At 39.1% G+C, this 57,671-nt stretch carries 48 protein-coding genes, 1 tRNA gene and 2 pseudogenes (2 of these 51 cut by a window edge); 22 read left to right on the top strand and 29 right to left on the bottom strand.

The annotated features are described in order from the left end of the window. Both glgB and malQ read right to left on the bottom strand, forming a co-directional pair. On the bottom strand, positions 1 to 388 hold the 5' end (the start) of the coding sequence (gene glgB, locus FH971_RS09110) for a 1,4-alpha-glucan branching protein GlgB (RefSeq protein WP_140234088.1). Its footprint begins 1,847 nt before the window's first position; the window shows 388 of its 2,235 coding nt (coding positions 1-388); it begins with the start codon at positions 386 to 388; its stop codon lies beyond the left edge, outside the window. Positions 389 to 446: 58 nt separating this feature from the next. After that, entirely contained in the window at positions 447 to 2,633 is a 2,187-nt protein-coding gene (gene malQ, locus FH971_RS09105; protein ID WP_140234087.1) for a 4-alpha-glucanotransferase, read from the bottom strand. A 495-nt stretch (positions 2,634 to 3,128) separates the two neighbouring features. On the opposite strand from malQ, the gene FH971_RS09100 reads away from it, so the two are divergent. Next, positions 3,129 to 3,707: a CoA pyrophosphatase gene (locus FH971_RS09100; RefSeq protein WP_140234086.1), complete on the top strand. Its 579-nt coding sequence runs from the start codon at positions 3,129 to 3,131 to the stop codon at positions 3,705 to 3,707. 70 nt (positions 3,708 to 3,777) lie between these two features. On the opposite strand, the gene FH971_RS09095 is transcribed toward FH971_RS09100, so the two are convergent. Then, a complete protein-coding gene (locus tag FH971_RS09095; protein WP_137220821.1) occupies positions 3,778 to 4,113 on the bottom strand; it encodes a hypothetical protein in 336 nt (111 codons plus the stop codon). 180 nt (positions 4,114 to 4,293) lie between these two features. Between FH971_RS09095 and asnS the strand changes: the two genes are divergently transcribed. Further along, entirely contained in the window at positions 4,294 to 5,694 is a 1,401-nt protein-coding gene (asnS, locus tag FH971_RS09090; RefSeq protein ID WP_137220823.1) for an asparagine--tRNA ligase, read from the top strand. A 447-nt stretch (positions 5,695 to 6,141) separates the two neighbouring features. After that, positions 6,142 to 7,758, top strand: a complete 1,617-nt coding sequence (locus FH971_RS09085) for a methyl-accepting chemotaxis protein (RefSeq protein WP_140234085.1) — start codon at positions 6,142 to 6,144, stop codon at positions 7,756 to 7,758. 233 nt (positions 7,759 to 7,991) lie between these two features. Here FH971_RS09085 and FH971_RS09080 read toward each other — a convergent pair whose 3' ends face one another. Next, positions 7,992 to 8,417, bottom strand: a complete 426-nt coding sequence (locus tag FH971_RS09080; protein WP_137220827.1) for an Hsp20/alpha crystallin family protein — start codon at positions 8,415 to 8,417, stop codon at positions 7,992 to 7,994. Positions 8,418 to 9,254: 837 nt separating this feature from the next. Between FH971_RS09080 and FH971_RS09075 the strand changes: the two genes are divergently transcribed. Next, positions 9,255 to 11,138: a DUF294 nucleotidyltransferase-like domain-containing protein gene (locus FH971_RS09075; RefSeq protein ID WP_137220831.1), complete on the top strand. Its 1,884-nt coding sequence runs from the start codon at positions 9,255 to 9,257 to the stop codon at positions 11,136 to 11,138. Between the two features lie 3 nt (positions 11,139 to 11,141). Continuing rightward, positions 11,142 to 11,858 (top strand): 3'-5' exonuclease, encoded by a 717-nt coding sequence (locus FH971_RS09070; protein WP_140234084.1) that lies wholly within the window; start codon positions 11,142 to 11,144, stop codon positions 11,856 to 11,858. 75 nt (positions 11,859 to 11,933) lie between these two features. On the opposite strand, the gene FH971_RS09065 is transcribed toward FH971_RS09070, so the two are convergent. Further along, positions 11,934 to 13,514 (bottom strand): BCCT family transporter, encoded by a 1,581-nt coding sequence (locus FH971_RS09065; RefSeq protein ID WP_140234083.1) that lies wholly within the window; start codon positions 13,512 to 13,514, stop codon positions 11,934 to 11,936. Between the two features lie 471 nt (positions 13,515 to 13,985). On the opposite strand from FH971_RS09065, the gene FH971_RS09060 reads away from it, so the two are divergent. From FH971_RS09060 to FH971_RS09045, 4 genes are read left to right on the top strand one after another with little or no spacing between them, the layout of a single operon-like run. Then, the gene (locus FH971_RS09060) at positions 13,986 to 14,639 is read left to right on the top strand and encodes a TetR/AcrR family transcriptional regulator (RefSeq protein WP_167496000.1); all 654 of its coding nucleotides are present in this window, start codon (positions 13,986 to 13,988) and stop codon (positions 14,637 to 14,639) included. After that, positions 14,636 to 15,580, top strand: coding sequence for an HlyD family secretion protein (locus tag FH971_RS09055; protein WP_140234081.1), 945 nt, complete (start codon positions 14,636 to 14,638; stop codon positions 15,578 to 15,580). The genes FH971_RS09060 and FH971_RS09055 overlap by 4 nt, the downstream gene beginning before the upstream one ends. Next, positions 15,577 to 16,494 carry an ABC transporter ATP-binding protein gene (locus FH971_RS09050; protein ID WP_140234080.1) on the top strand — a complete coding sequence of 306 codons (918 nt, stop codon included), beginning with the start codon at positions 15,577 to 15,579 and terminating at the stop codon, positions 16,492 to 16,494. The genes FH971_RS09055 and FH971_RS09050 overlap by 4 nt, the downstream gene beginning before the upstream one ends. Beyond that, positions 16,484 to 17,611: an ABC transporter permease gene (locus FH971_RS09045; RefSeq protein WP_140234079.1), complete on the top strand. Its 1,128-nt coding sequence runs from the start codon at positions 16,484 to 16,486 to the stop codon at positions 17,609 to 17,611. The genes FH971_RS09050 and FH971_RS09045 overlap by 11 nt, the downstream gene beginning before the upstream one ends. Before the next feature lie 444 nt (positions 17,612 to 18,055). Here FH971_RS09045 and FH971_RS09040 read toward each other — a convergent pair whose 3' ends face one another. Both FH971_RS09040 and FH971_RS09035 read right to left on the bottom strand, forming a co-directional pair. After that, positions 18,056 to 18,376 carry a chaperone modulator CbpM gene (locus tag FH971_RS09040; protein WP_240778465.1) on the bottom strand — a complete coding sequence of 107 codons (321 nt, stop codon included), beginning with the start codon at positions 18,374 to 18,376 and terminating at the stop codon, positions 18,056 to 18,058. Next, entirely contained in the window at positions 18,376 to 19,323 is a 948-nt protein-coding gene (locus FH971_RS09035; RefSeq protein ID WP_137220845.1) for a DnaJ C-terminal domain-containing protein, read from the bottom strand. The genes FH971_RS09040 and FH971_RS09035 overlap by 1 nt, the downstream gene beginning before the upstream one ends. A 643-nt stretch (positions 19,324 to 19,966) precedes the next feature. Here FH971_RS09035 and FH971_RS09030 point away from each other — a divergent pair. Genes FH971_RS09030 through FH971_RS09020 form a run of 3 tightly spaced genes read left to right on the top strand, consistent with a single transcriptional unit; the run spans position 19,967 to position 23,182 of the window. Beyond that, the gene (locus FH971_RS09030; protein WP_137220847.1) at positions 19,967 to 21,268 is read left to right on the top strand and encodes an efflux RND transporter periplasmic adaptor subunit; all 1,302 of its coding nucleotides are present in this window, start codon (positions 19,967 to 19,969) and stop codon (positions 21,266 to 21,268) included. 4 nt (positions 21,269 to 21,272) lie between these two features. Then, positions 21,273 to 21,977 carry an ABC transporter ATP-binding protein gene (locus tag FH971_RS09025; RefSeq protein WP_206194462.1) on the top strand — a complete coding sequence of 235 codons (705 nt, stop codon included), beginning with the start codon at positions 21,273 to 21,275 and terminating at the stop codon, positions 21,975 to 21,977. Next, complete coding sequence (locus tag FH971_RS09020; protein WP_140234078.1) at positions 21,977 to 23,182, top strand: ABC transporter permease; 1,206 nt, start codon at positions 21,977 to 21,979, stop codon at positions 23,180 to 23,182. The genes FH971_RS09025 and FH971_RS09020 overlap by 1 nt, the downstream gene beginning before the upstream one ends. A gap of 19 nt (positions 23,183 to 23,201) precedes the next feature. Here the strand turns inward: FH971_RS09020 and FH971_RS09015 are convergent, their stop codons facing one another. The 9 genes from FH971_RS09015 to FH971_RS08975 form a co-directional block, all read right to left on the bottom strand. Next, complete coding sequence (locus tag FH971_RS09015; protein ID WP_140234077.1) at positions 23,202 to 25,052, bottom strand: putative bifunctional diguanylate cyclase/phosphodiesterase; 1,851 nt, start codon at positions 25,050 to 25,052, stop codon at positions 23,202 to 23,204. Between the two features lies 1 nt (position 25,053). Continuing rightward, the gene (locus FH971_RS09010; RefSeq protein WP_140234076.1) at positions 25,054 to 26,199 is read right to left on the bottom strand and encodes an FIST signal transduction protein; all 1,146 of its coding nucleotides are present in this window, start codon (positions 26,197 to 26,199) and stop codon (positions 25,054 to 25,056) included. Between the two features lie 591 nt (positions 26,200 to 26,790). Beyond that, positions 26,791 to 28,416 (bottom strand): methyl-accepting chemotaxis protein, encoded by a 1,626-nt coding sequence (locus tag FH971_RS09005; RefSeq protein ID WP_140234075.1) that lies wholly within the window; start codon positions 28,414 to 28,416, stop codon positions 26,791 to 26,793. Between the two features lie 495 nt (positions 28,417 to 28,911). Then, on the bottom strand, positions 28,912 to 29,151 hold the full coding sequence (locus tag FH971_RS09000) for a hypothetical protein (protein WP_140234074.1): 240 nt from the start codon (positions 29,149 to 29,151) through the stop codon (positions 28,912 to 28,914). Between the two features lie 32 nt (positions 29,152 to 29,183). Further along, positions 29,184 to 29,921 carry a DNA-binding protein gene (locus FH971_RS08995; RefSeq protein WP_140234073.1) on the bottom strand — a complete coding sequence of 246 codons (738 nt, stop codon included), beginning with the start codon at positions 29,919 to 29,921 and terminating at the stop codon, positions 29,184 to 29,186. Positions 29,922 to 30,055: 134 nt separating this feature from the next. Then, a complete protein-coding gene (locus FH971_RS08990; RefSeq protein WP_137220863.1) occupies positions 30,056 to 30,595 on the bottom strand; it encodes a core component of ECF transporter in 540 nt (179 codons plus the stop codon). Continuing rightward, positions 30,588 to 31,274, bottom strand: a complete 687-nt coding sequence (locus FH971_RS08985; RefSeq protein WP_140234072.1) for an energy-coupling factor transporter transmembrane component T — start codon at positions 31,272 to 31,274, stop codon at positions 30,588 to 30,590. Before FH971_RS08985 ends, FH971_RS08990 begins: the two co-directional genes overlap by 8 nt. Positions 31,275 to 31,287: 13 nt before the next feature. Beyond that, a complete protein-coding gene (locus FH971_RS08980) occupies positions 31,288 to 32,643 on the bottom strand; it encodes an ATP-binding cassette domain-containing protein (protein ID WP_140234071.1) in 1,356 nt (451 codons plus the stop codon). Position 32,644: 1 nt separating this feature from the next. After that, a complete protein-coding gene (locus FH971_RS08975; RefSeq protein WP_140234070.1) occupies positions 32,645 to 34,597 on the bottom strand; it encodes a TonB-dependent receptor plug domain-containing protein in 1,953 nt (650 codons plus the stop codon). Between the two features lie 1,092 nt (positions 34,598 to 35,689). On the opposite strand from FH971_RS08975, the gene FH971_RS08970 reads away from it, so the two are divergent. From FH971_RS08970 to FH971_RS08960, 3 genes are read left to right on the top strand one after another with little or no spacing between them, the layout of a single operon-like run. Next, positions 35,690 to 36,484 (top strand): polyphosphate polymerase domain-containing protein, encoded by a 795-nt coding sequence (locus FH971_RS08970; RefSeq protein WP_140234069.1) that lies wholly within the window; start codon positions 35,690 to 35,692, stop codon positions 36,482 to 36,484. 1 nt (position 36,485) lies between these two features. After that, positions 36,486 to 37,112: a DUF4956 domain-containing protein gene (locus FH971_RS08965; protein WP_140234068.1), complete on the top strand. Its 627-nt coding sequence runs from the start codon at positions 36,486 to 36,488 to the stop codon at positions 37,110 to 37,112. Continuing rightward, the gene (locus FH971_RS08960) at positions 37,109 to 38,188 is read left to right on the top strand and encodes an OprO/OprP family phosphate-selective porin (RefSeq protein ID WP_140234067.1); all 1,080 of its coding nucleotides are present in this window, start codon (positions 37,109 to 37,111) and stop codon (positions 38,186 to 38,188) included. Before FH971_RS08965 ends, FH971_RS08960 begins: the two co-directional genes overlap by 4 nt. A gap of 177 nt (positions 38,189 to 38,365) precedes the next feature. Here FH971_RS08960 and FH971_RS08955 read toward each other — a convergent pair whose 3' ends face one another. The 8 genes and pseudogenes from FH971_RS08955 to FH971_RS08920 form a co-directional block, all read right to left on the bottom strand. Then, positions 38,366 to 40,039, bottom strand: a complete 1,674-nt coding sequence (locus tag FH971_RS08955) for a methyl-accepting chemotaxis protein (RefSeq protein ID WP_140234066.1) — start codon at positions 40,037 to 40,039, stop codon at positions 38,366 to 38,368. Positions 40,040 to 40,414: 375 nt separating this feature from the next. Continuing rightward, entirely contained in the window at positions 40,415 to 42,097 is a 1,683-nt protein-coding gene (locus FH971_RS08950) for an ABC1 kinase family protein (RefSeq protein WP_137220879.1), read from the bottom strand. An 11-nt stretch (positions 42,098 to 42,108) separates the two neighbouring features. Continuing rightward, positions 42,109 to 42,792 carry a DUF6781 family protein gene (locus FH971_RS08945; RefSeq protein WP_140234065.1) on the bottom strand — a complete coding sequence of 228 codons (684 nt, stop codon included), beginning with the start codon at positions 42,790 to 42,792 and terminating at the stop codon, positions 42,109 to 42,111. 127 nt (positions 42,793 to 42,919) lie between these two features. Then, complete coding sequence (locus FH971_RS08940; protein WP_240778463.1) at positions 42,920 to 43,267, bottom strand: carboxymuconolactone decarboxylase family protein; 348 nt, start codon at positions 43,265 to 43,267, stop codon at positions 42,920 to 42,922. A 486-nt stretch (positions 43,268 to 43,753) separates the two neighbouring features. Then, positions 43,754 to 43,884: pseudogene (locus FH971_RS20535) on the bottom strand (transposase); the annotation flags it as partial. Positions 43,885 to 44,162: 278 nt separating this feature from the next. Beyond that, the gene (locus FH971_RS08930) at positions 44,163 to 44,618 is read right to left on the bottom strand and encodes a DUF6789 family protein (protein WP_140234064.1); all 456 of its coding nucleotides are present in this window, start codon (positions 44,616 to 44,618) and stop codon (positions 44,163 to 44,165) included. A 756-nt stretch (positions 44,619 to 45,374) separates the two neighbouring features. Further along, positions 45,375 to 45,530, bottom strand: a pseudogene (locus FH971_RS08925) (transposase); the annotation flags it as partial. A 276-nt stretch (positions 45,531 to 45,806) separates the two neighbouring features. Continuing rightward, positions 45,807 to 47,060, bottom strand: coding sequence for a YeeE/YedE family protein (locus FH971_RS08920; RefSeq protein ID WP_140234063.1), 1,254 nt, complete (start codon positions 47,058 to 47,060; stop codon positions 45,807 to 45,809). Positions 47,061 to 47,852: 792 nt separating this feature from the next. Between FH971_RS08920 and FH971_RS08915 the strand changes: the two genes are divergently transcribed. Then, complete coding sequence (locus FH971_RS08915; RefSeq protein WP_140234062.1) at positions 47,853 to 48,785, top strand: dihydroorotate oxidase; 933 nt, start codon at positions 47,853 to 47,855, stop codon at positions 48,783 to 48,785. An 873-nt stretch (positions 48,786 to 49,658) separates the two neighbouring features. Here FH971_RS08915 and FH971_RS08910 read toward each other — a convergent pair. The 3 genes from FH971_RS08910 to FH971_RS08900 form a co-directional block, all read right to left on the bottom strand. After that, on the bottom strand, positions 49,659 to 50,375 hold the full coding sequence (locus FH971_RS08910; RefSeq protein WP_140234061.1) for a hypothetical protein: 717 nt from the start codon (positions 50,373 to 50,375) through the stop codon (positions 49,659 to 49,661). Positions 50,376 to 50,446: 71 nt separating this feature from the next. Then, positions 50,447 to 50,881 (bottom strand): HIT family protein, encoded by a 435-nt coding sequence (locus FH971_RS08905; protein WP_140234060.1) that lies wholly within the window; start codon positions 50,879 to 50,881, stop codon positions 50,447 to 50,449. 781 nt (positions 50,882 to 51,662) lie between these two features. Beyond that, positions 51,663 to 51,752, bottom strand: a tRNA-Ser gene (locus tag FH971_RS08900). 315 nt (positions 51,753 to 52,067) lie between these two features. Between FH971_RS08900 and punR the strand changes: the two genes are divergently transcribed. The 6 genes from punR to FH971_RS08870 all read left to right on the top strand — a co-directional run bounded on the left by punR (position 52,068) and on the right by FH971_RS08870 (position 55,300). Then, entirely contained in the window at positions 52,068 to 52,970 is a 903-nt protein-coding gene (gene punR / locus FH971_RS08895; RefSeq protein WP_140234059.1) for a DNA-binding transcriptional activator PunR, read from the top strand. Between the two features lie 202 nt (positions 52,971 to 53,172). Next, the gene (locus tag FH971_RS08890; protein WP_140234058.1) at positions 53,173 to 53,832 is read left to right on the top strand and encodes a Bax inhibitor-1/YccA family protein; all 660 of its coding nucleotides are present in this window, start codon (positions 53,173 to 53,175) and stop codon (positions 53,830 to 53,832) included. A 65-nt stretch (positions 53,833 to 53,897) separates the two neighbouring features. After that, positions 53,898 to 54,287: a sulfurtransferase complex subunit TusD gene (gene tusD, locus FH971_RS08885; protein WP_140234057.1), complete on the top strand. Its 390-nt coding sequence runs from the start codon at positions 53,898 to 53,900 to the stop codon at positions 54,285 to 54,287. A 19-nt stretch (positions 54,288 to 54,306) separates the two neighbouring features. After that, a complete protein-coding gene (tusC, locus tag FH971_RS08880; RefSeq protein ID WP_140234056.1) occupies positions 54,307 to 54,663 on the top strand; it encodes a sulfurtransferase complex subunit TusC in 357 nt (118 codons plus the stop codon). Further along, on the top strand, positions 54,660 to 54,968 hold the full coding sequence (gene tusB, locus FH971_RS08875; RefSeq protein ID WP_140234055.1) for a sulfurtransferase complex subunit TusB: 309 nt from the start codon (positions 54,660 to 54,662) through the stop codon (positions 54,966 to 54,968). Before tusC ends, tusB begins: the two co-directional genes overlap by 4 nt. After that, the gene (locus FH971_RS08870) at positions 54,962 to 55,300 is read left to right on the top strand and encodes a TusE/DsrC/DsvC family sulfur relay protein (protein WP_140234054.1); all 339 of its coding nucleotides are present in this window, start codon (positions 54,962 to 54,964) and stop codon (positions 55,298 to 55,300) included. The genes tusB and FH971_RS08870 overlap by 7 nt, the downstream gene beginning before the upstream one ends. Positions 55,301 to 56,020: 720 nt before the next feature. On the opposite strand, the gene serS is transcribed toward FH971_RS08870, so the two are convergent. Then, positions 56,021 to 57,307, bottom strand: a complete 1,287-nt coding sequence (serS, locus tag FH971_RS08865; RefSeq protein ID WP_140234053.1) for a serine--tRNA ligase — start codon at positions 57,305 to 57,307, stop codon at positions 56,021 to 56,023. A gap of 18 nt (positions 57,308 to 57,325) precedes the next feature. After that, on the bottom strand, positions 57,326 to 57,671 hold the 3' portion of the coding sequence (crcB, locus tag FH971_RS08860; RefSeq protein WP_137220902.1) for a fluoride efflux transporter CrcB. It continues 29 nt past the right edge of the window; 346 of the gene's 375 nt are visible here — the last part of the coding sequence; its start codon lies off the right edge, out of view — the gene reads right to left on this strand; the stop codon is at positions 57,326 to 57,328.

The raw sequence follows: 57,671 nt of genomic DNA, 5'->3' as shown, positions 1-57,671 counted from the left end.
GAAAATGATAGGTTTGCAGTTGGCTACCCTCACCAAATAGGTATACATCATCCGGATTCAATAAACTGTCAAATTGATAGGGGTCGTGGATTAATTGTTCACATAACGGATATTGCACCCGTAATAAATAATTAAATGGTTTAACTCTGCGTCCCATTTTTCCAGCGAAAAGCCCCTGAGAATTAACTTGCTCAAGGCTGGCCACTTTACGAGAATCTTTAACGCTCACAACATCAACACTAAGCGCCCCAGGCAATAAACAACGAACCACTAAACCTTTAGCATCATTAGTACTGTGCATTCCAAGCAAGGAAAACACATCTGTGTATTCACCATTTAATAAGGCAATTTCACTACCTCGTTCAAAATACAGAGTCTCTACAGTCATATTCATTGATCCATTAATGAGCACGTTTATCGGAAGTAGATGGGGTACGCCGCCACAACTACTTGGTGGATTGTCTGGCTAATTTTATGGCATTAAGGCGCTGTTCAACCTTAGGGCTTTGGGACATTTGTTTGATTGATAGCGGTAATCTGCGCTGCCAATTTGGGAATTCTTTCCAAGTGCCGGGAATGTTTACCGCGTGCTTATCGGCGACCAAGTCACTTAATTGCACACTGAACATTTGCGAATTTCCTTTAGCGGAGACACTGATCCAAGCCAACAACACCTTATCGAAATCTAATTGTTCTAATGATGCTGTTTGTTGTGGCAGTTCGAACGCGTGTTCGCGGATCAGTAAATCAATCAATTGCTGTTTATATTGCTGTCTCTGAGTAATAACGTGTTGCAACTTTTCATCAGTTTCAATCAAGTCAAGTTGACGCCTTAAGCGTAAATCAGCACCAGTCCACCATGCTGAAAGCGTGCATACATCATGATTAGCTAACATCATTAAGCTTTGGCGCTTATAATCTTGTGGCGACTTAAAGCCATCATAATGTCGACAGAAATAGAATAATTCGTTTGAGTAAATACCTGCATCACGTAAACGAGACACGATTTCGGGCGGCACTATGCCTAAATCTTCTCCGATAACAATACAGCGTGCACGCTGACTTTCTAAACAAATAATCGCTAATAAAGTGTCCAACGGATAATATACATAACAACCATTACCGAGCACTTTCTCTAGTGGCCACCACCACAAACGCAGTAACCCCATCACATGATCAATCCTCAACGCACCACAACTTTGCATATTACTGCGAATTAATTGCACAAAATGACTAAAATCATTTTGCTTCAATTTAACGGGATCGACTGGGGTTAGACCCCAGTTTTGACCATGTTCAGCAAAGGGATCTGGGGGTGCACCAATGCTAGCATTGGCACAAAATAAATCGGCATTTGACATAATTTCGGCGCCATGACTCACCGCTCCCACGGCTAAATCACGTATGAGTCCAATACTCATGCCACATTGTTTAGCATTAAGCTGACAGGCTTGTAATTGTTCACTGGCAACAAACTGTAAATACAAATAAAAACCCGCATCATAAGTGAAATATTTAGATGCTAACTTTATTTCCAGTTCAACAAACTGCATTAATGCTGCTTTATCTTGCTCTAAAAACTCAGAATATGCTTTAAACCTTGGGGTTTCAAACCTTACATGTTGCGCACAAAAAATTTGATACAACTTCTCAAAAGCAGCATATTTAAGACTTTGCACTTCTTCATAATTAATCAAATTAGCCTGGTTGAGTACAAACCTTTTTTGCTGCCATTTTTGTGATAATAACTCGCCATTAAGCGCCTTATATTCATAAACAGCTTCAATTTGTATATACAATGGATTTAACCGACGACGGTCAGTTGGGCTATAAGGACTTGGGTTTTCTGGTTGACCGATATCCAAAGCATGCAGAGGATTAAGAAGAATAAAATCTGCACCAGCTTGGGCGGCATAATCAATCAACTCAGCCAAATTACCAAAATCCCCAATTCCCCATTGGCTATCATTGCGTATCGCATACAGTTGAGCATTTAACCCCCACGTTTGCTTGCTGCTTGTTGCTGTCTGCGCAAAACAACCTTGATAAGCCATAGATGGCGCTACCATTAATTGACCTTGTAAAATCTCAGTTCGTGCGGGGTCATTTAAAAACGCAATATTAACTTGGTAATAACCATGTTTAAATTTCGATTTATCAAGCGCTAATCTATATTGGCAATAGCGCTGATTGTTGACAATATATTCACCAGTGATAACACAATCACTCAAATCTGCATTAACTGAGAAAGTGTCAATGTGATCACCGCTAATGGTAACCACAAAGGAAAATAAATAATTATCAGGAAGATATATATCAACATGAGGTTTATCGATATTACACCACTGAAACTTATGCAACGGCATCAACCAAGGTAATACATCAAGTTGTTCAATTCTGGTGGCAATCTGTTGATCCGATAAACAGTGTTGCATCAAGGCTTCTGACGTTAATGCTGGTTGATTGGCTTGCTGTAGATCGGTTTGTAGATGTTGTTGATAAAATGAAGGTTCCAATAACATCGTAGTTAAAATACCCTGCCTGTCCTTAGCAGGAATGTGGACATGATTACCGACACAATCGATAAACTCTGCTCCTACGCCTTGCAAATACAGTAACTTTTCAAGTTCCATATTTGTCACCCTCGCGTTAATTAACTGCATTAATTCCAGCAGTTAACATGCCAGTTAATCATAACAAATTGAATACAGATTAATGGCAATAAAATGACAGCGACTATTTATTTAAAATCAGTCAGTTAGCACTTTTGTTACAGTTGGAATGTTTGTTCAATACGAATATATTAAGGCCATTTAACGCACCATGAACTGACATAGATCACAAAATGGTGCACTTAAGCAAACTATGTCACTAAAAATTTGATTTAACTGGTAGGGTTAATTTTAATGAATAAATGACATATAAAGCGTCGTTTAATAATCTTTATTACCCGATTCATTTCTTTTAGCCTGACGCTGTCACTGCTAAGATTAATCTTACTGAAGCGAAATGTTACAGAGATTGATACCTATCATCGACTTGTTTCAGGTGTGATACATTGAGTTGTCATAAGTTTTAATCCCACATGATAGCCACTGTATTACCATTTACTGGATACAAAAATAATAATGAATAAACACGAATTCACCTTACGCTACAATCTACATCGTCTGGGCTCTTCCATCCCTTCAGCCCCGCAATCATACATAGGTCGACAAGCTGCGGTGTTAATACCCGTGATTGAAGTAAAGCAACAATTGCACCTTATTTTAACGAAACGCCCAATGCATTTACGTCACCATCCAGGGCAAATTAGCTTCCCAGGCGGCAAAGTTGAGCCAGAAGATATTAATGCCATTTATACTGCACTGCGCGAAGCCCACGAAGAAATTGGTTTATCACCAGAAAATGTTGATGTGCTAGGTGTATTTCCGCCCCATAAAACCTTTACAGGATTTGAGATAACCCCAGTAGTGGCAATGGTAAAACACCCTTTTGAGTTAGTGCTAGACCCCGGTGAAGTGGAAGATTGTTTCTTGGTACCATTGAATTTTTTTATTGAGAGAAGTAATCATCATAAGCTAAGTTATTATCGCTATGGTGCACATTATCAGGTGCACTTCATGCCATTTGAAGACAAGTTTATTTGGGGTGTAACAGCCGCCATCATTGATTTACTCTGCCGTCATGTCGATGTAAATGAATGATCAAGCATTGAAGATATACTTCATAAATCATTTAACCCATAGTTGATGTCAATAATATTCACAATGCCAATTAGACCACGTAGCGGATATATAAACCTGCTGACAACGAGACTAACAATAGCAATGGTATATTGACCCAAAACCCCATTCGCGTAGTCGTTTTTGCATAGAAATTAACCAGCAAATTTAAAAAACTAATACCTGCACACCACCAAATTAAATACTCTAATTTAATGGTTAATACGGGATCCCAGTTTAATCGCACCGACACCCCTTTACTTAAAAAATATCCAACTGCGCGATCAGGCCTAGCTTCACCAAAAATAATCAACGCATAAATGGCTAAGCTCCAGCCTAATAACGACAAAATGGTCAACACCACTTGTATAATTCCTAATCGAGACATGGACTTTCCTTAATAAACGGGACAATAAAAGACTAATTAGCCATATATTTAACCGACTTAACTAAAAGTATCATAATAATCACCCTAGAATAGCGTTTTCAGCTTGAGAAAAGCCACCAGCAAGGTAAGATAAAGCCCAAATTTATATTTATATTCGATACGTTGGAGAATAAAGCAACAATGAGCATTGCATCTGTCGCTTCTGTATTTAAAGGTGAACACGCCGTTGGTTCGCAAGTCACTGTCCGTGGCTGGGTAAGAACTCGCCGAGATTCAAAAGCGGGTATTTCTTTCTTAGCCGTGTATGACGGTTCATGTTTCGACCCTATTCAAGGTGTCGTGCCAAATAGCCTAGCCAATTACAATGACGATGTATTGAAATTGACTGCAGGCTGCTCTGTCGTCATGACGGGTGAAGTGGTTGCCTCTCCTGGTGCCGGTCAAGCATTTGAATTGCAAGTATCCGAAATCCTAGTCACGGGTTTTGTTGACGATCCAGATACTTACCCAATGTCGGCTAAACGTCATTCTATTGAGCATTTACGTGAACTGGCCCATCTTCGTCCTCGTACCAATATTATTGGTGCCGTTGCCCGTGTACGTAACTGTTTATCACAAGCCATTCACCGCTTCTATCATGAAGAAGGGTTTATCTGGGTATCAACCCCATTAATTACTGCGTCTGATTGTGAAGGTGCAGGTGAAATGTTCCGCGTATCAACATTAGACATGGAAAATTTACCTCGCACTGCCGATGGTAAAGTTGATTACGATAAAGACTTCTTCGGTAAAGAATCATTCTTGACTGTATCGGGTCAGTTAAACGCAGAAACCTATGCTTGTGCATTGTCTAAAGTATATACCTTTGGGCCAACATTCCGTGCAGAAAACTCAAACACCACTCGCCACCTTGCAGAATTCTGGATGGTTGAGCCTGAAGTGGCATTTGCCACATTGGATGATGCCGCTGAGTTAGCTGAAAAAATGCTCAAGTACGCCTTTAAAGCCGTACTTGAAGAACGCATGGATGATTTAAGCTTCTTTAACGAACGTGTTGATAAAACCGTTATCGAACGTTTGCAATCATTCGTTAGCAGTGATTTTGCCCAAGTAGATTACACTGATGCGGTTGAAATCCTTAAAAACTGTGGTAAGAAGTTTGAATTCGCAGTTGAATGGGGTATTGATTTACAATCTGAGCACGAACGCTATTTAGCAGAAGAGCATTTTAAAGCGCCTGTTGTCGTTAAAAACTATCCTAAAGACATTAAAGCTTTCTATATGCGCTTAAACGATGATGGTAAGACTGTTGCCGCGATGGACGTATTAGCACCAGGTATTGGTGAAATTATCGGTGGCGCACAGCGTGAAGAGCGTTTAGACGTACTTGATATGCGTTTAGCTGAAATGGATTTAAGCCAAGAAGATTACTGGTGGTATCGTGACCTACGCCGTTATGGCACAGTGCCACATTCTGGTTTCGGTTTAGGTTTTGAGCGTTTAGTGTCATACGTGACTGGCGTTAACAACATTCGTGATGTTATCCCCTTCCCTCGCGCACCTCGCTCAGCAAGTTTCTAATCATTTAAATAACAAACTTTTAAACGCGCCAATTGGCGCGTTTTTTATTGAAACTTTTTCGATTACTGACATATAGAATATTTTCTTTTTTATCATCCATTACTCACCCAACAGATCAAAACAATTTAGTCATTTTTATGCCCCACCTTAGAATATGTAAGTGTTGGTTTATTTACTGACTACAACTAAAAGTTGATTTTTCAATAAAAACAGTCACAATTAACCAACATAAAAACTACCGATAAACAACCAAAGACAAACCTAAAAACATCCAAACAACAACATTTTAGGGTATAAAAATAACAACAATCTTCGCCCTAACAAATAAAACTACTCTTTAATTAGACATAGGTTCAAAAAATCAACGCTGTTAAATGACAATAATTATATAACACGATATTCTCTTTACATTGCATGACATCATTTTATTTACGTTAAGGGTTATTTATGAATATAAAGTTCTCCATCAAGAGAATGCTCCAAATTACCATTGTACTAACGTTAACGTCACTAATGGTGTTGGCTTTGATAATGAGTGTTCAACAAGAGCGTATACATGTAAATATTGAAAAAGAAGAGCTACAAGTTCATGCAATATTTGCATTAAAAGATACTCGTTATTATGTCGTGCAAATACAACAATTTCTAACCGATGTGGGGGCAACCAAAAGTGATGAAGCTAAGTCTGAAGCACTTGAAAGCAAGAGCGGAGCCCTACAACAGATTGATGAGTTAATTAAATACGCTCCAGAATTTGCAGTGCAGGCACAAAATATTAAACGCCAAGTCAATTTATTGTACGATTCTGGTATAAGAATGGCCGACGCCTATTTAACCCAAGGTACTGAAGCGGGTAACGCATTAATGAAAGACGCTGGTGGCTTTGATGACTCTGCGGGAGAATTAGCAGAAAACTTAGATTTATTGGCTCAAGAACTGGATCAACAATTTGTTTCAACGGTAAATGAAACTCTTATTGCAACAACTTCGGCTTCGAGGGTGCAATTATGGGGAAGCATTGGCCTCGGGTTATTTATTGTGATAATGATGATAATTCTTTATCAACGTATTTTAACTCCACTTAACAAACTTGATGAATCAATGCGCAATGTGGCATCTGGAGCAAAGGATCTAACCGTAAAGTTAGACGATAGTAGTGATGATGAAATTGCTAAAGTGGCATCGAGCTTCAATGTGTTCGTGGCGAACATTCGTGAGTTGATCATTGATTTTAATGGCAACACACAACAATTAGGCACAACAAGTGTACAGTTAGCATCTGCTAGTAATGAAACCTTAAATGGTATGCAACGACTACAAAGTGAAACAGAACAAGTCGCCACGGCAATGAATCAAATGCAAGCAACCGTCATTGAAGTTGCAAACAATGCCGAGTTAGCCGCCCAAGCAGCACATGATTCAGATGCACAAGCACTACAAGGCGACAAGGTTGTTCGCCAAACTATCGATTCAATTGATCATCTAGCAAAAGGGGTGGAACAAGCCGCGAGTGCACTCTATAAATTAGAAAGCGATACCAATAATATTGGCACTATTTTGGACGTTATTCGTGGTATTTCAGACCAAACCAATCTACTGGCGTTAAATGCTGCAATTGAAGCCGCACGTGCCGGAGAACAAGGCCGTGGCTTTGCCGTTGTTGCCGATGAAGTTCGCACCTTAGCTCAGCGCACTCAAGATTCAACCAATCAGATTCAAGAAATGATTGGTCGATTGCAAACAGGTGTAAAAGGCGCTGTAACCGTTATGGAAGCAAGTAGCCAACAAGCTAAAAATAGCACTGAGCAAGCAGCTCAGGCGGGTGAAGCACTGACTAAAATTACCCAATCTGTTGCTACCATTGCCAATATGGCGACTCAAATTGCAACTGCGGCGGAAGAGCAAACGGCAGTGAGTGATGAAATTAATCGTAACATTGTTAATATTAGTGATGAAACTCGCTTAACCGTTGCCAATGCCGAACAGTCACATACTGCGAGTGTTCAAGTTGACCAATTATCTCAACAATTAAAAGCACAGATAGGCCAATTTAAAACCCAATAAACAACTATTTGATGATTAAACGTTAACAAAAAGCCCGCTAAATTAGCGGGCTTTTTAATCGTTATCAATAATGATTTATGCGACCACTACATGTATAAAGTTGATATATCTATTATTTGAGTTATTGCTTTATAAAACGTTTTATTAACCATTTTATTAAATATAGATGGTTAATACATTTCTAAGCTTTACCTCATTAATTTATTTTATAGCAACAATTTATACTGGCTTTGTTATTGAATGGGGATTAGTTTAGTTTCAGCTTTTTTCCCACCAAGTTTAGGCACTTTCAATTGAAGCACTCCATTTTTAAATGAGGCTTTTATATCGGCTTCACTTGGTTTGCCATCTAAAGTGAAACGGCGGACATATTGACCTGTACGACGTTCTTTTCTGATCACTTGCCCGTGGTCTTTTACTTCATTATCTTCGGCTGTCGATGCCTCAATGGTTAGTACATCGCCATCAAGTGAAACATGAATATCCTTTTTATCTACACCCGGTAAGTCGGCGGTAATATCATAATGATCCTCATTATCATTAATATTTACCCGAGGACTAAAAAAATCTACATCCTTTTCCCCCTCAACAGTGGGAGCATAAAAGTTGCCAAAAAAGTCTGTCACATCAAAAAGTGAATTTTTAGGAATTAAGTTCATAACAAAATCTCCTTACATCTTTAAATCTGCTAGTAAAATTGATTGATTCTGGCTTTACGTACAACCAAAATCTCAACCTACCCAACAATTTTAGCGCTCACATAACGAGCATCATTTGATCAAGATCAATTATCCTGATTGTTTTAATATGTCTTTTATAGACGTTTTTGATTAGGGCCTATTATGTAAACGAAGACGATGTTCTGGCGTTATATGCCAAGAAATACTCGAAGAACCTGTAAAAGTCGATAATGAAGAACCAATGGAAGATTTTAAGTTAGAAGACTTGCCCCCCATTTCACCAGATGATCTGCTTGTAGGCCACCTTCCAGCGATTATGGCTTGAGATCTCCCTATACCTGTTGTGGATTTTAAGGCGATTTACAAGGTCAGGTTTCACGAGCTCATTTGGCCGAGGTATTATCTGATTTTAATAGCGATACTGTCGACGACAACGAGAACGAAGAAGCTGACAAAGACAACTCTAATTGTGAGGCAATGAAAAAGATAAGGATAAAAACTAATAGACATTTTTCAATAAAAACAACCAATGCAGAGGGGTTATCTCAAGCTTAATATGAACCACATTATTTTTTTTAAAAGTGACTGTATTTCTAAATCAATCTTTAAAGCACCGTTAACAATCTTAATAAAAGCCATTTATAATCAATGACTTTTATTATTATCAATTGTAAACATCGCACAATCAATCAATACCAAATCAAAGGTAAAATATTCGCCTGTAATTATAGCTGCACATATTGCAGCTATAACTCGTATAATGTCTGTATAGCTATACACAAAAGCTCCAGTCAATACACATTAGCAGGCCTATTAATGTCAGCCGAATTACTCGAAATTCAAAGTTTTATTGCTCAGTATGCCCCTTTTGATCAACTTCCCGAAAAAGCGATACTTGAAGTGGCTCAAAGCGTTGAGATTTCATATTACCAAACAGATAGTATGATTATTAATTTTAATGACAAAATTAAAGAACTGTACATGATCCGCAGTGGCGTCGTAGAGCTATTTCGACGTAAAGGTGAACTGTATAATCGTCTTGATCAAGGTCAGTTATTTGGACAAATGGGCCTGTTGACCAATAACAAAGTGCGTTTCCCAGCCAAAGCGGTCAAAGATACGCTTGTTTATTGTATTCCAGAGTCTGTATTCAATGATTTATGTGAGCAATATGATGATTTCGCTGATTTTGTAGAAGTGGAAGATACCACCCGTTTAAAGCAGGCGGTAAAAGGTAACACCGATGATGCCAATGCACTAACCACCTCAAAAGTTAAAACATTACTGACCAGAGAACCACTTATTCTTCCCTGTAGTAGCACTATTCAAGCTGTTGCTAAGACAATGGCTGAAGAGAACATTTCTGCCGTATTAATTAATGATCCCAATATAGATGATCCTATGGAAAACAGTTTTGTTGGTATTATTACTGAACATGACCTCTGCTCTAAGGTCGTAGCTGCTGGGATAAATGTTGATAGTCCTATTTCACAGGTCATGTCGACAAATTTAATCTATCTTGATCATAACGCTTATATTTTTGAAGCTATGTTACTCATGTTACGTCATAACATTGATCATCTGCCTATTATCAAAAATAAAAAACCCATTGGTCTGATTGAAGTTGCTGATATTATTCGTTACGAATCTCAAAATAGTCTGTTGTTTGTCAGCAGTATTTTCCAGCAAAAAAGTAGTGAGGATTTAGTACTGCTTTCTAGCCAGTTAAAAAACTGTTTTGTTCGAATGGTAAATGAAGACGCAAATTCTCATATGGTCGGACGGGCAATGTCTGAAATCGGCCGTAACTTTAAGCAGCGTTTATTAGAACTTGCAGAAGAAAAGTTCGGCCCGCCACCTGTGCCCTACTGTTTTTTAGCGCTCGGTTCGATGGCTCGTGATGAACAGCTCATGGTTACCGATCAAGACAATGCCATTATTCTAGATAATAGTTATCAAGTAGCATTGCATGGTGAGTATTTTGAAAAATTAGCCGATTTTGTTTGTGATGGTTTGGCCGCTTGCGGTTACAGTTACTGCACCGGTGATATTATGGCCAGTAACCCTGAGTACCGTAAAACCCGCTCCGAGTGGGAAGCGTGTTTTGGTGACTGGATAGACAATCCGAATCCTCAAGCGTTATTAAACTGCTCTATTTTCTTTGATCTAACGGGTGTATATGGCCGTATAAAATGGGCTAAGCAGTTAAATGCATTCATCCGCAAGAAAACTAAGAAAAACAACCGATTTTTAGCCTGTCTGGCCCATAATGCCCTTAATCGTAAACCTCCTTTGGGATTTTTTAAAGATTTTGTGATGGAAAAAGATGGCCGTCATAATAACTCGATTAATTTAAAACGCCGTGGAACAGCACCATTGGCAGATCTTATTCGAGTACACGCTTTGGCAATTGGTTCGTTATCACAAAACTCCTTTGAACGTTTAGAAGATATCATCGAAGCGGGTATTTTGCCCACATCAAAGGGCGAAGATTTACAGCATGCGATGGAGCTTATCTCTTTGGTGCGGTTGCGCCATCAGTCCTCTGATATAGAATCTGGAATCGAGCCTGATAATAATATCGAGCCGGAAAGCATGTCTAATTTTGAAAGAAGAAATCTTAAAGATGCTTTCTTAGTATTAAGCAATGCACAAAACTTTTTAAAATATCGGTATACGTCCAACAACATTAAAGGTTAACTCATGAATAACTTCAGTAACCAGGAGATTTTAAACTGGGAAGCCTTTCTAAAATTACAAGCAAAAAATAGTAAAGACCGACGCTTATGTGATTTTTATAATGTCGGAACCTATCAAAATGATACGCCATTAAGCGATATTGAATTTGTGGCATTGGATTTTGAAACCACAGGCTTAGATTCACAACAAAACAGTATTATTAGTATTGGATTAGTACCCTTTAATATACAGCGTATTTTTTGCAGTAAAGCAAAAGAATGGTATCTCAATCCGCAGGATATATTACAAGAAGACTCGATTATTATCCACGGTATCACCCACTCTGATTTAAAAGGTGCACCCAATCTATTGCTGATATTGGAACAGTTGTTAGATGAACTCGCGGGAAAAGTCGTTGTAGTGCATTTTCGGCATATAGAACGTGACTTTCTTGATCACACTCTACGCTTGTTGATTGATGAAGGAATTATCTTTCCGGTTGTTGATACGATGCAGATAGAGGCTAATGTACAACGAGAGAAATCAAAGGGACTGTTTAACTTCTTTAAAAGAAGGCGCCCTGCGTCGATCCGTCTTGCTAATAGTCGTGAACGCTACAACTTACCCGCTTACTCATCACACGATGCCTTAACCGATGCAATTGCTACCGCAGAATTGTTTCAAGCACAAATTAAGTATCATTTCAGTCCAGATACTGCGATTAGAAAATTGTGGCTATAAATACTACCTCCATAAGATTAATTCTTAAAAAAAAGCCGATGAATAAATCATCGGCTTTTTAATACAAGTATAAATCTATCTTTTATTATGTTTTTCGGTGCGCATACCCATCAACAAACTGACACACATAACCAATAGAACAATGGTAAACGGTAATCCAGTCGAAATGGCACCTGCTTGCAGTGCCTCAATCGCTTGAGTGCCACCAACCCATAATAAAACAGCTGCAATTGCACCTTCTATTACGGCCCAAAAAATACGTTGAGGGATCGGAGCATCAATTTTGCCACCAGCAGTAATACTGTCGATAACTAGCGAACCAGAATCTGAAGAGGTTATAAAGAAAACCAATACCAGTAGCACAGCTAACATTGATAACAGATTGCCTAAAGGCAACGAATCAAACATTTGGAACATGGCTAGCGGAACTTCAGTTAACCCCTTACTGCCCAATGTACCTACATTATTGACAACTTGATCAATGGCGATACCGCCAAATACAGACATCCATAAAATAGTAACTACGGTTGGCACTATCAATACAGTGGCAAGAAATTCACGTACTGTACGACCGCGTGAGATGCGAGCAATAAACATACCCACAAATGGTGACCATGAAATCCACCACGCCCAATAAAACACAGTCCAGCCGTGCATCCAAGCTTCGTCTTCACGGCCTATTGGATTACTCAATGGAATAATATTCTTAATATAACCCATTACAGTTGTCGGAATGGTACCCATAGAAACAGCGAAAGTAACCAGTGCAACAAAAATGAGTAAAGCAACAGCAAGTAACATGTTGATATTACTTATGACTTTAACACCACCTTCAAGGCCTCGTACTACCGAGATAACAGCTAACATCGTCACTACTACAATAATAGTGATTTGTAGGGTTAGGTCGGCTTCAATGCCAAACACATGATGGATTCCTGCTGCTGCTTGTTGGGCACCTAAACCCAATGAAGTGGCCAAACCAAATAATGTGGCTAATACGGCCAAAATATCAATGATATGTCCAGGCCAACCCCAGGTGCGGTCACCCAATATTGGATAAAAAGCAGAACGAATAGAAAGAGGTAAGCCTTTGTTATAAGCAAAGAAAGCCATAGACAACGCGACCACGCCATAAATTGACCAAGGGTGTAATCCCCAGTGGAACATGGTTGCACCAAGCGCAAGCTCCGCAGCCTCAGGTGTATTAGCAACAACATTTAATGGTGTTTCATACCATCCAGTGTAATACGCTAAGGGTTCAGCAACGCCCCAAAACATCAAGCCAATTCCCATACCTGCAGCAAAAAGCATTGCTATCCAAGAAAGTCTTGAATAATCGGCTTTTGCGTCATCACCACCTAAGCGAATTTTACCGAAAGGTGACACAATTAATGCCAAACAAAACACCACAAAAATATTGGCTGACCACATAAATAGGCTGTCAAATGTTCCTATAATCTGCCATTTTAAACCATCTAAAAATGCTTTCGATGTTGCCGGATCGATAATTAATAATGCAATTAAAAAAGCAGCGATTAAACCTGCACTAATCCCAAAAACGGCGTTATGTATATCAAAGCCCCATTTTTGGATGTTATCTTGTCCAACAGTATAATCGGTATTATCTATACTGTATTTGTCCTTATTCATATTCATATCACCTCGGTTAGAGCGACCTTGCCCTTTTAATCTGACAGTCGTTTAAATTTCAATAACGCATTTTAGCAAAATAAGCTAAATATTTCAGTGTTTTTTAAAAATTAGACTTATTTAAAAATAACAAAAATAAATAATAAACAGACATTTATATGCCATATAGTACTAAGAGAGCCAACTGAACCCTATAAAAATCTGTCAACGCTTTATATTTACCTTTAAATAACAAGAATAATATTCAATGCACAAGATAAGTTTTACTTCATTAATGATTTGGAGTTTATTCCCCTAGTCAATAAACCTGTTTAATATTTAGCCTAAGTATGTAGCAAAACGATAGTTCTTATCCATATTAATAAGTGCTTTTATTAATGTAATTCCTCACCGGATATTAAATTGTGGAATTAATGTCCTATTCTCTTTGCCAGTATTTGTTATTATTCATCAACTGATGAATAAATGGAGTTCGAAATGGCTGATAAACCTGGAAGACCCAAAGGTGAAACACAAACCCGTGCAGCACTCATTGAAGCGGCACAAGGTTGTTTCCTTCACAACAGCTATGATCGAGTCTCAATCCGAGAATTAGCACGACGAGCTGATGTCGATGCCGCTATGATCCGTTATTACTTTGACTCCAAAGCGGGTTTGTTTGAAACCATGGTTCGAGAAACAGTTGCTCCCGTAGCAAGTATGTTTAAACAAGATTTGAAAAAACAAAACAATTCTCCAGGGGCATTAATGAGTGCCTATTATCAAATGATGGAAAAAACCCCTGCTCTGCCGCGGTTAATATTTCAAGTATTGAATCAACAGACCAGTGATGAAGCTTTCAGCATTGTATCGCATGTTATTCAAGAAATGCTTGGGTTTGCAGGTGACTGGATTCAGGACTTATCCCATCAACAAAGACTCAATCCACAACTGGATCCACAATGGGTCCGGTTAAGTTTTATCAGTTTAATGGTGTTCCCATTAATTGCGCCTAAAGTGATACTCGACGAGTTAAATTTACCACTTAGCCAATCAATGCTCGATAATCTGCTTAAACATAATATAAATGTAATGAATCAAGGGCTATTCCAAGACCCATCTCAACAATCTTCAGAGTCAGGAGCTCAATGATGAAACGTCATCTATTATGGTTGTCGATAATTTTTCTATTCGCTGGTTGTTCTGGTGAAGAAGGTGAAATTGCAATGGGGCTGATTGAACGAGATCGAATAATACTTTCAGCACCTGTTTCAGAGCAAATTCGCACTATTGCTGTTGAAGAAGGACAGACGGTAAAGTCAGGTGATTTATTAATTCAACTTGATCCCCGGCACGCGCAATTGCTAATTGATCAACGACAAGCCTTACTTGTTCAAGCACAAGCAAAACTAAATCAACTGCAAACTGGGGCTCGTTTAGAACAACTTGCAGCAGCCAATGCCGCAATGCTTGCTGTGCAGGCTCAAGCCCAAGATGCAGAAAGAAGCTATGTCCGAATGAAGGACCTTTGGTTAAAAAAATTGGTGGCAAAATCTGAATATGATTCAGCTAAAGCACTAAAAGATCAAACAACTGCCCAATTAAGCCAAGCAAAACAACAATGGTTAGAACTTAAAAATGGTACTCGCAGCGAAGAGATTGCTCAAGCACAAGCGCAAACAAACGCTGCGCAAGCATCATTGGCCGATGCACGGCAATCACTAGCCGATTTAAGCATACTCGCTCCAAAGTCAGGTGTTGTAGATGTTTTACCTTGGAAGCTTGGCGATCGCGTTGCTGCTAATGTTCAACTAATAACGCTTTTGGCCAGCGATCGTCTTTATGCCCGAGTATATTTACCAGCAACGGCGCTAGGTAAAATAAACCAAGGTGACTCAGTACAAGTATGGATTGATGGTCATAAACAACCTGTTACAGGAACGGTACATAACATCAGAAGTACCCCTGCCTTTACACCTTACTTTGCACTTAATGAACGAGATCGTGCCCGGTTAATGTATTTAACAGAGATAGACTTACCTGCTGATGAAAACTTAGCAACAGGGATTGGCGTAGAGGTTCGTTTACCATGAATGAATCCTCTTATGTAATCGAAACTCAAGGACTCACGCGTCGTTTTGGTGATTTAGTGGCAGTAGATGATCTGAATTTACTGGTACCAAAAGGTTGTATTTATGGTTTTCTCGGCCCAAATGGCTGTGGTAAGTCAACATTAATTAGGATGTTAACTGGCTTATTGAGACCCAGTTCTGGCGAAGCCACTGTTTTAGGATTAACGCTACAAGGGAATGAAGAGTTACTCAAAAGCAGAATTGGTTATATGACTCAGAAATTTTCCTTGTATGACAATTTGACAGTATTAGAAAATATGCGCTTTGTTGCGGCTATTTATGGGGTGAAAGATAAATCGCGAATATCAACATTACTGGCACAATATGATCTAGAACAACAACAAAAACAGTTAGCTGGAACCATGAGCGGCGGGCAAAAACAACGCTTGGCTCTTGCATGTGCCATTATGCATTGTCCTGAATTACTCTTTCTTGATGAACCCACTTCAGCTGTAGACCCACAAAACCGTCGTGATTTTTGGGAACACCTGTTTGACCTCAGTGAAAATGGCACCACAATTTTGGTTTCAACCCACTATATGGATGAAGCAGAACGCTGCCATCAATTAGCCATTTTGGAAAATGGTATCAAACGAGCCGACGGTACACCGCGTGAGTTAATGCAATCCATGGGTGCCACGGTTATTGAAGTGACTGGCAATGATTTAAGGTCGTTAAAACAGAAACTAACTGACATAAAAGCGGTTATTTCCGCATCTCAATCTGGCACTCGGTTAAGAGTGCTAATAGATGACTCCATAGCAGAACCCATTAAATTGCTTAGCCCTGTTTGTCAGCAATATAAGCTTGAAATAGTTAGGCCGAGTCTTGAAGATGTGTTTGTCACCAGTACTGGAGGTCGACATGTGGGGTAGGTTAATTGCCATTGTCGTCAAAGAATTGAAACAACTGTCAAGAGACCGAATGACTTTTGGCATGATAGTCATGATCCCTTTGCTGCAATTAGTATTATTTGGTTATGCCATCAATACCGATGTTCGCCATGTGCCTGCAGGTATTATCGACATGAGTCAAACTACCTATAGCCGAGCCATTACACAAACAGTGGTAGCTACACAAGCAGTTGATTTCGTACATCAATACTACTCTATAAAGGAAGCCGAGAAAGCCATTACCAACGGAGAAGTCAAAGCAGTACTCTATGTACCCGTTGATTTGCCTCAACGACTGTTGATTCATCCCTCCTATGATTCAAAACGGGAATCATCACAAATAACTCGTCCGGTGGGACAATGGTTATTAGACGGCTCGGATACTATGGTAGCCTCAACGATCAGAGCGCTGAGAACCTTACCACTGAACGAAGTGGCTAACCGTGCAACCGTAATGAGCGTACCGACATTTGAAGTAGTCGAATATTTTAACCCAGAGCAACGTTCAGCAGTCAATATTGTCCCAGGGTTACTGGCTATTATCTTAACGATGACCATGATTATGTTTACCTCCGCTGCCATTGTTCGAGAGCGGGAGTTGGGTAACATGGAATTTTTAATTGTCACTCCAGTACACCCTCTGGAGCTGATGTTGGGTAAAATAATCCCCTACATTTTAGTCGGATTAATCCAAGTTGCGATTATTCTCAGTGCTGGACACTGGATATTTTCAGTTCCTGTCCGCGGTGGCCTAGATTCTTTATTACTCGCTTCATTTTTGTTCATTTGTGCCAGTTTGGCTTTAGGATTGGTCATTAGCACCATCGTTAATACTCAGCTTCAAGCGATGCAATTGACCATTTTTGTATTAATGCCATCCATTTTGTTATCTGGCTTTATGTTTCCTTATGAAGCTATGCCAATTGGAGCCCAATGGGCTGCAGAAATGCTACCTGCAACCCATTTCATTCGTATGGTTAGAGGAATAGTACTTCGAGAAGCAGAAGTGACATCATTAGGCAAGGATGCATTGTGGTTACTCGGCTTTACCTGTGTTGGCGTGTTGTTAGCGGCTAAACGTTTTAATAAACATTTGTAAACGTCATACACAATTGTAGCGGTTAGCTAAATAATGGCGAGTCAGGCTCAATGTTGATTTGGTTTTCAATATTGAGTTTGATTCAAGTAAACCTGCGGGAGTAAAGAAATCACGGAGTAAGATTCAACCCTAAAGATTTAGCCTAACACTTTGAAATATAATGATTATTTAACGAAAAATATCCATTTAACCAAAATAGTAGAACAACAATTCTGACTTATGTCTATCACGTTACCGATGACTGATTTTTGCTTCATTATGGTTTTTATTTAATACCAAAAAAACAGCTACAAATTCATCTTGAAAGATAAACGGGCGATAATAATGAACAAATGAACAAATGAACACGCTATTCAATATTGAGAGCACACTTGCAAAGCGGACAATCATTGCTTAAACAAAACACCTAGATTTATTAGATGGTTAATTCTAGACAACATGTCGCTACGCTTTAAATCGTTTTAGTTGCTGTTTTAGCATTAATACTTGTCGTTCTAATTGTTCTCTTTCATCGAGTAATTGTAGAATTAACGCGGTATCTCCCCAATCGAGCGCAAGATCACGCTGAATTCGGGTCGCTTTTTGTACTACAAGCAAATTTTCCACACTAAATTGCCATTGTGCTAATTCAACGCCCTCAAATGGAATCGCGATACTGTGCTCTACAAGTTCAAGCAGCAATGCAGAACTAATATCACTGCACTCACACAGTTCATCGCTACTTAACCAACGGTCTTGTTCGCTTATATTAATTTGCAGCATCATTATTTACTCCAACTGTCACGTGGGTCGAATGTTGTTTTTTCGGCTAATTCAGTCCACAATTTTTTGCTTGTATCATCTGTTGATTTAGGAACAACAATCTTGAGTACCGCATATAAATCACCATGCGCTTTTTTGCTCAGTAACCCTTTACCTTTTATGCGCAAGCGTTGTCCTGATTGACTATTTACCGGAATACTAACTTGAATATTACCCGTTAAAGTCGGGATTTTTAGTTTAGTACCCAGCACCGCTTCCCATGGTGCAATGGGCACAACAATACTCAAATCTTTACCATCAACATCAAATAAAGGATGCGGCGCATAGCGAATTTGTAAATACAGATCGCCATTATCAGCTTTAGTTTGTCCGGCTCCACCCTGCCCTTTAAGGCGAATACGTTCACCATTAGCAACACCAGCAGGAATTTTAACTTTTAAGGATTTAGGTTGCTCAACAATATGACCTCGGGCATCACGCTGTTGCAAAGTAAACGACACGGGTTTGAGTGTGTCTACTAAGGTTTCTTCTAGAAACATCGGGAATTCCATTTCCACATCTTGACCTTTTGCACGTCTAGTTTGGCTACTACGTTGCTGGCCACCTTGCTCAAAACCTGTATGTCGTCCACCGAAAATTGAATTAAAAAAGTCAGAAAACTCTTGATCCGTTTGTGGATCGTTTTGTTGACCCCAACCTTGACCAGCACTGCCCCTGCTTTGGCTTCTATTTAGGTGATGATGACGCAATTCGTCATATTGTGCACGCTCTTCACTATTGTGCAAAACTTCATAGGCTTCACCAATTTCTTTAAATTTTTCTTCTGCTTCAGGATGTTTACTTACATCTGGATGATACTTAACAGCGAGTTTTTTATAGGCTTTTTTTATCGTTTTATCATCAGCATCAGGTTCAACACCTAATATAGTGTAATAGTCTTTAAAATTCATTTTGTCTCCTAAAGAAACAAGTTTGTAATGGGTAATCAGACTGTCTAGGACTAATCAACATTATCTAACCAACATAAATAAGTTTAGTCCTTGAGATAAATAATACGCTTGATCTTGATCAAATCTACTACATTATATTAAGTTTAGTAAATAAGCATTATGTAAACCAAAAAACGATATATTCTTACTATAAAATGCCACAAGAGCAAAAATATTCTGTTGATTAAAAAGATAAAAAATACTTTCAACACATTTATATGTCTACGTATATGTCTACGGTTTCGGCTTTAATATTACGCTTGCTCATTAAAGTCTGCCATAGGACTATCGATTTATTATTTGATGCTTATTTGACACGATAAGTCCCTTTGTATCCTATCTCGCGATATAAAATGCATTTAAAAATACTGTTAACAACATCACTCTAGCTAGCATATGCTTTGAAAATGAGCGAATACTCGTCATGTTTATTAATCATGACTAATTTGCCTTGATATATCTCATTAAATTGACTGAGATCACATTGCTTGTCCAGCTAACCATTACACTATTTAAATAGCAGTCCTCGAGTATGTCGAGGACAATTGTCTAACGTAAAGGACCCCTGCCTTGATATATATTCTAATAATAAAAGGTGCATGACATGGCACCAGAGAGGCAAAAGCCGATAACTACACAGGGTAATGATATTCGTCAAACTCTGGGACTTGATCAATCTAATGGAAAGAAAAAATCCGTTAAAAAATGGTTTTGGGGCACTGGGGTCATTGTTGTTATCGCTATTCTAGTATGGCAAATGTGGAGTAGTAGTCAGTCACAAACGCTGCAATATAAAACAGCCAATGTCAGCCGTGGATCTTTAAGTATTACTGTTACGGCTACAGGTACACTACAACCCGTCAATCAAGTTGAAGTTGGCTCAGAAATTTCTGGTACGATTAAAACTGTATTGGTGGATTTTAACGATTACGTTAAAAAAGGCCAAATACTTGCCAACATGAACACAGACCAGTTGCAGACCAAAGTTAATCAAGCAAAAGCATATCTTGATTCGGCTAAAGCACAGGTTAAACAAGTAGAAGCAACTATTTTAGAAACTCACAAAGCCCTAATTCGTTACCGAGAACTGGTAAATAAAGGCTTATATTCAATACAAGAGTTGGACATATCACAAGCGTCGTATGATCGAGCGATCGCGAACCTTACCAGTGCTAAAGCATTAGTAGCTCAATCTCAAGCAGCTTTAGATGCAGAATTAACAACTCTGGCGAAAGCCACCATACACTCACCCATTGATGGCATTGTATTAATTCGTGATGTTGAGCCTGGCCAAACAATGGCCGCTTCTTTTCAAACACCAGTCATGTTTACATTGGCCGAAAACCTCGCTCAAATGGAATTACATGTCGACGTAGATGAAGCTGACGTAGGCCAAATTATGGTTGGCCAAGAAGCATCGTTTACCGTTGATGCTTATGCCGATAAAAATTTCCCTGCCACAATCACAGATATCCATTTTGCTTCGCAAACTATTGACGGAGTAGTGACTTATGAAACGGTTCTCAGTGTTGACAATTCAGCATTATTACTGCGCCCAGGAATGACGGCAACGGCAGATATACTGGTTAAAAAAATTCAAAATACTTTATTGGTACCTAATGCTGCACTACGTTTTAAACCATCTAAAGAGGATACCAATACCACTAACCAAGGAGGCTTTATGAAAAATATAATGCCTCGACCTCCGAGTATTTCCAAGACTCAAGTTGATACCAATGACATTGAAAAAGATCAGCAGCAAGTGTGGACACTGCGAGATAACCAACCGGTAGCGATTAATGTTTCAACGGGGTCAACCAATGGAATCAATACCGAAATCACCAGTGGCGATATTATCAACGAGATGCCATTGATCATCGATACTGTCAGTAATCAAAGTGAATAATTCAATCGCTAGTCAACATCCTCTTATTGAACTCAGGGGAGTAAGTAAGATTTATGGCACTGGCCAAGCCGAGATGCAGGCTTTGGCTGGGGTGAATTTAACCATTGAGCGTGGTGATTTTGTTGCAGTGATGGGACCCAGTGGTTCAGGAAAATCAACCTGTATGAATGTATTGGGCTGCCTAGATACCCCCACGGCAGGCCAATATCTGTTTGATGGTATAGATGTCGGTTCACTAAGCCGCGATCAATTGGCGCTTCTAAGGCGTAATTACCTTGGATTTATCTTTCAGGGATTCAACTTACTCAACAGAACCTCTGCATTAGAAAATGTCGAATTACCGTTAATTTATCGCGGTTTGCCAGCCGGCGAACGTCGTGAGCGTGCGTTAAACGCACTAAATATAGTGGGGTTGAGTGGTTGGGAACATCATACACCAGGTGAATTATCAGGTGGCCAACAGCAACGGGTTGCCATCGCTAGAGCTATAGTCACTCAACCATCAGTATTATTAGCCGACGAACCCACCGGCAATTTAGACTCTTCACGTAGCCGAGAAATTATGGAGCTACTTAGTAGGTTTAATCTCGAACAAGGTATTACCATTGTTATGGTAACTCATGAGCCAGACATGGCGGCATTTGCCAAACGTCAGATCCATTTTATCGATGGCCACGTTGTCAAAGATGATAGCAGAGGGGCACGCTAATGTTATGGAATGCTGTGTTACTGGCAATGAGAGAAATACGCCGTAACCTTATGCGCTCATTCCTCACTGTATTAGGTATTGTGATAGGTGTTGCTGCGGTAATCATTATGGTTACCATTGGCGGCGGCGCCACTTTACAGGTAACAGAACAAGTAGCTAGCCTTGGCAGTAATTTGTTATTGGTCTCACCAGGTCAGAGAATGGGCATGGGCCAACGCTCATCGGCATCAGCATTTCACTTAGCAGACGCTGAAGCAATTGCTCGAGAGATCAGCAATATCAGTGCCGTCGCCCCTTCGTCATCTCAGGGTGCAACTGTGGTTTACGGTAATGAAAACTGGAGTACCAGCATTATGGGCTCCACCAATCAATTTTTCGTTGCTGGTAACTGGATTTTCGCGTCAGGACGAGCATTTACCCAAAGTGAATTACGTGCAGGTAAAGCCATATGCGTTATCGGAGAAAGCGTTCGTAAACAACTGTTTGGTGAACAAAACCCATTAGGCCAAAAAATACGATTAGAAAAATTCTCATGTGAAATCATAGGGTTATTGGATGCCAAAGGACAGTCAACCATGGGTTCAGATCAAGACGACTTAGTGGTGATCCCCCTACGCACTTTTCAGCGCCGTTTAGCCGGTAACCAAGATATTAAACTTATTCAAATTTCGGTTAACGATGGCGAATCGACCCAAAAAGTAAAACAGGCCATTGGTGAATTATTGCGTGAACGCCGCCATATAGCGAGTAACGAAGAAGACGACTTTACCGTTATGGACATGAAAGAAATATCCAATATGCTCAGTGGTATCACAAAAGTATTAACCACTTTACTCGGTGCTGTTGCGGCAGTGAGTTTACTTGTTGGTGGTATTGGTATTATGAATATCATGCTGGTATCGGTCACCGAACGCACACGGGAAATAGGTATTCGTCTTGCCATTGGTGCTATGGAGCGAGAAGTGTTATTACAGTTTTTAGTAGAAGCAGTAATGTTGTCTTCATTGGGTGGAATTATTGGCATAATACTGGCGTTAATTGGATCCGTTGCGTTAGCGAACTTAATGCATATTCCCTTTGTCTTCAATCTAAGTATTGTGGTGGTGTCTTTCCTATTCTCAGCGGCTGTAGGTGTTATTTTTGGATACTTCCCTGCCCGTAAAGCCGCACAATTGGATCCTATAGAAGCCTTGCGCCATGAGTAAAGATGTAGAGACTAAATTTTTATTTTAACGTGTACTGCTCTGTGACTAACAAAAAGAAGTCATTTATTGATATTGGCTTATAGTAGAAATATCCCTGAAAAGCCTTACATCCCAAGGCTTTTAGAGTATTCACTTCGGCTTCTGTTTCTACTCCCTCTGCAATAAGGTCTAAATTAAACGTTCGCGCAATTAACATGGTGGCTTCAACAATGGCACGGCTATCATCGCGTTTATCGATAAGGGTAACAAAACTTCTATCAATTTTAATTTTATCTACGGGTAAGTGTTTAAGATAACTTAACGAGGAATATCCTGTTCCAAAATCATCAATGGATACTTCAAAGCCTATCTTTTTTAACGCCGTTATTTTAGCGACAGCCAAGTCGACATCTTCCAACATGGCACTTTCTGTTAATTCCAACTCTATATTACAAACGGTTATTTGATGTTTATTAATAATGGCAGTGATACGTTCAATCAAATCAGCTTGATAAAATTGTTTCGCACTTAAGTTTATTGCCAACGTTATTGGTTTTGTCAATGAAAGTGCCTGAAGAGATTTTATACATAAGCAAGCCTGTTCAAATATCCATTCCCCAAGTGGAATAATGAAACCCGTCTTTTCTGCAATACCAATAAATTCCATCGGAGCAATATTGCCAAGCTCAGAATGATTCCATCGAATTAATAATTCGGCCCCAATAATGTGACCATTATCGTCAACTTGAGGTTGTGCCACCATAAAGAAGTCATTTTGAGTTAGTGCCTTACGCATATCGGTATCGAGTAAATATCGACGCCGAGTTTGTTTCTCCATATCTTGCTGATAAAAGACAGCACAGGTTCCCGTCGCAGTCTTGGCTTTTGACATGGCTAAGTCACCCTGCATAAACACAGTATAGGCATCACTACTGTTTGCAGAAAAATAGGTAACACCAATGCTAGCATTCACATCAATACTGCGCTTATCAATAAGATAGTTTGTGGTAAAACATTGATTAATTTGCCTGAGAAACTCATCAATATATATTTTAAGATTTAACTGACTAGGGCACAAAATAACAAATTCATCACCGGAAAAACGTCCTAAAATTTCATGCTGTTTACAAATAAGTTGTAATCGTTGAGCAACTTGGCAAAGCAAATTATCACCAACGTGGTGCCCAAGAGAATCATTAATATCCCTAAATCCATCTAAATCGATATAAATTAAGGCTCCAGAAAATGCATTGCTACTACATTGTTCTATCTGTTGATTAAGCTCATTAATTAAACGGGTTCGATTAGGTAAACCTGTTAACTCATCATGAAATGCAATATAGGTTAGTTGATGCTCTGCTTGTTTTCGGCGCTCAACTTCATTAACCATCTGTGTGTGCTGTAAAGAAGACCTACATGCGTAAAAAAGATCTTTTACCGCTGGGGTAATAGCATTGATGACCTGAGGAGGCAATGATTTATCAATGCGCTCAAGTACAAAAATGGCTTGATTGGAGAAGGCAAAAATATGATAAAAAGTATTCTGATGTATTATCTGCTTACTAACAACATAATCTGTAGGCTGTGTTCGAAATATTTGCTTAAAAAACAGGTTGATGGCAGAAACTTGTTCGGGATTACATGCCGTAATACTTGGCATACTTATCCTTCCCCAATCGTTGCAAACAACTTCCTCAGTGGTAAACAAATCGCCGGCTAATTTCCTTGGAATGTATAAATAAGCCGCCTTAACCGATAAACGACGAATACAAGTTTCCATATACTTTCGGCACAATGGCCTAAAATCAGTATTAGCATTAAGACTTCGGGTAATTTCATACTGTATTGAAACAAGTTCTAATGTCGCTAGATTGGATGTAGAGTCACTCATGTTACATCCCTCCAAGCACAATCGTCTTATTCAAGAATTGAATTGCACCCTGGTTAGAATTTTTTATTTCCCCAATCGACAGCACGCCAACAATAATATTTCCACCAGCAAATTGGTTATTAATCGCGTCAAGTTCCAACTGGTAATCACTTTGTAAGTGAAATGCTCGAGAAATACAGTCAATTAAAAATACATGGCGTATTTTATCGGTTTTATTCGGGGATAATTTAGCTGCGAATTGGGCACCAGCATCACTGGCAGCAGAAATTAATACCTCTTTCGTAGCATGGAGTATATAAACCAAACTATTTTCAGCGACATTACCAACACAAACTAGGCTATTTTCATTAACTGAAATAATGTCCCTGACTAAATATTCTTCGTCTAATTGCTTCAATCCAAAAGGATAACAGTGAAGATATTTATTTATATTTTCTTTGGTAATATCGATACCGCTAAGTAAAGATATCGCTTCACTAAATATCTCAACAGCAGGTTGATAATTCAAACTATGGATAACATTTTCATAAGCTTCAGTAACAAGGTAGGGACCTGCAATCTTTGGTAAATCATGCTTACCGACTACTTGAATTTTGTAGGAGTTCGATAAACAAAATATAATAGCGGCATTTCTGAAACACCCCTGCACATCGGCAATGCTCATATTAAAACGGTTATCAATATCGCCAACACCGGCACCAATTAAGGTTCTGTCACTCCCCAGTTTTTCATAAACGGTAGCAATGAATGGTTCAACAGCATGGCTTAACCCATCAACAAATATGAAAGCAGAACCGAAACTGCCGTTATCGGCCACAAACTGCTGCAGTTGATGACATAACACATCATGACTAGCTGCAATATTAGGAATAATTAAACTTGTTATAGGGTCTTTGAAACCAATGACGAGTACTCCCCGATAGCTATAATGGTTTCCGTATACTACCCCTGGAATGATACAGGCATTCAAGGGCACAGATGTTACTGCAGCAAGGTTAGGTATCGATTCGATTCGCACTGTTGACTGGCTGGCAATTAAAACGACGATATACTTTGCATCAGCACTTATTGAACGCTCTATGAGTTCCACGACATTTTCTTCTGTCGCATCGTCACAAAACTCTATGTTGGTAAACATCATTGTCATTATTTATCTGAGATCCCTATCATCAAATACACAACTAATCATAGTCGATAACAAAGTAAATTTACTAATTAAAATAACTTATTGAGGGATACATCACATTAAACTGTTATTGATTCTGCAAAGCAATAAAGACTGTTATCTCATATGGTTGAATTATTCCAACGCCCAAACTAATTTAACCGCTCAGTGTCTTTGTTAATCATGCTTACACTACCTAGTATGACATCCATTTAAGTATCGTCATTACATCGATAATGCATTGCGCTCACCCGATGTTTTCTTCTATATATTAAATGCTAACACTGACAGATTATTCAAAAGCCAATATCATTAAGGTTTCGACCGATGCATGATCGCATTAATATTATAATTAACTGCACTCACAAAAATTAACCATAACGTTAAAATAGTACTGATAAAATTATTCAACTTTCATCCAGTTTCAGCTTGGTTTGAAAATTAATATAAATGTCATTTATAAAGTTTTTTTATGGATTATTTGTTGAGAGGGTATAAATTCAAGCGGATTATTGTTAATACAGACAGATACCGAAAATGGTGTCTGTCTGCTTAGTGCTAACTGCGTTAAGCCTAGGTTCTGAATTGTTTGACGTTTAATTCTAACGTTTGAGCTAACTCTTCAAGTTGATGACTAGCTGCAGTAATTTTACTCGCCTCTTGCTGAGCCAACGATGAAGATTGGGTGATTTGACTAAAGTTTTGGTTTATTTCAGCGGCAACCACCGATTGCTGTTCAGCGGCAGTAGCAATTTGTGTGTTCATATCACTTATCTTTATGACAGAAACATTGATTGCGGTTAACGATTCGCCAGCACATTTGGCCTGTTCCACGCTGGTATTGGCTTGATTTTTACCTTCATCCATAACCGTAACTGCTTTAACAGAACTGGTGCGCATATTTTCAATAACGACTTGAATTTGGCGAGTTGATTCTTGTGTACGTTGGGCAAGATTACGCACTTCGTCAGCAACAACAGCAAAGCCACGCCCCTGCTCCCCAGCCCGAGCAGCTTCAATAGCGGCATTCAATGCCAATAAATTTGTTTGTTCAGAAATAGCCTGTATTACATCTAACACAGAGCCAATCTGTTGGCTGTCTTGAGATAATAAGTTAATGATATCTGCAGCTTCGCTAACTTTTATAGCTAACAAATTAATATCGGCTTGGGTTTTACTCACTTCAAGCTGACCAGCATTAAATTCATTGGTTGCCGTTTGCGCTAACATTGCAGCTTCACTAGTGTGACTAGCAACTTCTGCCACTGTAGCCGACATTTGCGTAATAGCTGCAGCACCTTGATCAGTTGCTAGTTTTTGATTATTAATTAAATGCTCATTTTGTTTCGCCGTTTGGTATAAATCTTTAGACGATGATAATAATTTACTCGCAGCTGTCATTGAGTTTTTGGTAATTTCAGCCAAATTAACGGCTAAGTCTTGTACTGCGCATAGAATACTATTGGGTGTTGTAACGTCTATTTTAACAGTAAGGTCGCCTGCGGCAATTTGTTGGATTACCTTCGCGGCATACTCTGGTTCACCACCGATAATATTTTTTAGCTGTTTTACAGAAGTGAAAGCAACGATGCTGCCTATAATTAATGCTATTACGGTAACAACAAGCATGACCGACTGGAAGCTAGTTGTTTGCTCTCTTGCAGCAGAAACTTGATGTTGAATTTGTGATTCTTGATAATCAATGAGTTTATTGACTCTTTTTAACCAGTCGCTATATAAAGGAGAAACTGTCGTCAACAAATATTCTGCTGCCGCTTCATTACGATTTGTATTAATCATACCAAGCAAGGTTGCAGTTGAGGTTAAAGTAGTGATTTCAATTTCTTTGATGTCTTGTAACAGCGTTAACTCTTCATCATTGTGTTGCACGTTTTCATACATGCTATCGAGCTTTTTTGCCGCTATTTGGTAATAATTATTCAAGCGGACTATATCGTCCTGATGCTTCTTCGATAAACCTTTATTATTAACTAAAACAGAATCTCGAATTGAAATAGCTCTATCATGTACACTACCTCTAAAATTAATCGCTTGGCGCTGCTCAACAGCAGATTGCTCTGATAATTTAGTTAAATTGTTATCTGCGATACTAATTTTCACCAAACCAAACAAGGTTATACCAACCATAATTACCAGTAGAGTTGCAAACCCAAAGTACAAACGACTTATTATTCTCATTGTAAAAACCTTTGTATGTGATGATATTTTATCAATATATGTTACCAAACTTGGCTAAACGACATTGGTAGCCTAATGTGTTGTATTTATTAAATAAGAACTTCGAAAAAAACCAGATCAGATGTATTGTCAACCAAGCTTAGTTCATAATGATTTAATTGGAATTTTATTTTAAAGCTCTGCGATAATAGAGAAATTACCATTCCAACCCATCATTTTTTGCTGATATGTTTAACGGAGCATCAAAAACTTGGTCGGTAAGCTTAATGAACTCAGATACAGATGTATACTGTTAAGATACTAAATTGATAGATAATATTAGTCTATTTAATAAACAAACAAGAAATAATCGAGATTCCAGACAAACACAATTGAATCAAAATGGCTATTTCGGTTTTACAAAAATAGCCATTTGGGTTCTATTAGTGGTTTAAATAAATGAAAAAAATAGTGGTGACTGAAATAAAGCAAATGGTATTGAATGCAGCATTTATCTTATTTAATGATACCTTTATTTAATGCAACACATTCAAAGCTAGTCATTGTCCATCGGCGATATTGACAGTTATAACAAGAACGCAGTTCATCATCAATTTGTTCATCTTCATCATCAGCAGTAAAAAAATGACATTGCAGTGCCACTGCTCTAGCCTTGCCATATTGTCCCAATCCCGTCCGAAAAATCCATTGGGTTCCATTTTGCTCAAATTCCTTTCGAACTGATATTGGGTCCATTTTTATACCTCCCCGAGTGTCAGGATAGTTGTTCAATAATGCTGTAAAACTTGTTTACTGGCATTGCACCACACATTAGCGTCTCGATTAACTAACAATACGAACTTATGATTAAGATAAACCGCCTTCACTTTGCCTTTAAGTTGGACCGTCTCATCAAGCTTGAGTTGATACTCATCGGTGCTCATAACTGCATCAAGGCCTGTTTTAGCAAGAATATCGGCCACGCTTAATTCATGTGGAACCTCGTCAGACTGCCCGAGTTTAATTTTTCCTTTAACGCGTCCATCATTGCCCAACAAACGTAAACCTAATCCGGCTAAAGCTCCAATAATACCCTGGCCCGTTCCGCCATGTTCCGTCAAACTTATGTTCTGTTGCTCGGCCAATGCATAAGCCGTGGCTTTAGTGATAACTTCTGATTTAGCTTTACGGCCAAAGTCTATCAGCGCAGATGCATCAAATACGGAGCCAGTGTCAAGAATGGCAATCCCAGGGTCTGCTGCAGGTGCAGATTCAGCGACTAAATGAGCGACTGCAAGCTTAAGAATTTCATCTTGTGGTAATGGTGAACACAAATGAAAACACATAGCACTGTTGTGGGATGTATAGGGAATATCAGGGTGCACAAACAACTGATGACGAGTAATAAAAGATACTTTCCCGCCTGAAACCTCAGCAAGTATTTGTGCTATTTCTTCGGCTATTTCACCAGTGCCTTTAGTGCCTATATCATCGGTATCGTCGATACAAATCAGCCAGTTTTTCATTTTATATCCTGAATTTTGTTAATAACTCTATAGTATTTTTTCTTCTTAATTCGGGCTAAAAGATGAAATTTAGGAGCCGAAATCAGAATGTTTCACTGATTTGATATCAAACAGTTCTTTGTCCAAAATTAACGTTATCTATCTGTTTTTAGTAAATCATGAGCTTTCAGCCTAGCGAGTACCGGAGGCACCAATAATGCTCCCAATATGGCAAAGAAACCGCCTTGCAATATACTGATACCCCATTGAATGAACATTACATCCAGTGCCATTCCAGCAAGCATGTTAGCCAGTGCCACTTTCCCAGCCCAGGCAATACAGCCTGAAATTCCTAGAATCACACAGCGCCAATGAATGTTCATACTTAATGGCAAAAGTAGCGCAACTAAATCCATGCTGATGGCGGGTAATATAAACTTCAACAGGATCAAAGGTCCTCCTTTACCAACACCTAGAGCCATAGCGACAAACCCAGCAATAGCACCACAGGCCGTAATACTTCCGAAACGACCTAACACCCCGTAACAAATTAAATAGAAAAAACTGGTTAAAAACATCGTATGTCCTGACAAGCCAATATTCAGCCTTAATAACCCAGTTAATGCAACCAGCAATGTGGCACAAAAGCCCACAAATAGAGAGTCTTGGAGACTCAAAGAACGTTTATTATTCATCGTTTTCTCTAGGTGAATGCCAATGTGTTGGTCGTGGATGTTGACCAAAATGACGACTGTGTGCCGCTACCGCCATTTGGTGTGATAACTTTAATAACAGGATCAATGCAGGAAAGAGCACACAATAAACTAGCTCAGACCAATTTTTGGGGTTACGCAGTGCCTTGGGTGTGATACGCGCACCTCGTAGACACTGGATCTGATATATCTCGCGGATTTCATCTAACATATAAGGCAGTAAGCTTAAGGAGGCTGCGACCACAAAGGCCCATTTTTTGGGTAAAAATGAACTCAGCACTTCGCCAATGCGCTCTGGTGCAACAGTAATACAAAGCCACCAACTGGGAATGGTTGCCAATACAATGCGTACCACGACCACAGAACCATCAATTAATGATCCAATACCATAGAGCATTAAATACAAACCCAAAGTGATGATGAGTTGGATTAAAGCAAGTTTAACCACGCCCCATATATTACCGCGACATAACAAGCCATGAATGACTAATAGTCCATTGATCCCGACCAGAAATAACAATAAAGATGTAGGTAGTACAAAAGCACAAGCAGATAGCACGCACACCAATAGTAATGACAATGCACAACTCACGGTTTCCCGACGTTCTGGACCCCATGTATTAAACCATTGGATACCACCCAATCGGCCTCTAGCCTTCATTTTTATTTCCCATTTAAATACTCTCCTCTTGTAACAGACCTTCACGCAGGCCAAATTGCCGAGAAATAGCATGATGCTTAATGCTTCTATGACTACTGAGTAAAATAGTACAGCCCTGAGATTGCAAACGTTCAAGCAAGTACCACACTTTGCTGTAGTAAAACTTATCCATTCCCGCCAGAGGATCGTCTAATAACAATAACTTAGGTTGTAAACATGCTAACGATGCAAGGGCAATGATATGCTGTTGACCGTATGACAATGTATGTGGTGACAAATTAGATAATGTAGTTAATTCAAGCTCCTCCAGCATTTCCGTCGCACGAATTTGGGGAAGATCAAAACGCTTTAAGCTAAATTGCATTTCAGCTAACACATTAGTTTCAAATAATTGTCGACTCGGTCTTTGCATTAAAAAACCCAGTTCAGCCCCATAAACCCCAAGTTTTGGAGTCCGTTCTAAGACAGTTAAAGGCAACCGTTTCTTTAAACTGAGTACGCCAGCTAATGCCCTCAATAAACTTGTTTTCCCCGAGCCATTATCCCCAATTAAGCTAACAATTTCTCCTGCATATAATGTTAAATCTTGTGGACAGGTAAACAACTTAGGATTGCCATCAAATCTAAATTCAAACGCTTTAGCACTAATAACCACATCATCTATAAACTCCTCCTCTTCCTTTCTACAACTTTTTTGTTGCGAACCGAGTTGCGGTCTAAGATCACTGTTGATGCTATAAATACCTTCGGATAAATCCCCGTCGTCAAACTGCCAATAATATTGAATAATGTCAGCAAAGGCATGAGGGTTGTGCTCTACCAACACAAGAGCCATACCATCTTGGATAAGATTGTGCAGTACAGCCAAAAGCTCACTTACCCCCTTGTCGTCTAATTGTGCCCAAGGCTCATCTAGCAAGAGTAAATTAGGTTCGCATACCAACTGAGAAGCCATTATAAGACGATATTTTTGACCAAGCGAAAGAGTGTTCACTTTAGTATCAAGGCGCATATGTAAACCCACACGTCTTAACGCTAATTGAACTTTCGGTAACATGTCCTTCGCAGGTACACCAATATTTTCCAGAGTAAATGCCACTTCGGCACCCACAGTATTGCGTAATAGTTGGGTTTGCGGGTCTTGAGTCACAAGACCCGCAAGAAGTTGAGGATTAGACCAAATGTCACCGTCATGTGGATGATTGAGCACACCTGCAAGCAAATTTAATAAACTAGACTTACCCGATCCTGTTGGACCGCTCACGCAATGGCATTGACCACGACTAATCACCAAGTTGATATTTTGCAATACCTTTGGTAAATGGCTGCCATAGCTAACGCTAACATTCTTTAGCTCAAGTAATTTAATCTTATATCTGCCAGTTCACGCCAACAAAGACCTGACGTCCCGCTTGAGGTAAAGACTCACTCTGATAATAATTTTCATCTAACAAGTTGGTTGAACGTATGTATAGCTCTAACTTCTCATTAATGAGAGGGTAAGCAAAATTCACATCAACTAATGTATAATTATCAAGTGATTGCTGTTGATATTGAGTTTTACCATCAATTTTCACCTTGGCGGCATATACTTGATCTAATATACGCTCTACATTTATATTCATCTTAAGTTCAAATGGAAGCTCATAGTTTACTTGCCAACGCAGTTGGTGACGTGGACGGTACTGTAATGAATCTAACGTATCATCATCGTCCATTTCCTCCGAATCAAGATAGCTATATGAAAAACGTAAATCTAACTTATCAATGCTATTGTTATTAATTTGAAAATCAATCCCTTTAAATTTATAACGATCCATGTTTTGATAAAAATCATCGTTATCTTTGGCGATATAATTTTTAGCATCGGTGTAATAGCCATATAATGAAAAATCAGTATCTGCAGGTAAATTCTGCTCTAAGCCAAGCTCTACGTGCTTAGACTCTTCTGCTTCTAAATCACTATTACCAGCGGATAATGAATACAAGTTTTCCATCGATGGGAAACGGACTTTACGTGCAACACTTAAACTTAAACGTGAATCTTTGGCAACTTGCCAATAACTCGACGCCATAGCTGAATAGTTATCGTCAGTACTGTCTGAATTATCTAGGGAATGAAAAGCTGCACCTAATGTAAAACCGTATTGCAGTTCAGAATGATATTGATACTCTGCAGCTGCGGTATATAACCAAGCAGAATCATCTATGTTGTCTGGATCATCAATCGCAATCGTTGATTCCCAGCTTTGTTTTTCCGCAATAACAGACGTTGTCAATAAACCGACATTTTTCAAATCAGTAATCAGCTGTAAATTAATACCTTGTACTACGGAACTACTATCTTGGGTTTCTTTTAAATCTAGGTAGGTTTCATCTTTGTAAGACGCTTCTAACATATCGGTTTGATTGTGATAACCAAAGCCACGAATAATAAAAGTATCGTTAAATTCATGAGCTAGACCTAACTGTAAAGTATGTTCATCAAAATCATCAACACGTTCAAACTTCACACTTCCAGTACCTGTACCATCGCGAGACGGTTTGCCCCAATCGCCATTACGAAATGCCATATTGGTAATAAGTTGGGTTTTGTCAGATAACCAATAACTTCCTTGAGCATAAACATTGGTAACTTCTTTATCTGAATTTTCACGCAAGTTATCGTCTTGATATTCTGTAGCTTCAAAATCATCTGACATTGGGTAAGCATCAGTTTGTTGTCGACTTACACTCATTAACCCCTGCCAATCATCACCTGAACCAGCGGCACTAATATCACCATTAAAGGTGTCGTTTTCACCCGATTCTAGGCGACCTGACAAAGATGGAGCTGTGCTACCCTGCTTTGTAATAATATTGATAACACCACCAGCACCACTTGGTCCATAAAGTACCGAAGTTGGTCCAACAGATACTTCTATTGATGCAATTTGGCTGGTAGGAATAACGCTAGGATTAAATTGCCCGTCACCGGCACTGCTCATTGGCACACCATTAACAAGTAATGTGACATGACGACTCTTAAAACCTCGGATATCAACTCTTGGTGTACCATCTCCGCCCACACGAATGTAAACCCCGGGCACATTCTTTAGAACTTGTTCTAACGTTTGGGCTCCTGAAGCTCGGATCTCTTCATCATTGATGCTCCAATGAGTCGTAGCCATATCTCTGGGTTGACCACCGTCACCATGAACAACAATGACTTCATTGATATTAAGTAAAGGATCACGGCTAATTTCATCAGCCTGTACTGTAAAACAAAGTCCAATAGCCAAGGTTACAGTTGAAAGTTTAAAAGTAGTTTTCCTAGAGATCATATTAGTACTGCCATGTATATAATTTAATGATTAATCTATTTTAATACGTTATATAACAACTTCAATTGTAGCGATTATCGATATCGACTTAGATCTAATATTTTCTAAATACGTGATCACTACCTTGCACCCGACTAACCTATCATTAAATAAAAATCTGTGAGATATGTTTCATTTTTCATTAGTATTACGGTGTATTAACCATGTTATTAATAATGTAAATAAAAATGAAAATAGTTTTATTTACATTGTTAACATTAAAGCTGAGTAGCTAATTGATTAAAATATCTTATTTAAATATAAGTCTAGGATGTATTCCATTATTAAAAAGACCTTTAAGGATTATAAATAGAACAGTCAATAAATGACCCCGTATTGATTTTTAAATTAATAAAAAGTCAAACTAATGCTTTCATAAACTGTATTATAATTGTTGTATAAAAATGGTAAAGCAACGAAAAATAATCAAACAGGCTCATCAATATATAACGGTTATAATAGCTGTTACTGGAATCAAAAATGCTGATTGCAATCAATATAGCAGAAAGTTGTGATACTAAAGTAACCCACAAAATCGGGCTGTCTATGCTTACGATACTGACGTTGTTAACTGTTTAATTTTATTGGTGTTTTTGTTGCCAATGTCGAGTAATAACAGTAACTCAATTTCTCTTTAGCGCCATTTTACCTCGATTGATTATACTGCTCACGTTTAAATTTAGCTCGCGAGTCAAAAAATCAATATAAGTTAAGTATTTACTCTCACACAGTCAATCGAGTTCCATTCTTACAATGACTAAGCACAACAAAGAATGCGATAGCACTATCATTTATTGCTTTCTACAAGCTATCTCCACACTTCCCTCATCCTTTCTGCACAATCTATTTGTATGATTTAAATTAGATAAAGGTTTCTTATCAAGCTATCGGGTAAAAGCTTAACTACATAAGGAAGGTAAATGTTTAATAGACAAGATAACAACACTCTACAAAATTTTCCCGTATGTGATGATCAATACCGTATTAAATGCGCTAGCGACCGGACAAACCTCAGCATAAAAAATCCAACACGGTTACAGGTAAACAACACTAATGAAAACTGATAACCATACCATCGAGCAATTGCTGACGACATATGAAGGACACAGTCTTGCCGATCTACATCATGCTAATTTGCAAGATAGAGTAGATTCTAAATTTATCTTACCGCTAGATGTTTTACCTGATCTACTCAAAGCGGCTCGCTCTCATTACAGCGTCTTACAAATCAATGGCAAACGTACGGCAAACTACTTCAACCAATACTTTGATACACAGGAGATGAATTTCTACAAAGATCACCACAATGGCAAGTTAAACCGCTTTAAAGTTCGTAAGCGTACTTATTTAGACACGGATACCCAATTCCTAGAAGTAAAATTTAAAAACAATCATAAAAGAACCATCAAAAGCCGTGTCCGTTGCGACGAAAGTATCCAGTGCGATGATGATAACCAATCATTTATTCGTAAACATCTTGGTGTCAATTTTGACGATTTAAGCGTGTCTCAACAAGGTGGCTATGAACGTATTGCACTAGCCAATGAGGCCATCCCTGAACGCCTTACTATAGACTATAACCTCTGGTATCAGTCTTCTAATGGAGTGGAGCGCATTGAACTCGATGGTTTTTTTATCGTCGAGCTAAAGCAAAAAAAATATTCAAAAAATTCTCCATTTTATCAGATGATGCCTACCCATAATTTTTCCCCTATCTCTTTCAGTAAATACTGCATCGGCTGTGTACTGCTTTATCAACAAGGAATTAAATATAACCGTTTTAAACCCACTCTGATGAAACTGTCCTCTTTAAACCAACAACATCCTACTGCGCCATGGAGTTATTGATATGACCGAAATTACGTATGATTTTCTTGTTCTATTTTTAGTGAATTTTATTTCCATCGTTATACTTTGCTACGGTTGCTATTACCGTATTAATAAGAACGCTAACGTGGCTGGATCCTTCGTTTTATTTGGCATTGGTATATTTTTAATCACGTTCTTACTACACGGCATCGACATGTCGATGGAATTTGCTTTTGGTTTGTTTGCCGTGTTCGGCATGCTGCGCTATCGCACGGATACCATCTCAATAAAAGAGATGACTTACCTGTTTTTGGTTACTGCCATTGCACTGTTATCTGCTGTTAGTAAACTGCCTATATTAGAGTTGTTTTCAATCAATGGATCTTTGTGTTTTATTGCTTTTCTGGTCGATACCCGCTTTTTTCAAGGGCACAATCAAATACAGCGGATCTCATACGAACGTATCGATAATATTAAGCCTCAAAATAGGGCGCTATTGCTGGCCGATCTGCGTGAACGCACTGGTTTGCAAGTTACCAGCGTGGATATTGAGCATATCGACTTTCTCAGAGATACCGCTGAGCTCATCGTGCACTACACTCCGTCCGATATACTACAGAAAGATCATGCCTCCAGTCCTAACAGTCAAATAGAGACGCATTCATGAAAAAACTCATATCTTATTTAACGCCAACATTATTGTTGTTGGCATCCAGTAGCTCAGCAGCCGATTACCCTGAATTCAAATGGGGAGGTTATATCATGCTCGATCATGATCAATTCTCAGATCTTTTCCTAGAAGATGATGAATCTGATAATTACGGATCAGATGTGCGTCGGGCGCGATTAAGCACAAAAATCAAATTTAGTGACAACTGGAAAAGTAAATTTCAAGTTGATCTGTCTGATGGTGATGCTGTAGAGATTAAGGATGCCTATCTTCAATACCAAGGCTGGGACTGGGCGACTATTACAGTGGGTAAACAAAAAGAGCCCTTTGGTTTAGAGAAACTCACCGGCTCTCGTAATACCTTTATGATAGAGCGCAGTATGGTCACTGAAGCTCTGGCACCAGGACGCAGTGTTGGAGCTAATCTAAGCGGTAAAGAAGGTAACGTTAATTGGGATATTGGCTATTTTCAAGACGAGGATTCTGCAGATAACTATGGGGTTACGGGTAGACTGACATGGGCTCTAGTCGATCCCGATGATAACTTCATCCATCTTGGTGCCGCGTTAAGCGAACGCCACTTAGGGGGCGATGAATTTCGGATTAATGAACCGTTAGAGGTTTATTCCAGTGATTCATTACTAGAAGGGACCCGACTAAACGCAGATGATGAATCGCTTGCGGGTATTGAATTGATGTGGCAGTACCAAGGCTTTGTCTCCATGGCGGAGTGGATACAAGCTGATATTGACGATCCTACAAAAGGAACCCATCACTATGAAGGTGGCTACTATCAAATGAGCTATCCCCTATCGGGTAAAAATCGCCACTACAAAAATGGCAAACTTAGCAGCATTAAAGCTAATAACGACTGGGAACTTACTTGGCGACTGAGCCAGTTTAACTTAATAGAAGAAAACAGTAAGGCTCAAACCTTCTCCGTTGGTGTTAACTATCTGGTCAACGAAAATTTAATGTTCAAGGTCAACTATATTAGAGCCAAACTCGAAGATGATGGAGAAACATATAACGCTGACGATGCCTTTTCACTGCGTGCTCAATATAGTTTTTAAATTGTGAACCTAAATAGGCATTTAGGATTATCTTTATTATCATGCTTTATCGATACTTAGTCACACTGTTTCATATTCAGGCATTTTTACACATTTAAATCAAAAAGCCCTACCATTATTCATGGTGGGGCTTTTGTTTAACTTTTACCTCAATTAACTTTATCGAGCCAATCAATATTAGGTTTTAAAGTGTCCTACAAGTTCATTCAATTGACTGCCTGAGATGGCTAATGAAGAACTAATGGTTGCGGCTTTTTCTAGATCATCATTCAGTTCAAAGACAATATCTTGAATATGAGTCAGATTTTTGGTGATATCTTCGGCCACTACACTTTGCTCCTCCGCTGCCGTTGCGGTTTGCATCCCCATATCATGAATTTCACCTACAACGTTTTGTATATCAGATAGTCGAGTTTGTATTACTGAAGAGTCATGGATCGTTTGCTCACCACGATGTTGACTTGCAGACATCGTTATCACGGCTTCTTTAACACCAATTTGTAAGTTAGTCAGCATCTGATTAATTTCTTGAGTACTGGCTTGTGTTCTGCTTGCAAGTGTACGGACTTCATCGGCAACTACTGCAAATCCCCGCCCTTGCTCGCCCGCTCTGGCGGCTTCAATCGCAGCATTAAGTGCCAAAAGATTAGTTTGCTCTGCAATACTACCAATGACGTCAGTCACACTAGTTATACGATCAGTTTGTTCGCTTAACGATTTAATCGCATCTGAAGTGGTATTCACCTCAGAAACAAGCTGATGAATACTATCAATAGCTTGAGATACTTCTTGTTGAGCGCTATTAATCTGACTATTAGCAGAGCTGATGGCATCTGAGGTTGTATTCGTATTATTTGCCACTTCTCGTGCTGTCGCTGCCATCTCGGTAATGGCCGAGACGACTTTTTCTGTTTCTTGGCTGTGTATATGCATCGTTTTTACTGAGTTTTTGGTTTGTAAATCGAGACTCTTTGCCGCTTGTTGTACTGAAACCGAACTATTTTTTACCTCTGTTATAATCGGTTGTAAGGTATCCATAAACTGGTTGAAGGCATCACCAAGTTCGGCAATTTCATCTTTACCTTGAGTTTGCAGGCGTCCGGTTAAATCACCATTACCATGTGCGATTTCATTGAGTTTATCGAGCATCGAACTTAATGGAATAAGAGAACGATTGACGACAAAAATAACGGTACTTGCAGTAATAACGAGTCCCAGAATGGCAATCATAATCGCAAAGCTTAAATCTTCAGTCAGTAAGGCTTGCCTCTTTTCAATATATATAGTGACTTGGTCATTAACGTCGTCGACATAGATACCCGTACCCAATACCCAATCCCATTTATCTATGTATTCGGCATAGCCTAGTTTTGGTGCTTGCGCATTAATGGACGGTTTATTCCATGAGAAATCGAGGAATCCCTCGCCCTTGGTTGCAGCATCAATTAACCCTGCTATTACAGGCACACCATTTTCATCTTTTAGAGCATATAAATTTTTGCCTTCTAGTTCTGGCTTTACGGCGTGGAGAGTATTAACCCCTTTTGAATCATAAGCGAAAAAATAACCATCATCGGCAAAGCGCATATTTTTAAGAATTAGCTTGGCTTGCTCTTTATTATTACCGTTCACATCGGTGTCATAAAGAGCCTTTATGGCAGTTCGTCCCATGCGCAAATTGGCTTTGAGGAAGGTTTGATTTCTTGCCACCAACTCTTTTTTATAATCAATGGCTTGATTCTCAAGATCTGTAATTCCGTTTAAGTAAAAAGTGATTGTGACAAGTAAGGTAATAAGGATCAGTGGCAGCATTGTTAACAGAAGTAGCTTTCCACGACTTTTAAAGTCCATTTTTATTTCTCCAATATAAAGATCTACTTATCTATATAGGCTATATTCCTCAAAATTCCATGTTTGTTGTATTATTTTTAGTTCCTTATCGATTTCTAATCATTTTAATATTTATGATTCATATGCTGTTGTATATTTAAAAACATCTAATGACGCTTTGCTGAGACTAAAATAATTACAGAAATTCAATCGCTAATATGAGTGGAGTTAAATACCAACATTAGTCAGGCATTTTACCAATGAAAGGGATTTTTGATGGCTGTAGAGTGATGTGTAAATACAGGATAAAAATCCTTGATGAGGTTAATGTAAAATAGTTACAAAACGACAATTATGCAAGGCTATGTTTATCTATGGGTATGAGTAATAATCTGCTTACCTCCAGCGTCCACTAGACCAGATAGAGAACAACAACCATATTCCACCAACCACAGCGCCCATAAATCCGAGTATGCCAAATAATGGCAAGCCAAATAACGTCGGACCTCCGTCAACGGTCATCACAATAGAAGAACCAATAATCATCGCCGCGACCACATTACCGACGGCCACTCTGCTAGCGGCACGATCAAGTTGATTGCCAAAGGTTTTTAAACGCGTGACATCAACATGTAACTGGAATCTGCCACTACGCGCGGAACGTAATAGTTGTTGTAAATCTTGCGGTAATCCGGTTATCAACTCAGTGGTGTCGACAATAGCTTGCCAACCTCTCTTCGCCATTGCATCTGGTGCGTTTCGTTCTAACATTAGCTGGCGTAATAACGGCTTTGCTTCCGTTACCATATTAAAGTCAGGGTCTAACTGCAAAGCAACACCTTCGAGAGCTATCAATGCTTTAATCAATATAATGATATCCGGGGGTAAGCTAAGTCCATGTTCTCTAAGCAGTGACATCAACTCAGTAAGCATCATGCTCAAATGGAAGTTTTTTAACGACACACCATGATATTTATCAACAAACTCTTCTACTTCAAAAGTAAGACTTTCACAATTGAGCGGAGGATCGCCAGCCCACCCCAGCAATACATCAACAACACGAGGAGCATCAATCTCAACCATGCTATGTAAAAGTTGTACAACTTGATGTCGGCGATCCATAGACAATCGTCCAACCATACCAAAATCAATAAATGCGATGCGATTTTCAGGCAGATAAAAAATATTACCTTGATGAGGATCCGCATGATAAAAACCATCAATCAGAATCATTTTCAACGCAGCTTGACCGCCATACTTAGCTAACAGTTTTCTATCTAATCCCGCCTTCTCCACTGCTGCGATATTTCGTCCAGGGATGCCATCAATAAACTCTTGAACATTGACACGTTCACTGCACCACGACCAATATACTTTAGGAATAACAATATTTGGATCACCAATAAAATTTTTGCCCATTCTTTCAGCATTACGACACTCAGCTAATAAATCCAATTCACGCCGTAAAGAGTGGGTAAATTGACGTACCACCTCACGGGGTCTAAAACGTCGTAAAGCCGTTGACTCTGACTCCATCAGCTCAGCAATGCGGGCAAGTAAACGTAAATCTGCTTCCATTATCGGTCGGATCCCTGGCCTGCGAACCTTAATAATCACTTCTGTCCCATCTTGTAAGCGAGCTCGATGAACCTGCGCAATGGATGCGGCGGCAAAAGGTGTAGGATCAAATTCTGCAAAAGCTTCTTGTGGACTGCACCCTAGATCTTGCTGAAGTTGTTTATTGATTAACTCAAATGGCACCGGAGGAGCTTGATTCTGTAATTTTTCAAATTCAGTAGTCCATTCTGGAGGAAATAGATCCGATCGAGTGGCAAGAATTTGTCCTAGTTTAATAAAGGTAGGCCCCATTTCAGTCAATGCATGACAAAACCTGACGGGAGATTCTAAATTGGTGATGTCTGAAGTATGCTTCCAATGCATTGCTTTACCGGCGCCATTAAACATATTCGCCAAACCAAGTCTACGTAGCACATCGCCGAAACCATAACGGATTAAGACCGAAGCAAGTTCATTCAGTCGGCCAATATCTCGAGCGGTACTTAATGTCTCCCAAAGCATGGCTCACCTATCTATTGATGTTTATTGTCTGAAGACTTGGATGCTAACTTCTCGTCCAATTTTTGTGCAATCGCGTCAAGAAAACCTGCTGCCGCATAAGCGATGTTGCTGGTTACTTTCGAAGCAGAATCGACTCCCGCGGTCACTGTTTCACTTAATCTATCACTTATTTGATAATTTAATAATTTTACGATTTCTGTCGCTTTTTGGCCGACTGCTGTACCCGTTAAACGACCATGACGAACCAAATCATTTAAAGTTTCAGATACCGTCTCATTTGTCTCTTTTGCGGCCTCTTTCAACGTATCTAAATACATGGTTTCGAGTTCACTAAGGTCATTAATAGAACGCTGAAAATCTTGTTTACTAAATGTTTTAACATGTGAACTGGCTTCTTCCACGGCTAATTTTGATGCCTCCGCGGCAGAACATAAGGCATCATCAAGACCCGACACGGCTTTTGCTAACTTGTCCTGACCATCATGGCCATGAATAACAGCACCTAAACCGGCGCCTTTCACCACGCTGCTGGTAACCTGAGTAATCTCATCGAGATCTAATTTACCGTCACTCAATGCTTTAAGGGTAATACGACGTACGTTTTCTCTTATATTACCATCGGCCTCAACCGCTTCTTTAATGTCACCTTCAAGATGTTGACGATTATTATTTGTATCACTGTTAACTGTACCCATCACTATTCTCCTATACAATATCAAACCACTCAGCAGCCCAAAAATAAGTATTAACATCTGAATTTTTACTTAATGTTGTTTCTATTTTGTGCTTGGTTTTGAATAATAAGCTTCTGTTCTAATTAGATTATATTCCTTGCTCTTGATATTGACTGACAGCTTGCATGGCCTCTATTCCGTAGACCATTGATGGACCACCACCCATAAGCATAGCCACTGACACAGTTTCAGCTATTTCTTCTTTACTGGCTCCTGCCTGTAATGCGTCATGGACGTGAAACGTAATACATCCATCGCATCTAACCGTTATTGCTATGCCAAGGGCAATCAGTTCCTTAGTTTTACTGTCTAGCGCTCCTGGAGCAATAGATGCCTTATGCAGTTCAGCAAAGCCTTGCATTGTCTGGGGAATGGCGACTCCAAGTTTTTCCATCCAAGTACCGAGCTCTTTATAGTGTTCAGGAAAGTTTTTCATAGATGTCTCTCTTTACAATTAGATTTGAAAAGATCCGAAAACCCACCACCTAATAAAAATAGGTTTATCTAATAAATCTAAGCCAAATATTTCAGCCAATCCTTGATGCAACTCAATGATGTAGTGAATAGTGGACAATAAATGCTCACTAATGAATATTTCCTCTGCTAGATGCTTATTTTTGTGTATGTTCTAAATTTAGTTGTGTATTGGAATGAATATCCATTGACGTCGCAATAGGGGGAACGCTTTTAACATCTGATTGACTTGTAGGTTGTAGGTTGTAGGTTGTATTTTTTAAACTGAAATCTATTTAGCAAGTCCTAAATTAATAAAACAAACTAAAGTGATATTGCGGATATTTTTGTTAAATTACCTTCCCCCAAAATTACTCACTATAAAAATCTGTTTAACCCATTATTTATTAATTGATTTTTCAATTACTCACCAACAGAGTTGTTCATTTCTTGATTATAAATTCTACTCGCGACGACGTTCAAAATTCTCGCCTGTTGAATTATCAATTCCGCACAAAAAAGCCTTACGTACCAACCAGAACAGCTGTGATAGTAAGGCGTATCTTCTAGGCTAACGATGGTTTGTCTAGGTTTGGCCATCTTAGGTTACCTGTTAAAGATAAAGTTAACTAAAGCCTAATTGAGTGTTTACTATTTAGCCACTTGGGATGGGCCATGTTATTTGAAGCGTAGTTCACTGTTAATTATTTAGTCGTCCGGTGTGGGTGACCATGTTAATTTATCGGACTAATTTTAAAGCCCGCACTGCGGGCTTTATTGTTACTGGCCTATGCTACCAGCTCGATACCGTTTGACAGATCGGCCGGTTTCTCGGCAAATACATAGCCATATATGGCCATGTTAATAAGATGCGTTTGTTAGACCTTTCCACCCAATTTCGAAAACACTAACCCCATAACAGCCCCAAAAACAATATGTAACATCAATGTCATTACCGGCGCCATGATTCCCATAGATAAACCAAAGAATCCTGCACCACTCATTGGCATAGGGCCAATCATCATTAACAACCACGCAGCGACACCCAGAACAATCCCTTTAATGATTTGTGAACGACCAGGTAGTACACCATTAAGGACTGCAAAGGCTGTTCCCCAGGCCACCGAACCAATAACAAAGTGCATGACCCAGCCAATCATCAGATTGACTTCGGTCCCCATTTTTTCGGCGGCCATAGTGGACATCATGTGAACTGGATCTAACCCGGGCATAATACCCATATTTTTCTTAAGAATCATTAGACCCGTTAGCACCAGTGTGCCAATAAATCCGGCGATAATACCTTTAAAAATTGCAGATAAGTTAAACGACATAATTATATTACTCTCAGTTTAGCCCTATGGGTCAATGGATATGATATGAATAAGTAACTACTTATTTGTAATCTCTCATCTAGTATGTTTTTTTGATATTACCCTTTAACTTTATATCCAACAAGTTTAGTCATGTTATTGTTCGATACTTAAAAATTTTATACCAATAAAAATTTCTTGACCTGTTCAACTGTATTCTGACACCCTATCTTCATTATAACCTAACAACTTATTCAACAGCACGCCAGATAAAGCAGATCATTTAAGTTATTGACGAATAGATCCTAAATTCTGTATCTTTGATGTAAAGCAATAAATTAAGTTCAGCCACATAGACCTTCCTTATTACTTTAAGCTTACTTATCGGGTTATTTAATTTTAAATAAGCCAAAAGTCATTATCACTCCATAAAAACTAACTCATTAGCTATGGGTTATATAATTATCAAATCAAGCTTTCTGCACAAGAGAAATATTAATTGGCATTTTATGGGAAAATTAAGCTAAGCACAGTTAAATAGAATTTTAGTTCTAAATAATGTTAGGGCTTAAACGTTCTAACCTTGCCACATGCTAAGTCCCTCCCGATCATCAAATCTCATATTCAATTTTTCGCTACAAAGAAACCAAGCCATTTTCATGATAATTAACATAACGGCTTTTTAGCTTTGATTGCGGCAGTCTTCAGCGCTATTGAAACACGTAAAAATGAATGTAAATTATCAACAAACTTAGTGCTAGATTTAAAATGTTGAGCAATGCGGCGTTGAATGCTGGTGTGGTCTGAAGCTTCTAGAGTGTTGGTCATTTGGGACCGAATAGACCTTTGTATTAATAAATATTGGTCAACATAAGCCATACAGATTAGAACTGCTGTTTCGTCGAGTAACGTTTGGCATTTAAACAGCCCTTCCCGCAAATTCATCGGGAATGGATTAAAACAGCTTTAGCTGGCCCGAAGGGTGAACGCCATGAATGGCGGCGAATAAATCTTCCTGTGCACCTATCTACTTTATTGGCCATGTTAATTCTCGAATCTTTAGTTTTGATAAATAGCACAGAGCAACCGTTCTGTGCTACTTACTAATCTTCTCGTTTCATACAAAAGCATTAAAAAAGATCATTTATTTACGACCAAACGACCCCTATCGGCTTCTAATTAGAAACTAGCTCTCTACAGAGATCGATATTATTTAATCAGGGAATGATGAAGTTTATTACCTAAAACTCCCCCAGAAAGTAAAAATACCAAGTAAATCCAACCGGATAATGAAAGATTGGCAATCGGTGTGAATAAGGCGCCGACATTACAGCCGTTGGCAAAACGAGTACCGAAGCCCATCAGTAACCCTCCTAAAGCAAAAAGGGCAAATTGTTTTGCAGAATGATTGATTTTAAATGAGAATGAAAATTTACCCATCAGCAGAACAGCAATTAATGTCCCCACCATAATGGCAAAATTCTGCACTGAAATACTATGCTCGAAAAACGGAGTAGTAAACATACCGGCAGGTCGATAAGTAAAGTCAGCAATATCATTTGCACCCATGCCAAAAACCATTAACACTTTACCAAACCAGATGCCGAAGGGTGTTGATGCCCCCCACCCTGCACCCGTTGAGACCATCATAATACCGAAGATCAAAGATATCACCAGCGCCGCTGTTTTCATTTCCCATAGATTACCAATCCATCTATGATAGGTTTCAACACTAAATAAAGTAAAATGCTGCTGAGTATGTTTTTGGGGCATTTCTTGACGTGCAGTTTCACCGACAACACCCAAGAATGTCCCTTTCGCATGACGGTAATTTTGATATTTTTTAGCGAAAAAAACCACGATCAAAGCAAAAGCGATGCTCACTAGAATTGAAATAAAATAGCCGTTCAAAGGCCCCCAGGTAAATAGATCCGGCAGGAATACCCCTTTCCCAGCAAAACTACTGGAAGAGAATGACGTGGTTGTTATCCATGTTTGTGTCGCCTGCAATGGAAAACCAAAAAACACCCCAGCACCAAAAAAAAATAATGTCGTCAATGCACGCGGAATATCGCTCACCAATTCAACCATCACCCCCGTGGCACAGCAGCTTGAAAGACTCATTCCGGCACCAAACATGACGCCCCCCAGCACTAAGCCCAGGTTTATAGGGTTTACCCATAAATTATAGCTGCCGGGATTGGCATTCAGAAGTAAACCCGCATTAATAATGGCGGTAATAACAAACATAAACATTAATGTCTGCAACAATTGCGTTGAACCGCGGCGATACGCACGGTTAACACTGCCGGCAAAACCTATAGACCCCTTTGTTAAGGCAAAACCAAGGCTTAAACCGAACAATAAACGCAAAAAGAGCGATGAACTGTCAAGGAGCACTGCCCCTAAAAGGAGAGAAGATATGGCGATAATAATGCCAAATGAAGCTTGTTTTTTATCCATGGTGCTAATCCAGAAGAAATGAAAAGTAGGCATTCATACACTGCGCATTTTTGAGTTGGTATGAAATGAACCGTGGATTATTCTCTTGCAGTGGTTATAAGTCCAACCCTTCTTTATAACTTATTGGTCTATATTCATCGGTATATTTATATTGAATAATAAACCGACTGCAAAAAATCAATAATGATTGATTGTGGTTAGTACAATTTTGTTAATAAAAAAGCGTAACCTTACGGGCTTAGTGAAACATGAGGAGCTTCTATTGAATAATCAGATTATGTCTTAACAATGCCATATATGGCATATTATCAGTCACATTGATCAATTAACTTTATTTGCAAATAGACGTTAGAAGCCTCTTTTAGGGAGATATTCTATAGCCTCACCGCCCAAATCAGGTGTAACTTAAAATTGCCCCTCATAATTTTACTAAGCTAACGATTGTCTATTTTGGTCTGGCCATCTTTAAGTAGCATTTAGGAAGCATAAATAAAGCGTAGATTATTGCCTGTTATTTGACCAACTATTGTGGGTAGCCATACTAATCTGTTCTGAAGCAGTTGTATTTTACCTGCTAGGTAATGACAAAGCCCGTAACTTCCTGATCTGGTCAAGTTAACACTATTACAAATTTATTGTCTCTTTTGCTTCTTTCTTGTTTCTAATCAAAGTCTCTATTGTCTTGCTGAATAAACTATGACGCAATTTGACGGTGAATCTTCCTATAAGCTCTTATCACCACAAAGCGGTCGTATTGTTTTATCCATACTAATTCAGTCAAGAGGACGCTTCATGAACATCGATTTATCCACTCAAATTGCAGGAATACCGCTAGAAAGTTATTTGATGAATGCCTCTGGCCCTAAATGTACCACTTGGGATGAACTGCAAACCATTGCTCAATCAGCTTCAGCAGCAGTGGTAACAAAATCTTGCACTATTAAACCTCGCGAAGGAAACCCTGAACCTAGATATCAAGATTTACCTTTAGGTTCTATCCAATCAATGGGGTTACCTAACTTAGGTTACAAGGCCTATTTAGAAATGGTTCCACAATTAAAAGCGCTAGGTAAACCTGTCATCGTCAGCGTTTCAGGTTTCAGTGTTGAAGACAACATTGAAATGGTCAGTGCTTTTCAAAATAGTGATGTTGATTTAATTGAAGTTAACTTCTCTTGCCCTAACATCCCGGGTAAAGCACAGGTCGCCTATGATTTTGAGCAAACTGATAAAGCCCTTGCTGCCATTACAGCACTAGGCAATAAACCGATTGGGATTAAATTAGCCCCTTATTTTGATATGTCACACTTTATTGCAGTGGCCAATATCATTAAAAAATATCCAGTTAAATTCATTACCTGCATAAACTCTATTGGCAATACTTTAGTGATTGACCCGTATACAGAACAACCGATTATCAAACCTAAGGGTGGTTTTGGTGGCTTATGTGGCGATTACATTAAACCTATCGGTTTGGCCAATGTCCGTGCCTTTCGTGAATTACTCGATGATGATGTGCAAATCATTGGTGTTGGCGGCATTAAAACCGGTATCGATGCATTTGAATATTTATTAGCGGGTGCAGATGCTGTGCAAATAGCCACCTGTTTTGAAAAAGAAGGCGAAAGCTGTTTTGAGCGAATTGAAACTGAGCTTGCTGAGTTTATGCAATCTAAAAACTACTTAAAAATTGCCGATGCTAAGGGCAAACTAAAACCACTATAACCACTATAACCACCACTTTAGCAAATCAATTTACATCTAATAGCCAGTTCATTTGTTCTGGCTATTTTTATGGCCAATAGCAATTGCGAAAAGCTAATACCAATAACTAAAGTGAGTAAATATAGCCAATAACTATTGCCAACATCTCCCATTGCTTAGAACCGAAAACAAAATCACCCAATTTTTGTAAAATAACATAACTCGCTTTCATGGCTTTGGCGAGGGTTAAGATTGATGTGATTAACTCATCGGCTTTTATCGATACGACTATAGCGTAACGCTAAATAACTGGTTTATCTCTCATTTGCAGAATTCGGCACAGCAGAAAACCGAAGCTAATAAACAGAGCCATATTAGTGTTTGATGAAGCAATGATTTCTCACCATCATCACTATGCCAAATACTATTTAAGCTACATCACCTGCACTTGATTTTGTAAAGAATGACACCTTATTGGCGTGCATCAAACAATGTAATCAACAAAATCGTTTACACCCTAAATGAGCCTGAAACTAACTGTGCACAAAGCACCTCAACTTGAATAGTGCCATCTTAGGGTTAACCGATAAATGTCTCGGCTTTGGTCTCCTGCGTCGCTCTACCTCCTAAATCCATTTAGTCGTAGTGCCGCTGATATTTAAAAGGAATGAAAAGCGTCAGGCAGCATTCTTTATTTTTAAAGAAATCGCACTAAGAGAGAATCTATATGCGTTTGCATGCTGTTGTTGCTAAAAGCACGATGATTTGACAGCTAACTGACAGACGAAGTAGATGAATTTGTTGATTGACCATCTTGGATACTAAAGGTATTTGACTGCAAAAGCAGTCAAATAAGTTAGGCGCGCCTATTGACTGGCGGAAGGCTCATATGTGTTATGTGTTTGTATTGAAGCCACTTAGCAACACCGGGAACTCCTTTGATTGTTCTATTTTTCCTCTGGATACAACATACAAGTTGTCGTCGCTGGGGATAAACTTTGCCCATTGTTCAGGAGTTACTTGTGAGTCAGCTTTAACATAGAGGACAAAACCTCCAATGTAAAAACGATAGTAACGTTTTCCATACCACCTTTCCTGATAAGGATCTAACATTGCTTTCGATATAGTTCCTTCGTCATCGAATTTTGCTAGAACGAATGAAAACTCATCTTTTTCACCTGGAGATTCTTCCCAAATCAGTTTTTTAGCTTTCTCTTCTAAGGCCCCTAAATTTACTTTGCTATAAAATCCTTGCTTACTTATTGAGGCTCTCCATAACAAGCTGATTATGAACCGCTTGAGTAGACCGTAATCAATTTTTGGAATTTTATACCCAACCAAAGAGCCATTCTTTTTGAGCTCTTCGATTTCTGAATTATCAATAAGCAGCTTGGCTGCGTAGTCGTCTAGAGTTTGGAATTTATCCTCACATTCCCTGCACAAAATTTCCTTGTCATATACACCAATCGGCGCCTTTTTAGTATGCACGCCCTCGACGTTAGATATTAATTTGAGAGTTTTTTCATCCGCCCTTAAATCCCTGAAAAACGATTCAGGAATCACATGTGCTTTAACAAGCTTTTTATCTTGATTACACCCTTTGCAGATCATAGTTTTCTACACATAACGCTTACGCCAGAGGTTGGTGGAGCGCAGCGTAACCAATCCACTGCGCGTGTTTGTTACTGGTAATTCTTAAGCCTAGCTCGGATAAATTGCCTTTCTTCCGATGTAAGCTCATATGCAGTTTCCTTATACAATGAATCACCTTCCAACCGCCCTTTAACATGCAAATGAAAGTGCCACACATCTTGGTCTCCGGCTGGTTCATTATGCTGCCAAATAGTGGTGCCATCTACCTGAAACTCCTCCTTTAAAGCTACAGCTACATTCTGAGCCAGTACAAAGGAATCTGCTACAACCTCTGGTGGAAGGCTATAAATATTTTCGTAGTGTTTCTTTGAAGCAATTAATACAGTTGGTCCAGATTTTTCATTTCCGCGAAGCCCGAGAAAACCAACCGAAAATTTTGACTCGAAAATCAGTTCAATAGAGCTTTCACTTTCGTCACTTAAAATTCGGCAAAATGGACAGTTATATTTTGCAGGTTCATGCATATTTTTACCAGTAACAGCTTATTGAACGGCAAAGTGAATTTAAAGTCGGCCATTCAAGTTATTGATTAATAACATCCTACATTTGCTATCTTATTGAAGTAAAGCAATTAATTGTGCCTATCAGACAAAAACAAACCGAGCTTGCGCGTAAAGTAGAGTTTGTGATCACTGTCCGAAAAATTAAATATAACAATATCAGATAATTATGATTTTTCTATTTTAAATACGATACAACTAAAGATCGATTTTAAATCGTTTTTTAGCGTAAATCGATGCCCCCCCATTATAACTGTACATAAAAACAGTACGTACCACATAAAAGTGTGCATATTGATTTTTCTTTCACGCTTTTAATTTTTTCACATGCACAGCATGTGGCTATTAGGGTTAAGGGGTACTCCCTCTTGCCCGTAGGATTTGATAAGTGCTGCTGAGAAATGATGTCGCAAGTACGTTTCATCATTTCTCAGCCGATTTTTGCAAGGCAATTATCGTGACACCCATAATTGATCTTTCGCCCAAACAAAAAGGCCCTACATTTGTCGATTTGGCATTTGGTGTTGGAGCTTGCGGAGGGATAGCTTGCTTGTAATAAAGAGGAACCCGTGGGTTCAAAGCCCTATCTTTCAGCCAATAAACGGTCATATCTTTCAATAAGTTTTTTGTTAAATCTTGCGGAGGGATAGCTTGCTTTAATAAAGAGGAACCCGTGGGTTCAAAGCCCTATCTTTCGCCCAAATAAAAAGGCCTTATCTTTCGATAAGGCCTTTTTATTTGAATGTGGCGGAGGGATAGGGATTTGAACCCTAGAACGGGATAAACCGTTGCCGGTTTTCAAGACCGGTGCATTCGACCACTCTGCCATCCCTCCGAGCGGGCGAATAATATGCCAATGACTGTTTTGTGTAAAGGGTAAAATGCAAATATTTTGTTAAGTGGTGATTAAACACGCAAGTTAACGGCAATTACGGTATCGAGATACTGTATTCGTTATAGTTAAGCCTCCACAGCTTACGAAGCGCTAAAACGAGTCCGATGACAGTCGAATTGAACTAATCAACTTAAGTTGACCTTTTTGCCATTTAAAATGTGATTAAACAGCTGATAATAGCGACTTTGCTTGATTTGATTAGGCTTAATGTTTACCTTTACAGCAAGTAATTTTGCCAATGCCAAGGATAGCGAGATGCTTTCAGAACAAGCATTCGAGATGATAGATATTGTAGCCCGTGTGGGCAGTTTTACCGCCGCAGCGAATAAATTGAATAAAGTGCCCTCTGCGGTGAGTTATGCCATTAAACAAATTGAAGATGATTTAGGGGTAATACTGTTTGAGCGCCACCATCGTAGTGTCAGTTTAACTCCTGCGGGTGAACATTTTGTCGCGCAGTCGCGCGAGATCATGACCAAACTAAATAACATTAAACGAGATACTCAAAAAGTTGCCAATGGCTGGCGTCCTTCGCTGTCAATTGCAATTGACAACATGGTTCGTGCTGACAAAATTAGTGGCTTAATTGCTGATTTTTATCGCCATTTTACCGATATCGAATTGATAATACGCTTAGAAGTGTATAACGGTGTGTGGGAAGCATTGTCCACAGGCAAGAGCGATATCGCCATAGGGGCAACCTCAAGCATTCCAGTGGGTGGCACCTTTAAGTCGCGTGATATGGGGATGATCCAGTGGTCATTTTTAGTCGGTAAAAATCACCCGTTAGCCAAAGCAGAACATGCGTTAACAGATGAAGAGTTATTACAATATCCGTCAATATGCTTGCAAGATACTGCTCATAATATTGCCCATAGACCAAACTGGTTGTTGAATAATCAACGCAGAATTGTGGTACCCGATTGGATCAGAGCGATAAATTGTTTCAGAGAAGGCTTAGGTGTGGGCTATATGCCATATCATTTGGCTGATATTTTTATTAAAGCCGGTGCGCTGATAGAAAAACAGCTCGCCACACCAAAGCAAGACACCGCCTGCTGTTTGGCATGGAATAATGCCAATATGACCCCAGCTATGCAGTGGGTGATTGATCACCTAGGCGATACCGAAAAATTAAAAAAAGAATGGCTTAGTTAATTTAACAACTTAAATATGTTTTTGTTAATAACATTACTTATACAAGCGTTTATGTTAAATTAGCGACTATTAAGATGATGTTTGTTATGAATTAATTTTTGTTTAATGTACATTGCTTACCCTATACAAAAGGATTTAGCTTCAGAGTGAAAAATATTTTTTCTCGTTGAGCAAATCATTGAGTTAACACCTGGAGACGATAATGAATCAACAATCTGTAATATCACCCAGTCTATCGACGACCGAAGTCAATAAACTGTTAAAAAACACTTACATGCTTCTTGCGATGACATTGGCTTTTTCTGCTGTAACCGCGGGTTTAGCTATGGCTATCAACCTTGGGCCGATGATGTCTTTAGGCTTATCGCTAGGTAGCTTAGTGTTATTATTTGTGACCCTAAAAAAAGCAGACAGTTCTGCTGGTATCTTTTGGGTATTTGCTTTTACAGGCATGCAAGGCGCGTCGCTCGGTTACATTCTTAATCATTATGCTGGTATGGCAAATGGTCCTGGCTTAATTATGCAGGCGTTAGGCTTAACCTCTATCATTTTCGTGTCGCTTTCAGCGTATGCGTTAACCACTAAGAAAGACTTCTCATTTATGGGCGGCTTCTTATTTGCGGGTTTATTAGTGATGATCGGTGCGATGGTCATTAATATCTTCGTTGGTAGCTCAATAATATTTATGGCAATGAATGCAGGTATTGCATTGTTAATGACCGGTTTTATTCTATATGACACCAGTCGTATCGTGAATGGCGGCGAAACAAACTACGTTCGTGCGACGATTTCATTGTACTTAGACTTTTTAAACTTGTTCATAAGCCTGTTACATTTAATGGGTATTGGCAACGACGATTAATCGCCGATAGAGTTCATCAGTAAATTACGTTAAAATGACCCTACATTAGGGTCATTTTTTTTATAATGAGCAAATTCATCATTCAAGTAAACGGCAGTGTTTATGGCTCTACAGCCAGTTTTCGCGCGTTATCATTTTGCCAAAGCGCATTAGCTAATGGCCATCAAATTATCAACGTCTTTTTCTATCAAGATGGCGTAACCAACAGTAACGCCCTCACCTGTCCTGCATCTGACGAAATTGATATGCATTCCAATTGGCGATCATTGTCATCACAACATTCAATACCACTAACCAATTGTGTGTCAGCGGCTCTGCGGCGCGGCATATTGTCTGCACCAGATGCGGTTGAGAATGGAAAACCACAATGGAATAGCAGCGAAACGTTTACCATGGGCGGTTTAGGTGAATTAGTGGTTGGTATTGAACAAGCAGATAGATTGATTAGCTTTTAAGGTATGAGTGGAATAGACGATGAAATCACTGGTGATTATTTTTAGGCATGCCCCTTTTGGTACAACAAGTACACGTGAAGGGTTAGATTTTGCCATGCTTAGCGCTAGCTTTGAGCAACAAGTGAGTCTGGTATTTACCAATGAAGCTGTATTACATTTACTGGTAGGGCAAACGCCCGAACAGGCTGGGTCTAAAGATTATGTGTCGGCGTTTAAAGCGTTATCTCTTTATGATATTGATACCGTTTTAGTGTGTGCAGTATCTATGACCACATTAGGGCTACAACCCGATGATCTTAGTATTCCCGCTACAGTGGTCACACCAGAGGTGATAACCCAAACCCTGCAAGCGGCTGATGAGGTGTTAGTATTTTGATATTACATCATATCCAAACGTCTGCAATGACCGACGATGCCTTAACTACATGCCTGCGGTATATTCACCCTACAGACAGTGTTTTATTGTCTAGCGATGCGGTGAATTGTTTATTACAAACCCATTGGCAACAAGCTTTAGCAGACGTAAAGCTGTTTGTGTTACAAGATGATGTAATAGCAAGAGGTTTAATGGATCGCTTGATGATTACCTTTGCCAATAACACAACCAGCAGTTTTGATATTATTGATTATTCACAATTTGTTGAGCAATCTTTGTTACACGATAAGGTGATCACTTGGTAAACTTTTTTGAATTTAATGGCCAGAAAATTGAAACTGATCATCAAGGTTATTTAAAGAATGTATCAGACTGGCAAGAGTCAATGGCCGTTGTTATAGCAGCAACGGAGAATATTGAGTTAACCGAACAACACTGGGAAGTTATCCGTTTTGTGCGTGATTTTTATCTTGAGTACAAAACTAGCCCAGCCATTCGAGTATTGGTTAAAGCTATTGGTCAACGTTTAGGGGCAGATAAAGGTAATTCTAAATATTTGTATACCTTGTTTCCTGTTGGACCTGCTAAGCAAGCAACCAAAATTGCCGGTTTACCTAAACCGGCAAAATGCTTATAACGCAGAAAACTTACAAAAAATCCCGCTTAAGGTACCTTAAGCGGGATTTTTTATGACTTATCAAATTTAATAACCCATTTGGGGTTATTTGGGAAAAATATTTTCTAGTACTATAAATGCTGCTTGAGCTAATTCAATAATTACCAATGAGAGAAAGAAAAAGATAACTAATGAATAGAGAAGCCTACGATTATCACGCCGACTTGAAGCCATGACTGGTTGTACCAATCCTTATAAATAAGTGATCGACTTAGAGTGTCACACCATTTTCAATACAATGTAGAATTAATATGCATGATGCGCTCTAGCATGTTTAGTTGCAACAGCTATTTACGCCTTACAACATTAATAATACCAATCCTATTAAATATCTGGTCAGTTCAGAGTCTCTCTGGTTTTTCAATTCAAGGCGCATTGATGTAGAAATGGTTGTTCCCTTTTAAATCGATGCAACACAGAAGTGGAATACCTGAGAGACTCCATTCTGGCGGGTTTCAAAGTCCTTTATGCTTCGTTAGATGCTTTCAAAATAGAATCACTATTCGCTTCAATCATCTGCCTTGCCTACAGCACTTTGAACTCCCGCTGAAAGATCACATATTTAATAGGATTGGTATAAATTACCATCAACACATCTGACTTTTACCACAAAGTGTTAAAAAGCTAGCCGCAACCAATATGGAATACGACTAGCAAAAACACAATTTGCAAATAATGCAATTATCCAATGATACTTAAGCCACCCATGTATGGACGCAAAACGTTTGGTACTGTAATGGTGCCATCTTGATTTTGATAATTTTCAAGTACAGCCACTAATGTACGGCCGACCGCTAAACCAGAACCATTTAAGGTGTGCAATAAAGCAGGCTTGTTATCGACTTTACTGCGATATCTAGCTTGCATTCTACGCGCTTGGAAATCTTTCATGTTTGAACAAGATGAAATTTCACGGTAAGTATTTTGTGCCGGTAACCACACTTCAATATCAAAGGTTTTGCTTGAGCCAAAGCCCATATCACCAGTACATAACACCATAGTGCGGTATGGTAAATCTAACAACTGCAATACTCTTTCTGCATTGGCAGTAATGTCGTCTAGGGCTTGCATTGAATTATCTGGATGAGCAATTTGTACTAGCTCTACTTTGTCAAATTGATGCTGACGGATCAAACCACGGGTATCACGACCATAAGAGCCCGCTTCACTTCTGAAACATGACGTTAAGGCTGTCATTTTCATTGGCAGTTCGCTTTCATCCACTATCATGTCGCGCACATAGTTAGTTAACGGCACTTCAGCGGTTGGAATAAGTGAAAGACCTTGGCCTTCTTCTGTAGCAGGTTTAGTGTGAAATAAGTCTTCACCAAACTTAGGTAATTGCCCTGTGCCTAACAAGCTTTCTTCATTGACCAATAACGGCACATAGCATTCAGTATAGCCATGTTCAGTGGTGTGAAGGTCTAACATAAACTGACCAATGGCACGATTTAAACGGGCAATTTGACCTCGCATAATAATAAAGCGTGAACCGGTAATTTTTACCGCACTTTTAAAATCTAATCCACCTAACGCTTCACCAAGATCGAGATGATCTTTGACTTCAAAATCGAATACTTTAGGTGTGCCCCAACGACGCACTTCAACATTGTCATTTTCATCTGCACCAATGGGTACTGATTCATCTGGCAAGTTTGGCATGCTCATCGCTAAGCTTTGAATTTGTTGTAACAACTCTGTCAGCTCAGCTTTTTTAGCATCTAGCTGCGCACCTAAATCTCCCACTTGCGCCATAATCGAACTGGTATCTTCACCGCGCGCTTTAGCTTGACCAATCGACTTCGATATCGCATTACGCGACGCTTGCAAGTCTTCTGTAGCAACCTGAAGCGATTTACGCTTTTCTTCAAGCTTGGTCAAATTATCGACATCAAGAATAAAGCCACGAGTGGCTAAACGCTCAGCGGTGATTTCAAGTTCATTACGCAAAAATTTTGGATCTAGCATGTTGTTAATTCTTTTTAGTTAAACGCGAGAAAGTATAAGTTGTTGACCTAAATACACCATAAAGAGACATAAGGTGACATTCAACAACACATTTAAAATAGCTTTAAACCATAAGCCTTCTTGCAACAGCAATAAGGTTTCATTTGAGAAAGTCGAAAACGTGGTTAACGCGCCTAATAGGCCTATGCCGACAAGCGATTTTATTTCAGGGCTAACATGACTCAGCTGCCCTAATGTATAAACGGCGCCCATTAAAAACGATCCCAATAGATTGACTAACAGTGTACCAAAAGGAAAACTGCTTCCAAATAGCTGGATCATAAAAATTGACAAAAGATAGCGTAAAACTGCACCAATTGAGCCT

This window comes from Shewanella polaris (assembly GCF_006385555.1).
Classification (GTDB): domain Bacteria; phylum Pseudomonadota; class Gammaproteobacteria; order Enterobacterales; family Shewanellaceae; genus Shewanella; species Shewanella polaris.
This window is presented reverse-complemented; position numbering and strand designations above follow the sequence as displayed.

What these genes read in the sequence shown, in the direction of transcription:
- FH971_RS08950 (WP_137220879.1), bottom strand. Translation starts at nt 42,097, where the DNA reads ATGCTTTGGGAGACATTAAGTACCGCTCGAGATATTGGCCGACTGAAT.
- FH971_RS08955 (WP_140234066.1), bottom strand. Translation starts at nt 40,039, where the DNA reads ATGGACTTTAAAAGTCGTGGAAAGCTACTTCTGTTAACAATGCTGCCA.
- FH971_RS09055 (WP_140234081.1), top strand. Translation starts at nt 14,636, where the DNA reads ATGATGAAACGTCATCTATTATGGTTGTCGATAATTTTTCTATTCGCT.
- FH971_RS09070 (WP_140234084.1), top strand. Translation starts at nt 11,142, where the DNA reads ATGAATAACTTCAGTAACCAGGAGATTTTAAACTGGGAAGCCTTTCTA.
- malQ (WP_140234087.1), bottom strand. Translation starts at nt 2,633, where the DNA reads ATGGAACTTGAAAAGTTACTGTATTTGCAAGGCGTAGGAGCAGAGTTT.
- FH971_RS09030 (WP_137220847.1), top strand. Translation starts at nt 19,967, where the DNA reads ATGGCACCAGAGAGGCAAAAGCCGATAACTACACAGGGTAATGATATT.
- tusD (WP_140234057.1), top strand. Translation starts at nt 53,898, where the DNA reads ATGAGCAAATTCATCATTCAAGTAAACGGCAGTGTTTATGGCTCTACA.
- punR (WP_140234059.1), top strand. Translation starts at nt 52,068, where the DNA reads ATGCTTTCAGAACAAGCATTCGAGATGATAGATATTGTAGCCCGTGTG.
- FH971_RS09060 (WP_167496000.1), top strand. Translation starts at nt 13,986, where the DNA reads ATGGCTGATAAACCTGGAAGACCCAAAGGTGAAACACAAACCCGTGCA.
- tusC (WP_140234056.1), top strand. Translation starts at nt 54,307, where the DNA reads ATGAAATCACTGGTGATTATTTTTAGGCATGCCCCTTTTGGTACAACA.
- FH971_RS08960 (WP_140234067.1), top strand. Translation starts at nt 37,109, where the DNA reads ATGAAAAAACTCATATCTTATTTAACGCCAACATTATTGTTGTTGGCA.
- FH971_RS09050 (WP_140234080.1), top strand. Translation starts at nt 15,577, where the DNA reads ATGAATGAATCCTCTTATGTAATCGAAACTCAAGGACTCACGCGTCGT.
- serS (WP_140234053.1), bottom strand. Translation starts at nt 57,307, where the DNA reads ATGCTAGATCCAAAATTTTTGCGTAATGAACTTGAAATCACCGCTGAG.
- FH971_RS09010 (WP_140234076.1), bottom strand. Translation starts at nt 26,199, where the DNA reads ATGACAATGATGTTTACCAACATAGAGTTTTGTGACGATGCGACAGAA.
- FH971_RS09020 (WP_140234078.1), top strand. Translation starts at nt 21,977, where the DNA reads ATGTTATGGAATGCTGTGTTACTGGCAATGAGAGAAATACGCCGTAAC.
- FH971_RS09040 (WP_240778465.1), bottom strand. Translation starts at nt 18,376, where the DNA reads ATGATGCTGCAAATTAATATAAGCGAACAAGACCGTTGGTTAAGTAGC.
- FH971_RS09000 (WP_140234074.1), bottom strand. Translation starts at nt 29,151, where the DNA reads ATGGACCCAATATCAGTTCGAAAGGAATTTGAGCAAAATGGAACCCAA.
- FH971_RS09100 (WP_140234086.1), top strand. Translation starts at nt 3,129, where the DNA reads ATGAATAAACACGAATTCACCTTACGCTACAATCTACATCGTCTGGGC.
- FH971_RS09085 (WP_140234085.1), top strand. Translation starts at nt 6,142, where the DNA reads ATGAATATAAAGTTCTCCATCAAGAGAATGCTCCAAATTACCATTGTA.
- FH971_RS08990 (WP_137220863.1), bottom strand. Translation starts at nt 30,595, where the DNA reads ATGAATAATAAACGTTCTTTGAGTCTCCAAGACTCTCTATTTGTGGGC.
- FH971_RS08915 (WP_140234062.1), top strand. Translation starts at nt 47,853, where the DNA reads ATGAACATCGATTTATCCACTCAAATTGCAGGAATACCGCTAGAAAGT.
- FH971_RS08970 (WP_140234069.1), top strand. Translation starts at nt 35,690, where the DNA reads ATGAAAACTGATAACCATACCATCGAGCAATTGCTGACGACATATGAA.
- FH971_RS08985 (WP_140234072.1), bottom strand. Translation starts at nt 31,274, where the DNA reads ATGAAGGCTAGAGGCCGATTGGGTGGTATCCAATGGTTTAATACATGG.
- FH971_RS08940 (WP_240778463.1), bottom strand. Translation starts at nt 43,267, where the DNA reads ATGAAAAACTTTCCTGAACACTATAAAGAGCTCGGTACTTGGATGGAA.
- FH971_RS09045 (WP_140234079.1), top strand. Translation starts at nt 16,484, where the DNA reads ATGTGGGGTAGGTTAATTGCCATTGTCGTCAAAGAATTGAAACAACTG.
- FH971_RS09035 (WP_137220845.1), bottom strand. Translation starts at nt 19,323, where the DNA reads ATGAATTTTAAAGACTATTACACTATATTAGGTGTTGAACCTGATGCT.
- FH971_RS09005 (WP_140234075.1), bottom strand. Translation starts at nt 28,416, where the DNA reads ATGAGAATAATAAGTCGTTTGTACTTTGGGTTTGCAACTCTACTGGTA.
- FH971_RS09095 (WP_137220821.1), bottom strand. Translation starts at nt 4,113, where the DNA reads ATGTCTCGATTAGGAATTATACAAGTGGTGTTGACCATTTTGTCGTTA.
- FH971_RS08995 (WP_140234073.1), bottom strand. Translation starts at nt 29,921, where the DNA reads ATGAAAAACTGGCTGATTTGTATCGACGATACCGATGATATAGGCACT.
- FH971_RS08890 (WP_140234058.1), top strand. Translation starts at nt 53,173, where the DNA reads ATGAATCAACAATCTGTAATATCACCCAGTCTATCGACGACCGAAGTC.
- FH971_RS08965 (WP_140234068.1), top strand. Translation starts at nt 36,486, where the DNA reads ATGACCGAAATTACGTATGATTTTCTTGTTCTATTTTTAGTGAATTTT.
- asnS (WP_137220823.1), top strand. Translation starts at nt 4,294, where the DNA reads ATGAGCATTGCATCTGTCGCTTCTGTATTTAAAGGTGAACACGCCGTT.
- FH971_RS09015 (WP_140234077.1), bottom strand. Translation starts at nt 25,052, where the DNA reads ATGAGTGACTCTACATCCAATCTAGCGACATTAGAACTTGTTTCAATA.
- FH971_RS09065 (WP_140234083.1), bottom strand. Translation starts at nt 13,514, where the DNA reads ATGAATATGAATAAGGACAAATACAGTATAGATAATACCGATTATACT.
- FH971_RS09080 (WP_137220827.1), bottom strand. Translation starts at nt 8,417, where the DNA reads ATGAACTTAATTCCTAAAAATTCACTTTTTGATGTGACAGACTTTTTT.
- FH971_RS08905 (WP_140234060.1), bottom strand. Translation starts at nt 50,881, where the DNA reads ATGCATGAACCTGCAAAATATAACTGTCCATTTTGCCGAATTTTAAGT.
- FH971_RS08945 (WP_140234065.1), bottom strand. Translation starts at nt 42,792, where the DNA reads ATGGGTACAGTTAACAGTGATACAAATAATAATCGTCAACATCTTGAA.
- FH971_RS08930 (WP_140234064.1), bottom strand. Translation starts at nt 44,618, where the DNA reads ATGTCGTTTAACTTATCTGCAATTTTTAAAGGTATTATCGCCGGATTT.
- FH971_RS08920 (WP_140234063.1), bottom strand. Translation starts at nt 47,060, where the DNA reads ATGGATAAAAAACAAGCTTCATTTGGCATTATTATCGCCATATCTTCT.
- FH971_RS08975 (WP_140234070.1), bottom strand. Translation starts at nt 34,597, where the DNA reads ATGATCTCTAGGAAAACTACTTTTAAACTTTCAACTGTAACCTTGGCT.
- FH971_RS09075 (WP_137220831.1), top strand. Translation starts at nt 9,255, where the DNA reads ATGTCAGCCGAATTACTCGAAATTCAAAGTTTTATTGCTCAGTATGCC.
- FH971_RS08910 (WP_140234061.1), bottom strand. Translation starts at nt 50,375, where the DNA reads ATGATCTGCAAAGGGTGTAATCAAGATAAAAAGCTTGTTAAAGCACAT.